Origin of the sequence: Pleurocapsa sp. PCC 7327 (assembly GCF_000317025.1) — a bacterium.
Classification (GTDB): domain Bacteria; phylum Cyanobacteriota; class Cyanobacteriia; order Cyanobacteriales; family Microcystaceae; genus Hydrococcus.
On record NC_019689.1, the window covers coordinates 2,832,074 to 2,889,079 of the forward strand.

Consider the following 57,006-nt stretch of genomic DNA (forward strand, 5'->3'; position numbering starts at 1 on the left):
CACCGACCAGATTCGCTCTTACCAAATCGACCCCCTTCATATTGACCCCTTGTAAGTCCGCACCCGCCAAATTGGCTCCTTGCAAGTTGGTGTTGTAACTTTTCTTCTCCTGACGGAGATTCGCCCCTCTCAGACAAGCGCCTATCAGGGTTGCGCCGCTCAAGTCAGCCCCGCGTAAGTCTGCGCCAACTAGGTTGGCATCCAGCAAAATTGCCAGAGTAATATCGGTTTCTTGCAAGTTGGCTCCTTGTAAGGTGGCTCCATGTAAGTTAGCGCTGCGAAGGTCTGCGCCGCTGAGATCTGCCTGATTGAGACTCGCTCCGCTCAAGTTAGAACCGACAAGATTGGCATTAGATAAATTAGCTCGATTTAGATAAGCGAATAGTAAGTTAGTTCCTTGAAGGTCGGCTTCATTGAGGATAATCCCAATTAGATCTGCCTCGGCTAAATTGGCTAGTGGCAGTTTAATGCCGCTAAAGTTAGTTTCTCCATCCGCATATTTTTTCAGTAGTTCTTCAACTTTCATAGCACTTCTGTTAATGGTTTTAATTATTGGTTAGATGAGGTTTAATAGCTTCAATAATTGTGTTGGCAGTTTGCATATTTGCCTCAAAGTCTGTCAAAATTCTAGCAGCCGCAAAAAGTTTCGATTCCATGTCGGTCAAACTTTTGGCAGATTGAATTAGTTCTTTGAGGAGATCGTCTAATGTATAACTCCTCAGCATTGCCCAATCTTGATTATTTTTATCCCAAGATTGATAGAGAACGGAAAAAAGCAAAACTTTTGCTCGCAATGGATTGGTATACTGCATAATTTCCAGTCGTAACTCAAAAAGATTTAAAGTTTTTTGCGGTTGTTGCGATCGCTCTGATTGGGGCTGAACTTCAGAAGCTTGCTCGACGCTTAGATCGATAACCGATGTACCAAAATTTTGAGGGATTGGTTGTTGAGGTTCGACAGGATTGGAAATACTATTAAAGTTATTAATTTGAACGAATTGAGTATTGACAATTTGCGTGCCAGTTTCTTCTTTTAGGGTGTTTAGATTTTGTTTATTGTTATATAATCCTCCCAATTGATTAACAATAATATTGGCGATCGCTAAATATAAATTTTGTTTGTTAATATTTTGGACGAGTTTGATTAAAGCTCTCTGTAGTTCGTCTTTAGTTGGATAATGTTGCATTAATTCTCTAATCAAACTAGAAAGACTATAACTGTCGATGATTTGTATATCGTTTTCCCATCGCTTCCGACAAACTGAATAAATTACTTTTTTGATTCTCGCTTGCTCCTGATGATTTCGCAGCTTTGAAGCAACTAAATTTAATATCTCGGACGAAGTAGAACTAGCTATAATAGCCGTTTGCGGCTCTTCTTCTAAAGATTTATAGAGCTTGCTGATGCGAGCGAAGATAACTTTAGCAACTTCGGTGTAAATGTTAGGACGATTTAAGGTTTTCACCAATTTTACTAGCGCTTCTTTAAAGCGATCGAGGGTTGGGTAAGCGCTAATCAATTCTTCAATTAAATCGCTCAAAGAAAAAGTATTGAGAATGTCGAGCGTATTTTCCCAATATTTTTTGCAAAGACAAAAAATAACTTTTTTAATTCTAAGAGACTCTTCGTGATTTTCTAATTGTCGAACGGTTTCATTGAGTAGATCGGATGGTAGGGGCATAAGCGATTGACAATTTCTTTTTTTTAATCGGCACAATGATGGTCAATTTTTTCTACCTCTAATTCCAGGGAAGATTTTCCCTGTGCGATCGCAGAACGAATTCCTTCTAGAGTAGAGATCAGACTGCGAGGATCCACGAACAGCACTTTAGAACTTTTGCTACTGCCAATAGTTTTCCCCATTTCTAAGTAATTCTGTGCCAAGAGAAACTGAAGGGCTTCGAGAGCATAGGAATCTCCTCCCAGCTTTTTAGTGACGATTGTCAAAGCTTGGGCAGTGGCTTCAGCTTGAAGGATTTGCTGCTGGCGTTCGGCTTCGGCTTTGAGGACGATTGCTTCTTTTTGGGCTTCAGCTTCGAGAATGGCAGCTTTCTTGAGGGCTTCGGCTTCGAGAAGTCTGGCTTGGGCTTTTCCTTGGGCAGAGTTAATAGCGGCATCTCTTTCCCCTTCTGAGGTTAAGATGGCTGCTCGCTTTCTCCTCTCTGCCGACATCTGCAATTCCATCGATTCTTGCACGGCTTTAGAGGGCATGATGTCCCGCAGTTCTACCCGCGTGACTTTGACTCCCCAAGGGTCGGTGGCAATATCGAGTTCCCGCAGGAGGATTTCATTGATTTCTGCCCTAGCAGTAAAGGTTTCGTCGAGTTCGAGCTTGCCAATTTCAGCGCGAATTTGAGTGAGGACGAGATTGACCATCGCATCGTGGAGATTCTCGACTTTGTAATAAGCTTTCTCCAGATCTACGATTTTCCAGTAAACGACCGCATCGACTGTAATGGCGACGTTATCTCTGGTGATGCACGACTGCGGCGGAATATCGAGCACTTTTTCGCGGATGGTTTCTCTGTAGACAATGCGCTCGACAAAAGGAACAACGAAATTGAGACCGGGGGTCAGTTTTTTGTTGTAGCTTCCCAGCCGTTCTACTAAGGCTTCGTTTTTTTCATTGATAATTTTGACGGAGCTAGCCAGTGCCGAGCCGCCGAAAATCAAGAAAAAGAAGATAAATGAGAAAAATTGACCCATAATTTTAGTTATTTCTAGAACGTAACGGGTAGGACATATAAAGTATTCCCTTTTCGCTCGACAATATAAACTTTTTGATGAGGCGCGATCGCTAGATTTTCATCAGCACAGACTGCCCGCCAGGAACTGCCTTCATAGAGAACTCTTCCCGCCTGTCCTGGCGCAATTTCTGTTAGGGTTTCTCCTTCAGTATCTCCCTCTAGCATGGAAACTTTTCGCTTGGGAGCTAGCAAGCGTTGCGAAAGGAAAATCGAGGTAGTAGAAAAAAATAGCCACAAAAACACCTGCAACGTCAGATGGGTAACGACTAGCGAGACTGCCGCTACTAAGATCGCGCTAATCCCCATCATGAGTTCTACAAACGCAGTAGGGAAAATTAACTCCATCAAACAAAGAATAGAACCAGCAATCAGCCACAAGAGAGGTGCACTTAACATAGAGCAGAGAAAGTAGCGAGTCGATCTAAAATTAGTGACAAATTTAATCAGCAAGCGTTTGCTGCTCAATCATAGCTTTCCCATAAAAAAGGGTTTTCGCTCAATAGATTTATCTTGAAACTCACAATTTAGAAGTAGAGGCGCAAAGTCTACGTCCGTCAATACTTCCATCCTTGATAGCGATCGATCCGTTTATGGTCGTCTCTGAAAGGTAAAATTATTGAGCGAGTACTGCCTGTAACGATGGGACAAATAGGGAATTTATGACCACCACAGATGAGAAGACGATAGTCAAAGACTATTTCAATGCCACTGGATTCGATCGCTGGCGCAAAATCTATGGCGATGGCGAGGTAAACAAAGTTCAAAAAGATATCCGCATCGGACATCAACAAACCATTGCTACAACGTTAGGATGGCTCAGAGAAGATGGAAATCTCAAAGGCTTATCCATTTGCGACGCGGGGTGTGGCGTGGGAAGTCTGAGCATTCCTCTCGCTCAAGCCGGTGCTAACGTTTTTGCCAGCGATATCTCCGAAAAAATGGTAGGAGAAGCGCAACAGGTAGCCAAACAAGTTTTGGGAGATACTAGCAATTTAACTTTCACCGTACAGGATTTGGAGCAATTAACGGGGAGATATCACACAGTTATTTGTCTGGATGTTTTAATTCACTATCCTACAGAAGAGGCGGCGAAAATGATTGCGCATCTTGCCTCTTTAGCAGAGTCTCGTCTGATTATTAGTTTTGCTCCTAAAACGGTTTTGCTTTCTCTTCTCAAAAAAATTGGCGAGTTTTTCCCAGGACCTAGTAAAACGACTCGTGCTTATCAGCACAAAGAAACCGATATTGTCAAAATTCTAGAAAACAATGGTTTTTCCATTCAACGTACTGGTATGACCAGTACTCGCTTTTATTTCTCCCGCATACTGGAAGCAACGAAAAAAAATTCTCAAGAGGGTAATTCGGCTCTGGTAGCCTAAAGTTCGTTTTGTATCATAGGAAGACAGCAAGACCCCTCGAAGCGCGATCGCGATCGGCTATCAGCCATGGCAGTTACTATCCAACAACTGATTCAGTGGAAACAACAAGGACATTCTCTCGTCGCCTTGACGGCATGGGACTATGGAATTGCTCGCTGGTTAGATGAAGCGGGGGTAGATGTCATTCTTGTCGGAGATTCACTGGCAATGGTAGCTCTCGGACATCCGACGACTTTGCCAGTAACGCTCGATGAGATGATCCATCATGCCGCTGCCGTGCGTCGAGGGGTGAAGCGATCGCTGGTAGTATGCGATTTGCCTTTTTTGAGCTATCAGGAAAGCATTAGCCAAGCGATCCACTCGTCAGGACGGATCTTGAAAGAAACGGGAGTCCAGGCCGTCAAGTTAGAAGGAGGGAATCCGGCGATCGCAGAAACCGTTGCCAAACTCACTGCCATCGGCATTCCTGTAATGGGGCACGTGGGATTAACACCTCAATCGGTGCATCAACTGGGTTACAAGCAGCAGGGCAAGACAGAAGGAGACGCAGAGAGAATTTTACGAGAAGCGATCGCGCTTGCAGAGGCGGGAGCATTTGCGATCGTCCTCGAACATATCCCCGGTGACTTAGCCGCACAAATTACCGCTAAACTCCCCATTCCTACCATTGGTATCGGTGCGGGACCGCATTGCGACGGACAAGTGTTGGTGACTGCCGATTTACTGGGACTTTCCGACAGGCAACCGCCCTTTGCTAAAGTCTATGCCAATTTGCGACAGGTTATTATACGAGCAGCCCAGGAGTTTGCCCAAGAGGTACGAGAGCATCGATTTCCACCATCAAGTTAAGGTTATCCTCTTTTGCGATCGCGCCTTCGATTGTTCGCCTTCCTTCTATGGCTACCTCTATCACCTAAATAAGGAACTATTTCTCTAGAAGAGGGGAATAGCGATTCGTCCCCGTTTATCGAGAAGAGATAATTTTTCAGCTTAATTTTACTAATAAAAAAATAAATTTATATTTTTAAATTCAGTGTAAGAAACATGCAGTTTATCTCTCTTTCTCAGCAAATTGCATGATTAGAATCACATCCAGTTCGGATTTTGGTTACAGGCAAGCTTTGGAATTAACCGTACTTTAGGAATAACAGTTACTTGCCTCTATAAGTTCCTTAGATGAAACGCTTGAAGAAATTAATCGTAGCTGCTGCTACGGCAGCGGTTGCCTTATCTCCTATTAGCGCCAAAGCTCAATTAGTTGAAGGTGCAATTGAAGGAATCATAAATTATATGGCTTCTTTATATGAAGTTAATTTCAACTATGTATTGGAACACCAACCAACATATTCGGACTGTGGAGTTGTAATTCTTGCCGCTTTTTGTCCTGCCGATAACACGGTTTACATTAATGTAGAAGCCGTAAAGGAAGCCAGCGATAATCAAGTTTTTTCGCTATTTGTAGCGGCTCATGAAACTGCCCATGCCGTTCAATGGAATTTAGGAATTGGAGGCATGGATAGTGGAGCAGTCACGATAGAGACTGAACTACAAGCCGATTGCCTTGCAGGAGATGCACTGTCTTGGATGTTTTCCAAGCTGGCTTCTGTGTCTGGAGAAGAATACGAGCAAATGGGATACCTGGTAGGTTTAGCTGCTGCCCAAGTTGGTGACTATGACTATCACGATTCGGCTCACCACGGAACTCCCGAACAGCGCCTATCTTTTGCGTTACGCGGCTTCACTGGAGAAAACTTTCAAGCTTGTCTTCGTTAATTATTCTGACTAATGATTTTCGGCAATCGTTTCAGCTTTTTTCAGTACAACTACTGAAAATTTGCTCTTATACAATTCTCGGCTACTAATTGGGAAAGCGCAACTTCTCCCCTACAAAAATCACAATCGCTACTCTCAAACAAGTTAGAGATGCTATAGGCTCAATTGACTGAACCTAATTTTTCAACTCCGTGGGATAGCTCTCTCATCAAGCAATCTGGGTGCAACAGAATGATTAACCATGACACAGATGGGAACAGCAAAGCACGGTTTAGTGGTGAAGTCTTTGAATGCTAGGCGTTTAATTTTTCAAGCGGGCAGCGAGAATCGAACTCGCATCATTAGCTTGGAAGGCTAAGGTTTTACCACTAAACTATGCCCGCATGAGAGTCTTAAAAATTTCACTTTATCTAGAATAACACAATTTAATCCAATGTAAATCCGTTGGCAACAGAATTTCCGATCATCGTTTTAGCATGCGAGCCATTTCTCGCTCGTCTTGACGGCGTTTGAGAGTTTCGCGCTTATCGTGAAGTTTCTTCCCTCGTCCGAGTCCCAAGCTGACTTTTACCCAGCTACCTTTGAAATACATTTTTAGAGGAACTAAGGTTAAGCCTTTCTGTTCGACTTGCCCGATTAGCTTACTAATTTCTTTACGGTGCAGCAGTAACTTGCGGGTACGGCGAGGATCGTGATTAAAATATTGTCCGCTTGCTTCGTAGGGGGAGATATGGACATTAATCAACCATGCTTCTCCATTGCGAATCAAGGCATATCCGTCCCGGAGGTTAACCTTCCCAGCACGAATCGATTTCACCTCGGTTCCTAAAAGCTCAATTCCCGCCTCGTAAGTTTCCAGGATTTCATAAAGAAAGCGAGCTTGGCGGTTGTCGCTAATAATTTTGATTCTGTCGTCTCGATCGCTCATAATTTTTCTAGGATAGCACTTGTTTTTTTCATAAAATTTGCATTTCTCTTGACAATTCAATTCTAAACTGTAACAATTAATACAGAAAATAAATCGTTCATCTCTCTAAGTCCTGACTAGGGAGACGGAAGTAGGGAAATATCCCGAAGGAACGCGCCTCGAAAACCCCTACAATTTCTGAGGAGCGAAAACGATGAAACTTACCTATCGCGGCGTTAGCTATGAATACAATCCCATCGTTGTAGAAACGACAACGGGTGAAGTAGGTGGAAAATATCGGAGTCGAGATTGGAGATTCCGCAACCTGAAGAAACCGCCTATTTTAGTACCAAGAGCCAATTTGACGTATCGCGGAGTAACCTATAACAAACCCGATACCGCCATTCCCGGAACAGCCGCACCGGAAGCAACGCCTGCTGTCTCGATGGCAGACAAAGCTCGTACTTTAATGGCGGATCGCACCCAAGCCGTCAAAAAGCGCCAACAATCTCTCTTGAGTCGTGCAGTAGAGGAAATTGGCGCGACGGATGAGGTGTCAAAACATTGGACTCACATTCAAGGGCAAATTCAGCCTACTTTCCGGGATAATTACAATCGCTTTGGCGGTGCTGTAAGTTAGTACGAAGTCAATTGCTAGATAAACAAAACACCCCTTTATGGGGTGTTTTGTTTTGATTATGCTTCTAAGAAAGATTTTCCATCGCGCCAACAAAAGAGCGAGAAATAAACGGGAGAATTTCCTTTTTCTTAGTATCGGCTTTACCTTCTGTAAAAACGACGAGAAGATAGGGTTGACGGTTGGGAATTTCGATATAAGCGGCATCGTGACGGACTTGACTCGTCCAACCAGCTTTTGACCATAACTGAGCATTGGTTGGCAACCCTTCACCTAAAAACCCGGTAACCTGATTTTCCTCATCAGAGGCAGAAGACGTTGCAAAATCAAGATTTCGTTTGAGCAAGTCCATCATCTGCTGCGATCGCGCTGACGATACCGCCACTCCCCCGACAATCGCGTGTAATAGCCTTGCTACCGCATTAGTGGTCAGCATATTGCGATTTTCCATCATCTCGCCCAAAAATGCCCTTTCTCGACCATAAGGTCCATCTCCCCACGGTTTCTGGTTAACATTGATGTTGGCTAATTCTTCCCAGCCTAGCGATTGAAAATAGCGATTGACGATATTACGCTGATACTTCCACGTTTCCAAAGGACCTGGAGGCAATTCTGGACCGCTAGTAGTCCCCGTCAACACGTCTACGACTAAACTGGTGGCATCGTTGCTCGAATCGACGATCATATCCCGAATGGCTCGATTTAGCTCCGCCGATTCGGGAATCATTCCTCCTTCTAGCCATTCGTGAATCGCAACCAAATAAAACAGTTTGACGATGCTAGCTGGATAAATGCGATCGTCTCCTCGATAGCTATAGCCTCGCACCGGATATTTCCAGAACTCCTCGGCAGAAATCGCTCCACCCGTATTGACCGCGACTGGAGGATCGTAAACGATCCAAGTTAAGGCGATGCGATCGCGTTCTAAGTCGGGAAATTTAGCCCAAGTTTTTTCTAAAATATCGGTTGCGAGTTTGTCGAGTTGTTTGTCTTGTCGAAAAAAGATCATGGGGAGACGGGGGAGTATGGGGAGTGTGGGAGGAAGTGGGAGGGTGGGGAGACGGGGAAATGGGGAAACAATTAACCACTAACCACCAACCACTAACTACTCCTCAATCCTTGCATCCAAAATCAAAGGACCAATGACAAAGGACAATTGACCAATCCCCAATCCAAAATCCAAAATCGAATTACTGGTCACTGTCATTACCAGCCGCTGATGGAATAAAACTGCGTTCCTTCGGAAGGAGGTGCTTGAGATCCGCTAGATTCATTTGCTTGTGACTCGGTGCGAATTTCGGCGCAGAAAGTAGCCGTATTAAATCCGCCATAACGCTGAACGGTGCTAGTACGCAGGCGCATATCGGGACTGACGAACCAGAAACGCTCGATGGTACTCATTGTTTCGTACTCAGTGATAAGAACCAATCCATTTTCGTCATCCATGTAGTATCGTCCCGCAATGGGTACGATTTCGGCATAACCCCTCTCCCGCAGGAGCATGCCTTGTCTGGAATTATCGGCATTGGGAATTAAGGCAAACACCGTCGTTCCTCGGTGATTTTCGTCGGCCTTGTCCCACGCCATCGAGCCGTCCCAACTGACAAAGGCTCCGCCGACAGCCAAAGACGGATCTACCTCGTGCATTTCGCAAATTTCGACGATTTTGGGATGGTCGGCTGCTAGCGCTTCTACGTAAATATTCGAATCGCCTGTCTCTGCTCGTCTAAACGGGAGATGATGCGTCGTGCGCTGCGATCGCCATTTTCCGGCACTGTGCTGGAAAAATTCCATTGCGTCCACTTCTAATATACCTCCTAGTTTTCCTATCTCAATTCACTATAACTGCGATCGCTCTATGTTTTCTTAGTCGTTGTTTTCTTCGTTTTCGAGGCAGTTGCAGTAGACTTGCGAGTCGATTTTTTTGTCCCTGCTTTGGCAGCGATCAGCTCTAAAGCTTTTTCGAGGGTCAAACTTTCTACGGTTTCTCCTTCAGGAATGCCAGCATTGGTCTTGCCGTGCTTGACGTAAGCTCCATAAGGACCGTCGTAGATATTGACGGGTTCGTTATCGTCAGGATGAACCCCCAGTTCGCGCAATGGTTCTTTTTTAGTGCTGCGACTGCCTCCTCGTCCTCGCTTCGGTTCGGATAATAATTCTAGCGCCCGTTCTAGAGTCACGGTCAAAACATCATCTCCTGCTTTGAGGGAACGGTAATCTAGTCCTTCCTTGCCTTGGTCATGCACGACATAAGGACCAAATCGCCCCAGCCCGGCTTTAATTTTTGCGCCCGTCGCTGGATGGGTTCCTAACGTTCGAGGCAGAGACAATAAACCGACTGCCATCTCCAGCGTCACTTCTTCCGGTTTAACGCCTTTGGGAAGGGAAACGCGTTTGGGTTTTTTATTGTTTTCCGACTCTTCTCCCAACTGAACGTAAGGACCATAAGTGCCGATTTTTAGATAAATTGGTTCTCCGGTTTCTGGATGCAATCCTAATTTATCGGGACCTTCAGTTTTTTGGCGCAGCAGCACCTGCACCTGTTCGGGATTGAGATCGGCAGGAGTCACGTCTGGCGGCAGAGAAACTGTCACGACTTCTTCGTCGTTGGGAACTTCTAGATAAGGTCCAAATTTCCCGATTTTGACGACTGCATTCAGATTTTCTAGACAAATTGTTTTCGCCTTGCTGGGGTCAATGTCGCTTTCTCTAACCTTAACTTGATTCTCTAGTCCTTCGTTCCCCAGATAAAACTTCTGAAGGTAGGGAAGCCATTCAGCTTTGCCGCTAGCAATTTCATCTAAGGTTTGTTCCATCTTGGCGGTAAAGCTTACATCTACCAAGTCGGAAAAATGTTTTTCTAGCAGGCTAGTGACGGCAAAAGCCGGAAAAGTCGGGACTAAGGCTTTATTCTCCATCTTGGCATAGCCGCGATCGATAATTGTCCCGATAATGGTGGCATAAGTACTGGGACGACCCACCCCTTCGCTTTCTAAGGTTTTGACTAAAGAGGCTTCGCTATAGCGAGCGGGCGGTTGGGTTTCGTGTCCCCAAACATCCAATTGCTTGCACTCCGGCGTATCTCCGACTTTCAGGGGAGGAAGAATCACATCTTGGCTATCGAGGGCAGCTTCTGGGTCATCGGAACCTTCGACATAGGCGCGAAAAAAGCCTGCAAAATCAATGCGTTTCCCAGAAGCTCTAAAATCGGCATCTTCGACTTTAATATTGACGGTCGTTATGGTCAAGCGTGCGTCTGCCATCTGACAGGCAACCGTTCGCTTCCAAATTAAATCGTAGAGGGAGAATTCCAGTCCCGATAGCCCTGTTTCGCTGGGGATGCGGAAGCTACTGCCTGCAGGACGGATAGCTTCGTGTGCTTCTTGCGCTCCTTTACTTTTTGTGGTATAATAATGCGGCTTAGAGCTGAGGTATTCTTTGCCGTACATTTCCTCAACGCAGGATCTCGCTGCTGCGATCGCCTGTGCAGACAAATGCACCGAATCCGTTCGCATGTAAGTGATGTAGCCCTGCTCGTAGAGACTTTGGGCGATCCGCATCGTATCTCGCGCCGAAATGCCCAGTTTTCGGTTGGCTTCCTGTTGCAGGGTAGAAGTTGTAAAAGGAGGAGCGGGTTTGCGAGTGGTGGGTTTTTCTTCGGTGTTGGTAACTTTCCAGACTTTATCTTCGAGGCGCTCTTTGAGAGCGGTTGCTTCTTCTTCGTTGAGAACCACTACATCGCGCCCTCGCGCAATTTTCCCCGTTGTGGGGTCGAAATCGCTCCCCGTAGCCAGCTTTTTCTCGCCTAAAGCAATTAATCTTGCTTCAAAGGGAGTTTTTTCTTGTTCTAATATGGCTTTGAGATCCCAATAACTTCCCGATTTAAAGGCAAGGCGTTCTCGCTCTCGTTGCACTAACAAGCGTACGGCAACAGATTGAACTCGTCCGGCAGACAATCCCCAAGCGATTTTTTTCCACAGCAAGGGAGAGAGAGTATAGCCGACTAGACGGTCTAAAATCCGTCGCGTTTCCTGAGCGCGAACCAAATTCTCGTCGATCTGGCGACAATTTTTGAGAGCTTCTTGAATCGCCTCGCGGGTGATTTCGTGGAAAACCATCCGCTCGACCGGAACTTTTGGCTTTAGGATCTGGGTGAGATGCCAGCTAATACTTTCCCCTTCGCGATCTTCGTCCGTTGCGAGGATGAGTTTGTCCGCCTTTTTTAGTGCCGCTTGGAGTTCTCTAACGACTTTTTTCTTGGTTTGAGGAACGACGTAGAGCGGCTCGAAATTATTTTCGACGTTAACTCCTAACGTTGTCCACTTTTTGTCTTTATATTCCGGCGGAATTTCCTCAGCGGATGCCGGCAAATCGCGCACGTGTCCCATTGATGCCTCTACGAGGTAATCTTTAGGCAAATAGTTCCCGATTGTGCGGGCTTTAGTGGGGGATTCGACGATGACGAGAGTTGACATAAGAAGTTACAAGTAGTTGCGCTGTTATAGCAATTAGTGCTGTTTGAGTACAACTAGATCGAGCAAAAATCAATTGAAGGGGAGAGTTCTGGATGGGAATTTAAGGCAGGCTCCTGGTAATTTAAATTTTTGCGCTCTTCTAACGCGGAATTCCCTAGGAATCCGATTAAACTTATCGCATAGTTTTAACATAGCTCAATCCTAGCTTATCAATCTAACAAAACTTCTCGCGTCGATTGCAACCGAGAGATTGGAGTAACTTGCAGGTTACAATTTCTTTAAAGGTTTTTTAATGATACAAAAGCAGTTTATTCGGGTGCTGCCCTTTCTTACTATAGATTAGTTCAACTTATAAACCCTATGGATTTTTCCACTCTTGTCGCTAGTCAGCTCAATGCTGGAACCATTTTGCCAGAAGGAATTGTAATTATCACCTTGATGGTCGTCGTCATCGGGGATCTAATTATGGGGCGCAGTTCCGCGCGTTGGCTTCCCTATGCCGCGATCGCGGGATTGCTGATTTCCATCGCGGCACTCTATCTCGGTTGGAACAATCCCACGCCTATGTCCTTTCTGGGGGCTTTTGAGGCAGATAACCTGAGCATTGTTTTCCGCGCTATCGTCGCCTTATCTACGGCAGTGACTATCTTAATGTCAGTGCGCTATGTAGAACAATCGGGCACGTCTTTGGCGGAGTTCATCGCTATCATGCTTACGGCAACTCTGGGCGGGATGTTTCTGTCGGGGGGGAACGAACTGGTGATGATTTATATCTCCCTGGAGACGTTGAGTATCGCCTCCTATCTAATGACGGGCTACATGAAGCGCGATCCCCGTTCTAATGAGGCGGCATTAAAATACCTGTTGATCGGTGCTTCGAGTTCGGCAATCTTTCTCTATGGAGTTTCCTTGCTGTATGGGTTGTCGGGGGGAGAAACGACCTTGGACGCGATCTCCACTAAGCTTGCCGATGCCAGCAGCGGTCAATCTTTGGCACTGGCGATCGCACTGGTTTTCGTTATCGCTGGAGTCGCTTTCAAAATTTCTGCCGTTCCTTTCCACCAGTGGACTCCAGACGTTTACGAAGGATCTCCCACCCCTGTCGTTGCTTTTCTCTCGGTCGGTTCTAAAGCGGCTGGGTTTGCCCTTGCCATTCGCATGTTAGTGACGGCTTTCGCCTTGGTAAGCGAACAGTGGCATTTTATCTTTACTGCCCTGGCAATTCTCAGCATGGTTTTGGGTAACGTCGTTGCCTTGGCACAAACCAGCATGAAACGGATGCTAGCTTACTCGTCCATCGGGCAAGCAGGTTTCGTGACGATTGGTTTGATTGCCGGAACCGATGCCGGATACTCTAGCGTCGTGTTTTATCTTTTGGTTTACTTGTTTATGAACCTGGGCGCATTTACCTGCGTGATCCTTTTCTCTCTGCGCACGGGAACCGATCGGATCGCCGAATATGCGGGATTGTATCAAAAAGATCCGCTGTTAACCCTTGGTCTGAGCGTTTGTTTGCTCTCCTTGGGCGGCATTCCTCCCCTAGCTGGATTCTTTGGTAAGATCTATCTATTCTGGGCAGGTTGGCAAGCTGGACTTTACGGATTGGTCTTGTTGGGGTTAATTACCAGCGTTGCCTCAATTTACTACTATATCCGCGTCGTCAAGATGATGGTTGTCAAAGAACCGCAAGAGATGTCGGATGCGGTTAAGAATTATCCCGAAATTCGTTGGAATCTACCAGGAATGCGTCCCTTGCAAGTGGGATTGGTACTGTCACTCGTGGCAACTTCTCTAGCGGGAATTTTGTCAAATCCTCTGTTTACTCTTGCCACCGATTCTGTCACTACCACGCCAATTCTGAAAGCGGCTATTATCAGTCCTCAAGTCTCTCAAGTTAATCGTTCGCTCCCGAATGTTAAGAATACTCACAAAACAGTCGCGAATCTTTCGGTTTCAGAACAGCTTGAGCGAGCAAAACGTCAATAACTCCGTCCGTACCTAAAACCTTAGCACGATAAAGAGTTTTCCTAGAGGTGCAACGCGGTTGTACCTCTACTTTTTTAGGCTATTTTAATCGCACGCAGTTGGATTGAAAAAGTTATCAAAGATTGGTAGAAATCGCCTGTACCGGACAGGTGGGAATGCACTGCTCGCAGACGACACAGCGCAATCGCAGGAATTTTAATTTAAACGTTTCCGGTTCTAGGGTTAAGGCTTCTGTGGGACAAACGCCCGTACACAACCCGCAGTCAACACAACTGTTTTCATCGATGACAATTTCGCGACTCGCCAGAGAAACGCCAATTCCCTGCGATCGCAACCATTCCATCGCCGCTTCTAACTCGTCGATATCCCCCGATAATTCTAGTACCAGTTTGCCTATCTGGTTGGGCGCGACTTGGGCGCGGATAATATTGGCAGCAACGTTAAAATCCTTTGCCAGTCGATAAGTCACTGGCATATGCACCGTTCTTGGGGGAAAAGTCAGCGTGACCCGTTTTTTCATCGTTCGGTTGTCACTCGATCGTAAATAGCTACAATGAAATCGTATAAAATGAGTCCAAAATCAATTAGGTATGGCTGAGAATTTATCGGGGTCTCAAGGAACAAATGCCACTCGAATTAGAAACTTGTTAATTGCCATAGCTGCGATCGCTCTGGGCGTTGCCATCTCTTTTGGCTTTCAAACTCAAGCTAGCTCGGTTTCTCTCGAAGCGCAAGCCGAACAATCCACTCCCCTCGAAGTTGCCCTGACAAACGGCAAGCCCACTCTAACAGAATTCTATGCTAACTGGTGTACGACTTGTCAGGCGATGGCAAAAGATTTAGCCCAACTCAAACAAAATTATGCTGACTCGATAAATTTTGTCATGCTCAACGTCGATAATAGCAAATGGCTGCCCGAAATCTTGCGTTATCGCGTGGACGGCATTCCCCATTTTGTTTTTTTAAATCGACAGGGAAAAGCAGTTGCCCAAACGATTGGCGAACAACCGCTTTCGGTCATGGAAGCCAATCTAAACGCTCTGGTCGCTAATTCAGAGTTGCCATACGCCTATTCTACGGGTCAAACCTCTACCTTTAACGCTCCAGTTAATGCTGCCAATTCCAGTCAGGACGATCCCCGCAGTCACGGCGCTCAAGTAAAACAGTAAATCAAGTTTTTATAGGCAGCACAAACTTGACCACAACAATTGACAATTGACAATTCGCAATGACAATCAATTGTGAATTGGGTTGACGCTGACAGCTTAAGAGGCTATATAGGAACAGAACCATTACTCGATTACTAAGGCGATCGTGAGAAATTAGTTATCAAAATCTTTAACACTCCATCTCCATCGCAAATCTGAGCTTAAAAAGCGATCGCGACAAGATTCGTGCCAACTTAAGCAAATTTTTGCGATGAAATTTTCCTATGTTGCTCGCTATGCGGTAGCAGCCTCGCTCCTGCCGTTTGCCCTCTTTGGCTGTGCGCTTACTACTGCGGAGGAAGCTTTCCCATCCGCTACTACTAAAACCATTAGCGGACTCCAACTCTCAGAAGTCGAACCAGAGTTTCAAAACTCTTGGACGCAAGAACTAGAAGCCGAATTTCAACAACGCGCTGCTACCGTTATTCGTCATTTTGCCAACCCAAACGGCTACGGTAACGGCCATGGAGAAAATGAAAAGAGCGCCTATTCCAGAGCCATGTTTGATTTTTTGGCAGGCAATCGGAAAACTGCACTGGTTTTTTTGCAACAAGAAGATCCGCAAGCCGACAAACATGCGCATACAGAAGGAATCGACTATTACTATAGCTTTACCCTTAAAGGACAAATTCGCAAGTATTTCCTGTTCGGACGATTTCTCGATCCAGCTTACAAGCAACGCATGTATTTGGGAGCCAAAAAATGGACTCAAGAAGATCCCCTCAACCGTATGCATCCCATCTACGGTTTTGGAGATAGTCGAGGCAAAGAATGGGATATGAGCAAGCGTGGCGGTTGGGTGGATAGTCGCAACACAGATAATCTCAGAGCTATGAGAGAAGTTGCAGTCTATCTAATGGCAGAAGAAACCGGAAATGAGAAAACCCGACAACTCTACAAGCAAAAAATTCAAGGCTACGTTAGAACACTTTATCACATTGGTATGGGGGAATGGGATTCAGAGGCTTATATGAGTCATACTTTTGTCCCCTATCTCAATCTCTATGACTTTGCCAAAGATCCACAAGTAAAACGATTGGCGAAAGCTGCATTAGATTGGATGTCGGCTGCAGCTGCCGTGAAGTACTATCGAGGCGGATGGGGAGGTCCGTCCAAGCGGGATTATGGCGGTGGCAATGGCGCTTTGATGTCTTCAGCAGCGAAAACGTTCTGGTTATACTTTGGCGATACGCCACTCCCCAATTCCCAGCCAGAGTTGGATATGTTGTATCTCATCACTAGCATCTATCGACCGCCGCAAGCCGTCGTTGCTCTGGCACGCAAGCAATTCGATAAACCCTTAGAAATTCTAGCCACTAAACCCTTTTATGAGAATTGGAAATTGGGAAATGACGAGTATCCTGCCTATTGGGAAACTCAATTTTTTGGCAATACTTATCAAATGGGAAGTGTAGCGGGAACTTTTGCGGACAAAGATGTCTCGCCGTTTAAATTGATGGCATATAACAGTAGACGCGGGGTCGATTATTTTATAGCGAATACAGGTGGTAATTGGGTGCATCCGGGAAAAAATTCCGGAGATCGAATCGGGCAATCTCGCAATCTTTTGATTTGGTTGCGTCCTGCTACCCAAACGCCTTTTTTCTTTCAATTACCGAAAACGGCTAAAGCAGAAATTGAAGGCGGAATTTGGTTTTTTCAATTAGAAAAAACTTGGTTAGCCATTCGCCCCATTAATCTAGATACTTATTTTCCCGTTCCAATTAGCGATCGCAAGTATGGTTCAATTTATGTCCGAGAACAAACCTTCAAGGCAACAACTAAGGACGACACTTATGCAGGTTTTGCGCTCGAAGTTGGCGAGCCAGAATCCCATGGTAGTTATGAAGAATTTAAGCAAGCCGTCAAACAAAAAAGTCAACTCGATCTCAGTCAGTTAAACCAAGGAATAGTTAAATTACAAGATGTCAAAGGTAATCATTTACAACTATTCTATAATCAGTTATTTCTACTTCCTTTGCTAATTTTCAATGGTAAAGAACGCAATTGGTCAGAGAATTTTGCCCTTTATAACAGTCAAACAAGAGATCGAGCACCAATTTCCCTCGGCTGGAAGCAGGGAGAACTCTTAATAAAAGCTGGAGAATTACAGTTTAAAACTCGCGCGATTCAGTAAGTTAGTAGTTAATAGTTATACTATCGGCTAACAACTAACTACTATCCGTCAACCACTATGATTAGGCAGATTTGGTTCTGTCTGGTAAAATCCACGTCAAGACGGGAATTAAAATGGCGCTGGCGATCGCGACGATCGCTATAATCCATAAAGTTTGAAAAAGTTCTACTGTCATATCTTTTTCCCTCCGCCAACCTTAAACTTCTCTAGGTTGGTTTTTTCTACTCCAATCGTAGCAAAGAAGCAAAAATTTATGAGAGTTGAGTTACATTGATTGCAAAATTAGTTTAACTTTCTTATCAAAAAGCTCAGAAACTACTCATACCAATTGGAAAAATCTTAGCTACAAATAGATTTTTCAAACCTTATGGGATCGATCTTTCTCAATCCAAAATCGGATTGGAGAGGAATCTCGCAAATCATAATAGTTTTCGCTAAAATTTTCTTAGGCATTTTTGTTTCGCGATCGCAATTTCTTATTAGTCATTGGGCATTGGTTATTGGGGAAAAGGGGAAAGGGAAAAGAACTTTTGACAAAGGACAAGTGACAAAGGATAAAGAAGAACGAGATTTCCGCCCCAATAAGACTGGCACGATTCGATAGAATATAGTCTACAAGGAGTAATCGAGTTAAACGCTCGAACGAAAACGACCCAAGAGCGAATCAAAAAGACAGGAGAGAAAAATAGGCATGGGAAGAGTAGTCGGCATTGACCTGGGGACAACTAACTCCGTGGTAGCCGTCATGGAGGGTGGAAAGCCTCTCGTAATACCAAATTCGGAAGGAATGCGAACGACCCCTTCCGTAGTTGGCTTCACAAAAGATGGCGAATTAGTTGTGGGACAAATGGCGCGACGGCAAGCCGTTTTAAATCCCCAAAATACCTTTTTTGCGATCAAGCGCTTCATGGGTCGTCAATACGCAGAATTACAACCCGAATCCAAGCAAGTTCCCTATACCATCCGTCGGGATGAAATTGGGAATATTAAAATTCGCTGTCCGCGCTTGAAAAAAGAATTTGCTCCTGAAGAGATTTCAGCGATGATTCTGCGCAAACTGGCTGAAGAAGCCAGTCGCTACTTGGGCGAAGAAGTGACAGGGGCAGTAATTACCGTTCCCGCCTATTTTAACGACTCTCAACGACAAGCCACCAGAGACGCGGGACGCATCGCGGGATTAGAAGTCTTACGCATTATCAACGAACCAACCGCAGCATCGTTGGCGTATGGGTTAGACCAGCAGCAAAACAAGAAAATTCTAGTTTTTGACCTCGGCGGCGGAACATTTGATGTCTCGATTTTAGAGGTTGGAGATGGCGTGATCGAGGTGAGAGCGACCAGCGGCGATACCCAGCTAGGCGGCAATGATTTTGATAAACGAATTGTAGACTGGCTGGCAGAACAATTCCTCGAACAACATGGGGTGGATCTGCGCCGCAGCGATCGCCAAGCTCTACAACGCCTGATAGAAGCAGCAGAAAAGGCAAAAATCGAACTCTCTGGCGTTAGCATCACCGACATTAATTTACCCTTTATTACTGTCACTGAAGACGGACCTCAACACATCGAAACCCGATTGACTCGCGCCAAATTTGAAGAACTCTGCGGAGATTTAGTAAGTCGCTTGCGCCGTCCCCTCAAACGCGCCATTGCTGACGCGGGTTTAAGCCCAGTGCAGATCGACGAAGTTGTCTTGGTGGGCGGGGCAAGCCGCATGCCCATGGTACAAGCGCTAGTACGCAGCTTCATTGACAAAGAACCCAATCAAAACGTCAATCCCGACGAAGTTGTCGCCGTCGGTGCGGCGATTCAAGCAGGAATTCTACAAGGGGAAGTCAAAGATATTCTGTTGTTAGACGTAACTCCCCTCTCTTTGGGATTGGAAACCATCGGCGGCGTGATGAAAAAACTAATTCCGCGCAATACTACTATTCCCGTTCGTCGTTCCGACGTTTTCTCAACCTCTGAAAACAACCAAACCCAGGTAGAAATCCACATCCTTCAAGGAGAACGCGAAATGGCGACAGGAAATAAGTCGCTAGGACGATTCAAGCTAACTGGAATTCCACCTGCCCCCAGAGGAGTTCCCCAAATCCAAGTCTCCTTTGATATCGATGCCAACGGTATTCTGCAAGTTACTGCCCGCGATAAAACCACCGGACGCGAACAAAGCGTTACCATCCAAGGCGCTTCTACGCTAACCGAAGCAGAAGTCAATCGCATGATTCGAGAGGCTGCCCAGTTTGCCCAGCAGGACAGAGAGAAAAAAGAACGGGTAGACAAACGCAATAGCGCTAAATCTTTAGTCGATCGCGCTCAACGCCGCCTCAAAGAAGCTACCTTAGATTTTGGCACTCAATTCACCAATTCCTATCGCCGTCAAATCGAAGCTCTGAGTACGGAAATTCTCGATAGCTTAGAAAAAGACGACGATCGCAGGCTCGATAGAGCGCAAGCAGACCTTCAAGACGTTCTCTACGAACTGCAACGAGAAGTGCGACTGCAATACGAAAGCGAAGAAGATGAAGGTTTCTTCGGTTCCATTCGCAATATCTTTACTGGCGACAAAGAAGAAGACCTTCCCTATCCAACGAGACGTTCTTCTAGCTATCGCGACGATTACCGCGATTCTCACCAAGGCAATTATCGAAATAATTATCGAGATGACTACCAAGATGACTACCGAGATAACTATCGCTCTCACAATCCCAATTACGATGATTATGACAACAAGTACTACGATCGAGGAAGCTCCTCTCGCTCTCGCTCTCGCAACTCTTCTTCCGAGTCCGGTCGCTCTTACAATCGGGGTCGTTCTCGCAATCTTCCTTACGAAAATGATTGGGATGAAGATGATGACGATTGGTTTTAAGTCAGCGACCGCCGTCATAGAGCTGTGAGACGGCTGCGATCGAAGCGGCGAGAGCCAGTTACCAGTGACCAGTTACCAGGAAACAGTAACAGATAAACCAACAGTGGGTAACCAAATAACTAATAATTGAGATTAATAACTGGTAACTGATAATTAATCAATAGATGAGATGCGATACGTCGCGTCTCTCCCAATAACTGATAACTGATAACTGAATTAGTGATAACTGTCATATGCAACAACAATTGCGTAATTATTATGAAATTTTAGGGCTTTCTAGAGATGCTTCCGGAGAGGAAATTAAAAAAACATTTCGCAGATTGGCTCGACAGTATCATCCCGACGTTAATCCGGGAGATAAAATCGCAGAGGAAAAATTTAAGGATATTAATGAAGCATATGACATCCTCTCCGATGAAAATAAACGGGCAGATTACGATAAACTTCTTTTTGGAAAACCGAAGCGCAGGTTTGAGCGACCTAGAGTAGGGTTCAATCGTAATAGCAACGGAAGCAGCAGCAATTCTCGTCAGGCATTCGAGACCTGGAAAATCAGAGATTTCAGCCCAGGAACGACTAAAACGGCTAAAGTGGTCAGTCCCCCGCTTCGTCGGGATGTTGAGGCAAGATTGACTCTGCCCCTCGAAAAAGCTTATCGCGGCGGCAGAGAGCGCATTCGACTTGAAGACGGGCGATCGCTAGAAGTCGATATGCCCCCCGGCATAATGAATGGGCAAAAAATTCGACTCAAGGGTCAGGGAATTAACGGCGGCGATCTCTATCTTAAAATTACGGTCGCTCGCCATCCTTTCTTTGAGGTACAAGGGTCGGATATTTATTGTCAGATCCCGGTGACACCTAGCGAAGCAATTGTCGGAGGGGCTGTAGAAGTTCCAACCATCGACGGTCTCGTCAAAATGATCGTTCCCAAGGGAGTTAGAGCGGGTCAGCGCCTGCGCCTTGCCAATAAAGGCTATCCTGACGGTCAAGGCAGCAGGGGCGATCAGTTAGTAGAAATTCAGATCGTTATTCCTCCCGAACCAAGCGAGCAAGAGTTGGAACTATACAAACAATTGAGGCAGGTGGAAAAGTTTAATCCTCGTCGCAATTCGATCGCTTGAGCTAATAACTATCGGTCTTTGTCTTAAACAGATTCGAACTAGATAAGGCTTTCAGTCCATTTTAATGGACTTATGTTCTTAGCCAAGAAATTGATTTCTTGGCGAGATTTTAATGTTGACTGGATATGGTGCAAGGTATAAGTCTTCGATAGATGGAGCGAATCCTGATGCATAAGCTCTTGTCACATAAAATAATTTTGTCAAGTTATTGAAATAATTGTTTATATAAAGCTATAATTCTTTACATAGAGAAAAACAAAGGAATAACAAAAATATGACATCTCGCGGATATACCACAGAAGAAGGAAATCGATTAAATAACTTTGCCATCGAACCTACAATGTACGTAGATGAAACCCCCAAAACTGGCTTTACTCAGCATGCAGAGCAACTCAACGGTCGCTTGGCAATGATTGGGTTCATCTCCCTGTTAGCTCTCGAAGTCCTTACGGGACAGGGATTAATTGGTTGGTTGACTAGCCTGTAAACATCGCATCAAACTTTTAGTTCGTTTCAATCGAGTCCTAGTTCGAGCGACTGGGACTTTTTGTTCGTTGGTGCGATTGACAAAACGGCAGTCAGGCGAGTAAATCTTCTTCTGCCTGAAATTCCGAGTACGTTAGAATCAAATTTAGAAGACTATTAATTCCTGCACGTTATTAAATTGTATTTTTTCCCCATTGACACGTACTAACTAACCACAAACGCCAAACGAGATGACTTCACAAATTAAAGCAGTTCAAACTGCATACTATAGCGATGTATCCTATCGAACTCCCCCGCCAGATTTAGAATCTCTGTTGCTCAAAGAGCGCATCGTCTATTTGGGAATGCCGCTGTTTTCTTCAGACGATGTCAAACAGCAAGTTGGCATTGATGTCACTCAGTTAATTATTGCTCAACTACTTTTCCTACAATTCGACGATGCAGAAAAGCCGATCTACTTCTACATTAACTCTACCGGAACCTCGTGGTACACCGGAGACGCGATCGGCTATGAAACGGAAGCTTTTGCAATCTGCGACACGATCGCTTACATCAAACCTCCCGTTCATACTATTTGTATCGGTCAGGCAATGGGAACGGCAGCCATGATCCTCTCGGCAGGAACCAAAGGTTGTCGCGCTAGCCTTCCCCACGCTACTATCGTTCTCAACCAAAGCCGAACAGGAGCGCAAGGTCAAGCGACAGACATTCAAATCCGAGCCAAAGAGGTAATCTCCAATAAGAGAACCATGCTGGAGATTCTCTCCAAGAATACGGGTCAACCAATCGAGAAAATCGCCAAGGATATGGATCGTACTTTCTACATGACCCCTCAACAAGCCAAAGAATATGGACTGATCGATCGCGTCTTAGAAAGTCGCAAAGAACTGCCCAAACCTTTAACGAGTGTCAGTTAATTGTTGTTAACCTTTAAATACAAAATACGAGTAAATTGCTATGCCCATTGGTGTTCCTAGTGTGCCTTATCGCCTTCCTGGCAGTCAGTTCGAGCGTTGGATCGATATTTACACTCGCCTGAGTCAGGAACGCATTATTTTCCTCGGTCAAGAGGTGACAGACGGACTCGCTAATCGCATCGTGGCTTTTCTGTTGTATTTGGACTCCGACGATTCGAGCAAGCCGATCTACATGTACATTAACTCTCCAGGCGGTTCCGTCACAGCTGGCATGGCGATTTATGATACCATGCAATACATTAAAGCAGATGTTATTACTATCTGCGTTGGTTTAGCTGCTTCGATGGGAGCTTTCTTGCTAGCAGCAGGCACGCCCGGAAAACGTCTAGCTCTTCCTCACTCCCGGATCATGATTCACCAACCTCTAGGAGGAACCGGACGCAGACAAGCAACAGATATCGAGATCGAGGCAAAAGAAATTATCCGAATTCGTCGTCAGTTAAATGAAATCCTGGCGCAACGGACGGGTCAACCAATCGAAAGAATTGAGAAAGATACCGATCGCGATTATTTCATGTCTGCTGAAGAAGCCAAAGAGTACGGTCTCATCGATAGGGTAATCGAAGAAACCAAAAAGTGATCGTCTTGCACGCGAGCTAGCGAGCGAGTGGATCCCACGCCTCAATCCGTGGGATTTTTTCTGAGAATTAGTAACTTTTGCCACGATTTTCTCCTGCGGATCGAGTCTCGCTCATCCGTACCGCTCTCTAAACGCTATCAATACTAGGTATATCTTGCGAACGATAGACTTGCCCGCGTTGCAAAACCTGATATTGACGCAAAAGCTCATGTTTTTTCTGAAGATTGTACCGCTGACCGACTAGGGTTGCCCTTAACATTTTTTGTTTTTCGAGTTCGTAGGCAAGTTCTTGTTCTAGCGTCAGCCGCTCGCGCTGACTAGCTCTATTAAGTCTCTCTTGTAATTCTCTAATCGTCTGCTCCTGCATGACCAATTCTTCTTCTTGGTCATTAACCAAAGACTGTAACTGTTCCCAGTTGTATTGAAAATCGAGCGCAATTTGCTCCAACTCATGGATAGAGGTATTTCCTAACTCTATAGAGGGAGTATAGCCATCGTCGAGCGAAAACTCGTTCGATGCTATCGACCAAGAGGGGGGCAGCCTATCCTCCCGAACTTCTGGATAGTTATTATTTGAGGCTGACTCCTGCTTGCTCTCTGGAGCAAAATAGTAGTAGCTATAGGGTTCGCGATCGGGAATAACGCCATTGACGACGATTCCTAGAACGTTCTGACCCGATTGTTCTAAAATTTCTTTAGCAAAAATGGCACTGTCTCGCTCGACGACACCAGGCTTAACGACTAATAACATTCCATCAGCCATGCGGCTCAGAATCGGAGCGTCGGCAGCCAGGTTTAGAGAAGGAGTGTCAATGATAACGAAATCGTATTTTCTAGTAAATTCTCGCAGTAATAAAGTCATCCGTTGAGAATCTAAAATTGTTGCCGGACTGGGAGGAATTACGCCAGAACTGAGAATATCTAGATTGGGAATGACTGCTTGTTTGAGCGCCTTACTAAGAGTGATTTGCTCGACTAAAAGATTGCTCAACCCCACATTGGGATAAAGTTCCCAGATCCGATGTTGAATTGGATGGTGCAAGTTTGCATCTACCAACAAGACTTTGTGCCTCACCTGCGCCATAGCAGCCGCTAAATTAGCAGCTACAGTGGATTTTCCCTCTTTAGAAACCGAACTGGTTACGACAATAATTTTTTGTTGGCGATCGGAACTGAGAAACTTGAGATTGGACTGAAGCATCCGATAGGATTCGCTAATCGGCGAATCGGGAGTATTTTGAACCACGAGCGTCGGAATGGGCAGTTCTGAGTTTTCATCCAAACGAGCAAATTTCTTTTGGCGATCGAGCGATGGAACGATCCCTAGCAGCGGATAGCCAAACAATTGCTTGATTTCTTTGACTGTCTTGAGGGTTCGGTCTTTTCTTTCTAGCACTAAGACGGTAGTGGTAGATAGGAAAGCACCTAAGATCGTCCCTAAAGCCAAAACCTTAAGCGGCTGGCTCAATTGCGGCTTTTCAGGAACGATTGCCCCTTCAACAATTGAGACGTTAGTCGAATCTTTCTGAGCAGCTAGCTGAGCTTCTTGGATTTTTTGAAATAAGCTTGTATAAGTCGTTCGGGCAGTTTCCAGTTGTCTCTCTAGGACTCGCTGCTTTTGTTCCAATTTCGGGAGCAAATTCGCTCTTTGTTGGTACGCAGCCCTAGAATTGTATTGAGAAAGCAATTGTTGCGCTAGGTCGAGGCGTTCCTTCTCGATTTGGATGTAATCTTCCATCAAGTTTTGAGTTTGGCGATCGCGGTTATTTTCGAGCAGTCCGTCGGGAATACGCGCCTCAGAACCTAGTGTTTTTCGGATTTGTCGTTGCAAGTTGTCTCTGATTTCTGTTTGCTTTTCCTTCAAGGTCACGACTATAGGATGGGACTCTTGGTAACGACTTCTTTCATTGGCTAGGTCTTGTTCTACCTGTTCGAGGTCTTTGAAGATGGCTTGTATGGCAGGAGACTTGCTGAGAATTTGCGCGGCAATGGCTTGCTCGAAGCTTAGCCCCAGTTGCTTGCGCCATGCCTTGACTTGTGCTTCAACTCCCTCAAATCGCGCCTTAGTGGTAGCAATGTCGTTGTCTAAAATTTTTATTTTTTCGACGGCTGACTTAGATTCTTCCGCTAAATCTACGATTTTGTTTTGCAGTTTAAATTGACGCAGCGCGATTTCGGCTTGGCGCAGCGCGGCTTCTGCTTTGGGCAACTGGTTGGCAATAGATTTGCGCGCTGCTTGGGCTTCATCCCGTTTGTTGAGAATATCGATTTCTCTATAAAACTGGATCAGTTGGTTGACTACGGCAGCAGCTAGCTTGGGATCGGAACTCGTATAAACAACCTTCAAGACATCCGTTCCGCCGATGATTTTAACCTCTAACTTCTTCTTGAAGTCTTTTGGCTTGAGAGGCTTACCCTCTTCATCTTTGAGATTGAGAGCATCGATTGTCTTTTGCAGAAGCGGCGTGGAAGTTAGGATCTCTATTTGAGTATTTAAAGGATTTTGGGTGGAAACGAGCGGTTTGAGTTGTCCGATCTCGTTTCCCAATCCCATTAGCATCGTACTGCGATCTTCTTTGAATAACAGCTTTCCTTCAGCTTGATAAGAGGGTTTGAGCAGAGTTATCGAAAGGGCAGATAGACCAATGGCTGCCAGAAAAACGCCGACCATTGGCACCCATCGTCGTTTCAGGGCGATTAGGTACTTACCAAAGTCTAAATCCAACAATTCTCTATCTTCCATAAACTCTCGTGTAGTATTTTATTAATCTGATATATTTATTTTCTAGCAGCGGCATGTTTATTTACTGACATAGGCTTGTTGCAAGCGAGGTGTCGCGATTAGACGATAAAGCTGCTCCAAACTGTGCCAGTAATTTTTGATATCAAACCTAGCCGCCATAGTTCTGGCGGTTTTTCCTAAAGCCAGTCGCAGCGGTTCGTCTTCGATCGCCAATTTCATGGCATTAGAAAGCTGCTGGATATTTCCCGGCGTTACTAGCAGACCATTCTCGCCACAGACAACTAGCTCGGCAATTCCTCCTACAGGCGTGGCTATAATCGGTAAACCCCAACCCATCGCTTCTAGGATTGCCATCGGTAAGGCTTCATGATATGAAGGTAAAACAAAAATATCCGCTTCGCTCATAAGCGCATTGCGTTGCTCTGGAGAAATCCAGCCCAACAAAACAACTCTCTCGGCAAGGCTGAACTTCTCGACTAACCTATATCCTCTCTCTAAGTCTCCATCGCCTGCCAAAATCAATTTGGCTTTTTGCTGCTGGAGATCCGGTAAATTGGCAAAGGCTTCGATTAAATCGAAAGCTCCTTTGCGCTGACCTACTCGTCCCAAAAAGACAAGATTGACGGATGAGCGATTGACTCGTTCTGGAACTTGAGAGGGTAACTCGACGGGATTGGGAAGGACAAAAACGCGATCGCGCGGTAACTGAAGACTGCGAATATATAGTTCGCGATCGGTTTTAGATAAAGCAATTAATCCTTTACATTGACGAAATGCCAATCTGATTAATTGCTGAATCCATTTAGGAAGAGTCGAGAAAAATGAATGGAATTCAGCTCCGTGGGCATGCATTAAGATCGGGTTCTTAAACCACGAGGCAACAAAAATAACAATCGTTTTTCGGAGGACGCTACCGCGTTCTGAAAAATGGACATGCAGTAAATCTATGTCTTTTTTTGATAGGAGCAATATTAAAGCGAGCAAAGCTTTGATAAAGACTCGAACGCGATAAAAGGTTGACCCTTCATCATGAGTTGTAATATGCCGAATCTCAAATTCGGGAAGACTATAGTTTAAGATTAGTTTTTCGACAGAAGCAATGCCACCTTTTTGGTTGAGGTTAGACCCCATCATGACTACTTGATATTTTAATGAGTCCATCTCGTCAAACGGCAGTTTTCATGTTTTGCAAATAATATATCAGAACCTTAGAGTGGCAATAAATTTGTTGCGATTCCAGTCCTCGAAAAATGTTGTCGTATTCTGACAGTTTTGTTTTAGTTATGTTAGACAAAGTGTAAATTTTAAGAATATCATCGCTTTATAAATCTAACTCTAAAATCAGATCTCCTGAATTCACAGCATTTAAAATATAAACTAAAAATAATCGCAAATTAATTAATGTTTTTATAAAATTGAAAATCAACAATATTCCTTTTATTGCTGAATTTTTAGGCAACAATTAAAAATATAAAACTCATAAAAATAGCTGCCATAGTCTTAATGGAATCAAGCTATGACAGAGCCTTAAAGCGATCGCGAGTGGCAAAGTAAATTCAGAATAAACCACCGACCGAGCCTGGCTGAGCCAGGAGCGCACCGCACGCAGGGAAAAATACAGAGCTATTGAAGCGATAAGCGTAAAGATCTTCTTGCTGCGAGCCAATAAAATCTTTCAACGGTTTGACGCTAGCGCTTGGCGATAAATCTCAACCGTTTGAGCGGCGATGGTTGACCAATTCAAATCTTCCTGACAGCGAGCCAAGGCTGCTGCTTGCATTTGCGCTTGCAGTTGGCGATCGCTCAATAGGCGAACGATCGCGTCGGCTAGAGCGGGAACGTCGCGAGGCGGTACGAGCAGTCCGTCTCGTTCGTGTCGAACTACCTCGCCGATTCCTCCCACATCAGAGGCAATAATTGGCGTTCCCATACCGTAAGCTAGAGCAGCAACCCCGCTTTGAGAGGCTTCAACGTAGGGTAAAACAACAACGGTGCTGCTTTGAAACAAAGCTATGACCTCTTCAATGGGAATGAAATCATTGATAATTTGATAGTGTCGCTCGTCCCAGCCGTTGGGAAAATATTGTCTGAGATTTTCGCCCCGTCCCGCGATAATCAACTTAACTTCGGGAATTTTATCGACGATTAGAGGCATTGCCTTGAGTAGATAAGATAAACCTTTGTAAGGCCAAATCCTTCCGAAAAACAGTAGCGTATATGGCTCGCGGGGGAAGTGTATCTTACCGACACGTCGCTGATAAAGGCTACCTAGTTCTCCATGGGGCAACACGTTAATTCGCCGCTTGGACTTGGGAAATCGTTCGCTTAAGGCTTTCTTAAGAGAATCGGCATGAACGATAAACTGTTGGGAGCGATTAATAACGATTTGGCGAGTATAATCCGAACCCGGTACGCGATCGCGATCGCCAGGGTGTCGCACGACATCATGAATAGTCGTCACCAATGGCGGCACTCGATGGTACAAAAGCGTTAGATCGAACCAGGGATCGTTCGTTTCCTGTAGATGCAAAACATCGGGCTGTACTTGGCGAACGATCCGCATCATCTCCCTCATTGCCAAAACATTACGCGGATCGCGGATGCGAGGTTTTTTAAAGCTACGAAAGGCGATCCTCGAATCGAGAACGTTTTTACAGCTTGCTGAGATTTTCTCCGGGTGAATTAGGGTTAGATCGACATACTGGCACAACCCATTGGCTAATTCAACCGTGTAATCCTCAAAACAAAAATGCAGCAGAGCAACTTTCAGCATTGGTATCGCCGGACGGGTTTTGTTTTTAGTTTTTCAAATCTTACGTCAATTCGTCAGTTATTATTACCTATCGAGGTTTCGCGGTTGTCAAAAAGTTCTGTCTTTCGCTAGAAGCCAATGATACGAGCGCCAGTCTATGTTGGTTAATAGTTATTCTTATTTTTAGTTAATTTTTTATCATAACCGAATCCAGATTGCGATTTCTATAAGGAGCAAGTCAACATAGCTCGATAGTTTTTCAAGTGATTTTGGAACCCGACATCGAGTAAGCTTGTCATTCATTTACGGCGAGCGCAGATTGCTTGCCTTGTTATTCAAAAACTTTCAATAAATTGATACAGGAGAAACCATGAAATTGACGCTTCCAATTCGTTTAGCAACTTTAGCAACCCTCGCATTAACAAGTATCTTTCCTTTGGATTCCGCTAAATCGGCAGTCTCCTTCGACGAACGAGTTATGGACCAAAGTCAAGTGATTGCCGTTGCCAGACCCTATGGCAACAATAAATACGACTTGCTCGTGATCGAGCAAATTCCAGGCAAAAAACAGTGCTGGAGCGAAAGCGGTGCCAATCCAGTCGTAGTAGAACCCCTATTGTTAAAATTTGACTTTACCGGGCATTGTCGGCGCGCTACCGATAGTAACGGCTATTCCATTCGGATTGACGGTCGAGACTACGGCTTGAATTATCTCTTGAGCGTCGTTCCTCGCAATAGCGAACTTTTCTTAGTCGGAACGCCTAGAACGGGCGGATCAGAAATTGTCGTCGCTAGAACGAGGGGTCTGAGTCAGGGATTTCTTAAGTTCGTTCTCGAACCGGGCTGGCAATTTTCAAAAAGAGCCTTTGATGGCAAAGAACTCGGTCACTTCTATTTCAGCGGCAATGGAGAAGCAATTGTAGCGGCTGGCGGTTCTTTACCTCCCAATCATACTCCCGCCCCAGCGATCGCTTTCACAGACATCGGCAACGACATCTACAAAGCTGAGATCGAACAAGCAGTAGCCAAAGGATTTATCGCTGGTTTTAAGGAAGATAGTACTTTCCGTCCCGAAGTTGCCCTTACCAGAGAGCAATTGGTTTCGATGATTGTCGATGCTCTCAAAACCGTACCCGAAACCAAGGTGAGCGTTGCCGACCGAATTTCTGAGAACCCTTATACTGATGTAGATGGTTCGCGCTGGAGTGCTGCCAAGATTCAATGGGCAAAGAAAAATCAGATCGTTAGCGGCTATCCCGACGGGACGTTTAAACCGACTAAAGAAGTGACTAGAGCCGAGTTAGTAGCCGTGTTGCAGAAGGCAGCAAAATATGCCCAAACTCAGCGCGGTTCGTCAGCACAATTGCCAGCTAAGGAGACGCCAAAAACTTTCTCCGATACAGCCGGACACTGGGCTGAAACCTTGGTCAGCCAAATGTCAGCTTATTGCCAAGTTGCTTCTCCAGTTAACGAAAAGGGCACTGCCTTTGCTCCTAACGCTCCCGCCTTTCGTAACTACGCAGCAGCAGCCACTTTGCGAATGCTTAACTGTGTCAATTCAAATCCCCAGCAACCGACCAACTGAATGAAAACGGTGTAGGCAAACGGAATTAATAGGCTACTAGACCGCGCCTTTAATGTGAAGAATTGATAAAGATCGCGCGAATTGTTTGTTACCCAGATGACAACTTTCCTGTGCCTATTGTTATCTTATGCTAAGGTGATTTATCACTCTGTTAGTTCTGATTGTCTCGCGATCGACGTTGTTTATGGAGCAAACTATGGTTCAGTCCAAAGAAGTTTCTCTGCTCACCTCCGTAACGCAAACGGGAGTAGCAGCGACCGAAATCCGTCCCTGGGGATCTTTTACGACCCTCGAAGAAGGAATTGGCTATAAGATTAAACGTATTGAAGTCAATCCGGGACATCGCTTAAGCTTACAGATGCATCATCACCGTAGCGAACACTGGATCGTTGTCTCCGGTACGGCTAGGGTAATTTGTGGAGATAAAGAAGAAATTTTAGGCGCCAATCAATCTACCTACGTCCCTCAATGTACTCCACACCGTCTGGAGAATCCAGGCGTAATTAAGCTAATTCTCATCGAAGTTCAAAACGGAGAATACTTGGGAGAAGACGACATCATTCGCTTCCAAGATGACTATGCTCGCAAGTAGAGAGATAGAGAAGCAAGGGAAGATAGGAGGAAACTAACCACTGTACGGGCGGGTTTTTGACAGTAACTGTAGGTAAGTCTCTAGCGTTTTTCGATAAACTCGTCCCTACTAACAGGTTGTCTAAAAAGTATAGAATGTCGAAGATACTCCGCCAATTGAGCGGCGGAGGTGGCTTCGACTCTGTCATGTTGAGCGTAGCGATAGTCATCCAAAATTAAATAGAATAACTGGTAACTGGTAACTGATAACTAATCACCGATAAATGATCCATCTCACTCAAGCTGCTGCCAATGAAATCAGGCGCTTGCAAGCAAGTCGTCAAAAAATTGGCAGCTACTTTCGTCTAGGCGTGCAAACGGGCGGATGTTCCGGCTTATACTATATACTAGACTTCTGCGACACGCCCCATAGCGGCGATCGCACCTACGAAAGTCAAAGCATCTCTATCCTAGTCGATGAGAAAAGCGATTCCTACCTCAAAGATCTCAAGCTAGACTTCGCCGAAGACTTGATGGGAGGTAGCTTTCGCTTTCAAAATCCCAATGCAGCTTCGACTTGCGGTTGTGCTTTGTCCTTCTCTTGCGCTGTCTAGGAAGCCGCGTAATGCATATTTTAATAAAAATGGTTGACACAACTGCTCTAATGTCGGTAGGATGGAAATTTGTCAACCATTTTCATTTTGACTGGGAGTTTGTTCTAACTTTTATCGAGTAACTCATGCCCACTATTCAGCAGCTTATTCGCAGCGAACGAGCTAAATTTAACAAAAAAACCAAATCTCCGGCGCTCAAGCAATGCCCGCAGCGTCGAGGCGTTTGTACCAGAGTATTCACGACCACGCCGAAAAAACCCAACTCCGCTTTGAGAAAAGTAGCAAGGGTTCGCTTGACTTCAGGGTTTGAAGTAACAGCATATATTCCCGGCATCGGTCATAATTTACAAGAACATTCCGTAGTTCTCATTCGCGGCGGTCGCGTTAAAGACTTGCCCGGTGTCAGATATCATATCATTCGCGGAACTTTGGATGCGACAGGGGTTAAAGATCGCAAGCAAGGTCGTTCAAAATACGGAACTAAGCGTCCAAAATCTGCTTAGTTAATTTCTTCTAATCCTAGTCGAGTCGTCTAATTTTTAATTAGACAATATAATTAGCTCAGCCTTAAGCAATCTTGTTTTAAGACAAGATTAATGCTTGGAGGCAAAATTAGTTTGTTTACCTCAAAAACTAGCTTCCTAATATTTCTAAACAATACGAGGATAAAGAGTAGCAATGTCTCGTCGATCTAGTCACAAAAGACGCACCATCCCCCCCGATCCCGTATACAATAGCCGTCTTGTTAATATGACAATTCGGCGCGTCATGAAAAGCGGTAAAAAATCGCTGGCTTCTAGCATCGTATACGATGCCCTAAAAACAATAGGAGAACGAACGAGTAGCGATCCCATAGAATTATTTGAGAAAGCGATTAAAAATCTAACTCCGCTAGTGGAAGTCAAGGCGCGTCGCGTTGGAGGTGCAACCTATCAAGTCCCAATGGAAGTGCGTCCGGAACGGGGAACAACCCTAGCCTTGCGCTGGCTGATTAATTATTCTCGCAACAGAGGCGGTAAGACGATGGCAAGCAAACTTGCCAATGAAATTATGGATGCCGCCAACGAAACCGGGGGAGCTATTAAAAAACGAGAAGAAACTCATCGGATGGCTGAGGCAAATAAAGCATTTGCTCATTACAGATACTAAAATCTGCCTAATCTAGTTCTAAAAATAGGAGGTACGGTCACCTCCTCTACGACGTTGAATAATTTCAACAAAGAAAAGTATAGAATTGTAAAGGGTGTAAACAAATCCTAACGATACGATTAATATTTGCTGGGCAAGACAAAGGAGGTAGCTGTGGCACGTAGCATCCCGCTGGAGAGAGTGCGCAATATAGGTATCGCAGCGCATATAGATGCGGGCAAGACAACAACAACTGAACGAATTCTCTTTTATACGGGAGTCGCTCATAAATTGGGCGAAGTCCACGAAGGGACTGCTATTACTGACTGGATGGAGCAGGAACGGGAGCGCGGCATCACCATCACTGCTGCCGCCATCAGTACGAGCTGGAAAGACCACCGGGTTAATATTATCGATACGCCCGGTCACGTGGACTTTACTATCGAAGTCGAACGCTCCATGCGAGTGTTAGACGGTGTAATTGCCGTATTCTGTTCGGTGGGAGGTGTCCAGCCCCAATCTGAAACTGTATGGCGGCAAGCAGACCGCTATCAAGTGCCTCGGATTGCATTCGTCAACAAAATGGATCGCACCGGAGCGAACTTCTTTAAAGTATACGAGCAGATGCGCGATCGCCTGAGAGCGAACGCCGTCCCCATTCAAATTCCCATCGGCGCAGAAAGCGATTTCCAGGGAATTGTCGATCTCGTGCAGATGAATGCCAGAATCTACAAAGACGACCTCGGTAAGAACTATGAAGATACCGAGATCCCTGAAAATATGAAAGAGCTGGCAGAAGAATATCGCACTAAGCTGATCGAAGCGGTAGCAGAAACCGACGAAGCGCTGATTGAAAAGTATTTAGAAGGCGAAGAACTAACCGTCGAAGAAATCAAGAGAGGGTTGCGCCAAGGGACGATTGCCGGCTCGATCGTACCGATGTTATGCGGTTCCGCCTTTAAGAACAAAGGCGTTCAGTTGCTACTCGACGCAGTAGTCGATTATCTGCCATCTCCCACAGAAGTTGCTGCTATTAAGGGCGTTCTGCCAGATGGAACCGAAGCAGTCAGAAAGGCTGACGATAACGAACCTTTCTCGGCACTGGCTTTCAAGATAGCTGCTGACCCCTTCGGACGTTTAACCTTCTTGCGAGTATATTCTGGAGTCTTGCAAAAAGGCAGTTACGTCTACAACTCCACCAAACAACAAAAAGAGCGAATTTCTCGCCTAGTCGTCCTCAAATCCAACGAGCGGATTGAAGTTGAAGAACTGCGCGCGGGCGATCTCGGTGCGGCTATTGGTTTGAAGAACACAACCACGGGAGATACCCTCTGCGACGAGGCAAATCCCATCATTTTAGAATCGCTCTTTATTCCCGAACCCGTTATCTCGGTAGCAGTAGAGCCAAAAACCAAGCAAGACATGGATAAGCTCTCTAAGGCTCTTCAGGCGCTAGCTGACGAAGATCCGACTTTCCGCGTCAGCGTCGATCGAGAGACAAACCAAACCATCATTGCTGGAATGGGCGAGTTGCACTTAGAGATTCTCGTTGACAGAATGCTGCGGGAGTATAAAGTAGAAGCGAATGTGGGTCAACCTCAAGTGGCTTACCGCGAGACTATCCGCAAGCCTGCCAAAGCCGAAGGTAAATACATCAAGCAGAGCGGCGGTAAAGGTCAATACGGTCACGCTGTAATCGAAGTCGAACCAGGCGAACCGGCGAGCGGATTCGAGTTTGTCTCCAAGATCGTTGGGGGGGCAATCCCCAAAGAATACATACCAGCCGTTGAGAACGGAGTCAGAGAAGCTTGTGAATCGGGAATTGTTGCTGGCTATCCTCTAATTGACATTAAAGTTACTTTAGTAGATGGCTCCTATCACGAAGTTGACTCTAATGAAATGGCATTTAAGATTGCAGGTTCGATGGCAATTCGAGATGCAGTCATGAAATCATCTCCAGTAATTTTAGAGCCGATGATGAAGGTCGAGGTAGAAGTACCAGAAGACTTTTTAGGAGATGTTATGGGCGATCTCAACTCTCGTCGCGGCAACATTGAAGGTATGAACTCCGAAGCTGGCTTAGCCAAGGTTACTGCTAAAGTTCCTCTGGCAGAAATGTTTGGCTACGCGACCGATATCCGGTCAAAAACTCAAGGTCGAGGTATCTTCTCAATGGAGTTCAGTCATTACGAAGAAGTACCTCGCAACGTCGCTGAGACGATTATTGCGAAAAACAAAGGGAACGCCTAACAGTGACCAGTAACCAGTGACCAGTTGCTTTTTTGTAGGTCACTGGTAAAACCTGATAACTGATAATGTGAAGCGGAATCAAAAAAGGAACGATAATTCATGGCACGCGCAAAATTTGAACGAACTAAACCCCACGTAAACATTGGTACTATCGGTCACGTAGACCACGGTAAGACGACCTTAACGGCAGCAATTACAATGACTTTAGCTGCACAGGGTAAGGCAAAAGCCAGAAAATACGACGAAATTGATGCGGCTCCCGAAGAAAAAGCTCGGGGCATCACGATCAATACCGCTCACGTGGAGTACGAAACCGAAAATCGTCACTACGCTCACGTAGATTGCCCCGGACATGCTGACTATGTGAAGAACATGATCACGGGAGCCGCTCAGATGGATGGTGCTATTCTAGTCGTGTCTGCGGCTGATGGTCCTATGCCCCAAACTCGCGAGCACATCCTCCTGGCAAGACAGGTAGGCGTACCTAACCTCGTTGTTTTCCTAAACAAGAAAGATATGGTCGATGACGAGGAACTGTTGGAACTCGTCGAGCTTGAGGTAAGAGAGCTTCTGAGCCAATATGGTTTTAATGGGGATGAAATTCCAATCGTAGCTGGCTCTGCCCTCCAGGCACTCGAAGCCATGGTTGCTAATCCCAAAATTCAGAAAGGGGAAAATGAGTGGGTTGACCAAATCTATAAACTCATGGAAGCGGTAGACAATTATATTCCCACGCCAGAACGCGAAGTCGATAAACCCTTCTTGATGGCAGTAGAAGATGTGTTCTCAATCTCTGGTCGCGGTACCGTAGCAACCGGAAGAATCGAGCGCGGCAGAATTAAGGTCGGTGAAACCGTTGAATTAGTGGGAATTAAGGATACTCGCAGCACTACGGTGACTGGGGTAGAAATGTTCCAGAAAACTCTCGATGAAGGTATAGCTGGAGACAACGTTGGTCTGCTACTTCGCGGTCTTAAGAAAGAAGAAGTCGAACGGGGAATGGTACTCGCCAAACCAGGTTCGATCACCCCTCACACGCAATTTGAGGGAGAGGTTTACGTTCTGACTAAGGAAGAAGGCGGTCGTCACACCCCGTTCTTCAAGAACTATCGCCCTCAGTTCTATGTGCGTACGACCGACGTAACCGGAACGATTAAAGACTACACCGCAGACGATGGCAGCGCAGTAGAAATGGTCATGCCTGGCGATCGCATCAAAATGACGGTCGAACTGATTAACCCGATCGCGATCGAACAAGGAATGCGTTTCGCCATTCGCGAAGGCGGACGCACCATCGGCGCTGGAGTCGTATCGAAAATCCTTAAGTAGAACAACTTACTTAAAGCAGTCGGAGCAGATAAGTGTCGAAAAGTCAAATACTTTGTCTGCTCCATTACTATCTTGAAACGGTTATTTGTCGCAAATAAACAAATGACAAATGACAAACCATTAACAGAACCTTGACAATTTAAAGAAAGAAAATGGCAACCCTTCAACAACAAAAAATTCGCATTCGTTTGAAAGCTTTTGACCGTCGCCTGCTCGATACCTCCTGTGAAAAGATAGTAGACACGGCAAATAGAACCAACGCTACAGCAATCGGTCCAATTCCTTTGCCAACCAAGCGCAGAATCTATTGCGTCCTGCGATCGCCTCATGTTGATAAAGACTCGCGCGAACACTTTGAAACTCGTACTCATCGTCGAATCATTGATATTTATCAGCCTTCTTCAAAAACGATCGATGCTTTGATGAAGCTAGATTTGCCCGCGGGAGTTGATATTGAAGTGAAATTGTAAGGAGTTAGTAGCGAGTAGTTAGTAGAAGATGTTAGTTGGTTCTTACCAACCATAACTAATAGCTACTAACTGTTTGCTAGCTCGGCATGACTACATCAGATCCTGTTTGAATACGCGAATGGTATCCGGTTGCTAGAGCTGGGGATCTAGTTGGTATTATTTGTCAGTACGATAAGTTAAAAGTCAAGAAATCCAGATAACTTAAATCAGATTCGCTTGATTTTTCTGTCAAACTCGCTACAATTTACATAAAATATTAGCAGTACAAGATGGTTCAATAGCCATCCTAAAACTAGCTAAACTAAAACAATAATTAAGTCAAAAGATGCCGCCACAATCGTCTGCCAGTAATTCCCGAATAGGTTAGCTTAATTAGATTCCAACAGAATCATTAATCGGACACAGGTCGTAGGGATTATCAACAATGGATTGCCGCCACATTCGATTTTGCGCTCAAAGATCGGCGATCGATCTTTATCAGTTACAAGAATTATTTAACCTAGCCGCATTTTGGGCGCGCGAGCGAAAAATAGAAGATCTAGAAATTGCAATTAACAATAGCAATCCAGTTGTCACCGTTTGGGATGCAAATCGCACCATCGGTTTTGCCAGAGCTACATCCGATGGCATCTATCGCGCTACGATTTGGGATGTCGTCATTCACCCAGATTATCGGGGACTAGGATTGGGACGCAAGCTGGTAGAGACCGTATTAAGTCATCCTTTGCTTAATCGCGTTGAGAAAGTTTATTTGATGACCACTCATCAACAAAGCTTCTACGAACGGATAGGCTTTCAGGAAAATAGGACAACCACTATGGTGTTACACAACTTTCCAAGCGCTAGTCCCCTACCTATTCCAGAACTATGGGAAGCCGACACCGTAACCGTGTAATCTTTTGAGCAGTTGCTTGTGAAGAAGATATCTCTAAAACCTCTAACTTTCCTCCCATTGCCTCTAATAAGGTTTGAGCAACCCACAATTTCATTCCTGAGGACATTTGAAGATTTTGAGCCAAGAAGCTAGTTTCTTCCAAATTAGGTTGTGGCATCGATGGGGTTTCTGATGTAGATTGGAATAAATCGATTGGTTCGCACCAAATATTGACGGGACAATCGAGATCGACACAACCTGCAAGTTTTTCTGTGGACGCGCGTTCGGCAATCGCTACAACTCGAATCCTACCTTCTTTGAGGTAGCTAATGCTGGTATCTACGAGATTAACAAGTATTTGTACAAGGCGCTGGTAGTCTGCCATTACGCGAAGATTTGGCGGCGGCGAGACAATTTCTAGATCGAGTCTGCGATTCTTAGCTTGTAAGTAGGTGAACTGATGTAACTCTAAAAAGACTTGAGTTAAGTAAACGGGTTGAATTTCTAGCTCGATCGCGCCACAGTCTATCTTAGAAACTTCGATCAGTTCGTCGAGAAGTTTGAGAAATTGTTGGGCAGATTGATAGGACTGCGCGAGAAAATCTCTCTCTTCTTGAGGATTATCGCACAAATTAGACAAAATTATCTGATGCAAACCAATCAAACTGCTTAGAGGCGATCGCAACTCGTGCGCCGTTCTCGCCAAAAAACCACTTTTAAATTGACCGAGCTGGGTTGCCATGAGATAAGCTAACTTAGTTTGCTTTAATTCTTCTTTGAGCGCCTCTATCTCATTCATAAATTGCTGCTATTCACAATTCTATATTTAGAATTTGTACGCTTCCCCGACGTAAAATTTTCCACTCTTTTCTTGTCCATTTTGCCACTGTAGACGGAAGACCGCTTCCCTGTTTTTTGTCGTTTAACTCGGCACAATCGAGGGTTAAAACGTCAGGAAAAGCATTTTCTATGGCACTCATCGTTTCTAAAGGCGGCTCTCCTGAAAAATTAGCGCTGGTCGTTGCTAGCGGTCCGGTTTGGGCTAGAATGGCGCGAGCGATCCTGCTATCGGGAACGCGGATGCCAATCGTTGTTGGATCGGTGGGATTCATTGCCGTGGGGACGCGCTCGGAAGCAGGCAAGACTAATGTTAATGCTCCCGGCCAATAGCGATCGACGACTTGTTGCCAAATCGCGAATTCTTCAGGCGTCCCCATTACATAAGGCCATAAATCCTCCTCAGAAGCCCCCATCAGGATTAACGGCTTATCTTGAGAGCGCCTTTTTGCAGCAAAAATCAGCGCCGCATTTTCTGGCAGCGCAGCGAGAGCGGGTACGGTATCGGTAGGAAAACTGACGACTCGACCCGCAAGCGCTTCTCGAACCAGTTCGACTTGAGAAACTTTGGGCATTGGTTGTTAGTTGTTGAATTAATAACTACTAACAACGATACGCTAAAGCAAAACGTTCTATATTTGCTAAGTCACAGAAAATCTGAATCTTGTCGTAGCAGCCTCGCTTTTGGAGCAGTTGCACGACTTGCTCGGCCTGACCTGCCATCATTTCGATTAACCAGATGCCGCCAGGGCGCAAGTAATCGGGAGCTGTTTCGACTAAATGACGGATACAATCGAGACCGTCACTACCTCCATCGAGCGCTAGGCGAGGTTCGTGTCGAGCGACTTCCGGTTGCAGACGAGCTATCTCAGCAGTCGGAATATAGGGTGGATTGGATACCATGCCGCTAACTCGACCTTTAAGCGCTTCTAGCGGCGACCACCAAGAACCCTGGCAGAATTTAATTTGCTCGCCAAAGCCCAGCGCGATCGCGTTTTGTCGGGCAATTGCTAAAGCCTCTGCACTCGTGTCTGTGGCATAAATCCTGGCATCGGGCAAAGCTTCGGCAAGTCCGAGGGCAATTGCCCCGCTTCCCGTGCCTAAATCGACCCAATATCCCGAAACCAGATCTGGCGTTGGGCTAGCTTGGATGGCACGAACGGCAATATCGACGAGCAATTCCGTCTCTGGACGAGGAATCAGTACTCCGGTCGCCACTTTTAGAGAGAAATGTCGCCAAGGAGCAACACCTACTAAATACTGAACGGGCATGCGATCTTGTAGGCGTTGCTGCCATAGTTCGGTTAAGACTGATAAAGGTTGCTTCAGATGAATTTGCGATCGCTCCTTAAAAGACTCCAAACGAAGTGATAGTTTGTCTAGACCTGCTACTTCCTCTAGCAACCAATCGACTTCATCGGGAGAAACCCCAGCAGCGATCGCATCTTGCTTGGCTCGGTCGCGCCAGAGAGCGAGTTCTTGACCCGATACCGTTAGCGACTCCAATTTATTTCTTTTGTTGATTTTGAGGGGCTGGCTGACCTTGGGGATTACCTTGACCTCGGTTTTGGATAGTAGATTGAATAAATTGTAGCGACTCTTGAGAAGGAACTAACTCAATTTTAGTTAGCATTTCGTCATTCTTTTCTTTCATCGTCGCAATCATAATTTCCAGAGGAATGACTTCAATCTTCACAGTTGAAGCCAAATCGGGTTTTTCCTTTTTGAAGCGCTCTAGCAACTGTTGCAGTTGTGCTTTTTCAAAAAAGAAGGGAATTCTTGACTCGTTATTCCGTTCGATCATTAGATACCCTTGTTCTTTGCCAACTCTAGCGACAAATAACGGCACTACCCCTTCTGGATACTGTTGTCCATTTTGATTCATGACTTGCTTTGCCAACTCGACTTCATCATTCATTGGCACATAGTCAATATTTAATCCGTCGGGTTTGCCTTCCATTGACTGAGAGAACTTATAAACTTCTCCCAGAGATACGGGTTGAACCTTAACTTGCTTCGCCAGTTCTGGATTTTGCTGTTGCAGTTGTTGAAAAAAATTCTGGGCGTCTTGTTGGCTGATAAATACTCCCGTTACCTGTTTATTTTCGTGCTGTTTCACTATAGGAGCGCCTTGTGCGTCCACAATTGTAAATACTGGAACTGGCTGTAGAGTTTTGATAATTTGGTCTTGGGGAAGAGCCAATACCTTAGCGGCTTGACCAAAGCCAACCCCTAAAATCGCACTTCCGACCAATCCCAGGGTAGCACTCCAACGGATTAATGACTTCATGATGGCTTTACCTCAAATTTTTTGCTTAAATATAGATGATTTATCGGAAAAATTTTGACTAACTAAGCTCTAAATCCTCTATAGCTTATTAGGTCTTCTAGAATTTCATCGCTATGACGTTTTCTAGGAGCTTATTGCGAATTAATCGGGCATTTTTTCAATACCAACTTTTCTTTCTGACTTCGAGAGACTAGCTAAAGTTCCCCTCCGATCTTAGGGTATCCTAGGACAAAATTGTAAAAAAATAGTAAACAACTGGAAGTTTAGATTTCCATGTTTTACGGATGTTCGATTGATGCCAGCTCAGAAAGTTTCTTTTACCAATTTTTCCGAGCCGTAATCGGGATGACAGGATTTGAACCTGCGACATCCTGCTCCCAAAGCAGGCGCGCTACCAAGCTGCGCTACATCCCGGTCGCTTCATCCAGTATAGACTAAATCGCCCCAAATTCAAAAGGATTTAAAAATCAGAAATTAGTTGGGATACCAAAACATTCCTTTAATCCCTTCCGGATCGAGAACAAACCCTAGTCGGCGATAAAAGTCAACCACGTGGGGATCGGCAAACAAAGTGATATTGCTGATATCATCACTTCTGAGCTTTTTGATGGTATATTTCATCAAAGCTTTGCCCAATCCCTGTTTTTGAACGGTCGGATGGACGACGACATCCCAAATCGTGGCATTAAAAGCGTGATCTGACGTAGCGCGAGCAAACCCAATCAAACGCCGCCTATTGTTCCTAACTTCCCACATAGAGACGACTAGATAACTGCATTCAAGGGCTTTTTTGACTTTTCGTAGAGGTCGTCTAGCCCAACCGACGGCATCGCAAAGTTCTTCGAGTTCGTAAAGATCGAGATCTCGTTCGGTGCTAAATACAATACGAGACTGACTTAGAGGATCGTCTGTCAACTCTAACAATTCTCCATCGAACTGAGTTGTTCCAGAGGTCGTAACCGTTTCCGAATTGCTAAATAATCGTTTCCAAAAAACCATGCCAATGCGGCTGTTGCTTTTGCTTGAGAATTTTCTTTAATTTATACTGAATTTAGCCGGAAAAATTTTTCTGAGACTCGTAAGGAGAATAAAATTTTCTAGCTTAGTCTATTCTACCTCTAGCGAGCAAATGGCTCTCTGTTGGGATAGGATGAAAATATGCCAATTATAGACATATTGGGAGTACCACACGCTTACGAGCTTACGCCTCTCTTTTCCAATTCAGATAATCCTGTCCTAGTCTTCATTCATGGCTGGTTATTAAGTCGCAACTATTGGAAACCGCTCGTCGAGGGTCTATCGCCGGACTATCAATGTTTGACTTACGATCTTAGGGGATTTGGAGATTCGCAGCCAGTAGCAGTTGAAGCTCATCAAAAAAGTTGCTCGAATCCTCAGTGGAGTAAGTTGGGGGAGGGAGATAGCAAGGGCTATTCCTGTTATTCATTAGCCGCTTATGCTCAAGATTTGAGCATTTTGTTAGAAAAATTAGCGATAAAGAAAGCTTGGCTGATAGGGCATTCTCTTGGGGGTAGCATTGCGCTGTGGGCAGCAGACCTGTGTCCGGAAATCGTCAAAGGCGCGATTTGCCTGAATTCCGGCGGAGGGATTTACATTAAAGAAGAATTTGAACGATTTCGCACGGCTGGGCAACAATTGATTCAACTGAGACCGCGTTGGTTATCTTCTCTGCCTTTGATTGACCTTTTATTTGCTCGCATGATGGTAGCGCGTCCGCTTGCTCGCCATTGGGGGAGACAGCGGGTTATCGATTTCGTCCGGGCAGATGGAGAAGCGGCAATCGGATCGTTGCTAGATACGACAACAGAAGCCGAAGTACACTTACTTCCCCAATTGGTTTCTCGCCTTCAACAGCCCGTCTATTTTTTGGCTGGGAACAAAGATAATGTGATGGAACCAAAATACGTTCGGCATTTAGCCAGCTTTCACCAACTCTTTACCGCCAATGGAGGCAATGTGATTGAGATTCCCAATTGCGGACATTTGTCGATGATAGAGCAACCTGAAATTGTCGGGGCAAAAATTGTTAAGATCCTAATAGAACATAGTTCAAAGTAGGGGGTTTGGGTGATGGCAATCCAAAGCCAGCTAGGAGAGGGTTATTATTAACACTGAAGCAGCAAGCAGTTAGATGCTTAGAAATTCTGCAAAATTACTGACTTAAGTATTGCTAGCACGCGATACACTTGCATCAAAGTAATTTAGCTCGTATGATTGGCGCGATCGCATCTCATGTCAAGATAAAGCCAAAAATTCCCATAGCCAGAAGCGATCCGATCGCCGTTCCAGATGTTAAGTTGGAACAACCTAGACTAATTTAGTAATTTTAGTGACGAGTTACCTGCTAAGGAGAAGCCTATGCTACACCGCAAGATTTATCAACTCTGTACCGAAGGACGCGAAGTTTGTATTTTCTTGCGGGATCAACAACGCTGGATTGAAAGCGCTCGCATTGTCGGTTTAGAAGGCGATTTGGTAACGATTCGCTATGAAACAGAAGAAGACGATGAAATTTGTTCGTGGGAAGAAATGATTCGTCTAGAAAGTATTGGTGCTATCAGTCAAAAGCTAGCTTCTGTCTCGCGAGTGAGTTCTGAAATCGCAGTTTCAGACGAATGCCCTGAAGCCGAGCAAATTTATCCTCGCTATCCCGACTCAGAACAGTGAACGGTGAGTGTAGGGGCGATTCTCAAATCGCCCCTACAACTCTACAACTAATAGATTCGATCGCTAAAGTGGTTCAAAAACCGGACAATAGCCCTCTGGCGTGACTTTAAATCCATACAAGGGAGAAGCTTGATTCCAACAGCGCTGGCTTCTCCAGTAGCGGCACGTGCCGCAGCAATCAACATCTTCTAGTCGTCTGACTTCGCTACTTTGACTCAAAAGCTCGCGCTGGGATAACCCTCTCAACACTAACTCTTCGCCCTGCCAGCGAGCTTCTACCAACCCCGTATCGGAAAAATTACTCCAGCGCGGATCTTCAGTAATTGCGTCGGGGAGGGTAATCGTAACGCTAGTTCCCGTTTCGTTTAGCTCGCCTTCATAAACAGTTGGCGAGGGAGCCGCAGGTTGCATAAACTTATCGCCGATAGGAAGTTCGACGAAAGTTCCAGCAGCAGGAGAATGGAGTTGATAGCGATTTTGTAGCTCCTCTAAAGATGTCAAGTCAGCTAGATAAAGAGGGGAACCGTGAATAAAAATAACGTGCTGGGGCCGCAGATTGTGAACGAGTTGCGTGGTGTTGCGACCATCGCTGTGTTCGGCTAAAAAATAACTTTCAACAGCGATCTGGCGGGACTTTTTGAGAGTCGCAATCTGTGGGGCATCAGTTGCCGAGGAACCGCCAGGACGTTCGGGTACCAAAATTAACCAAGAACCAGAGCCAGAATAACAATAGTCTTCTAAATTAGCCGCGTTATCCGTTAACACGATACAAGGAGCTTGACCAAAAATCGGAAGTTTTTGGCTGGGAAATCGGCGCATTCGGGGACAAATTCTGTCGTCCCAAAACAAAGGTTGGTGTTTGGCAAAATTTTGGACGGCGATGGGAAACTGAGGCAGTAGTTCCAGATAGATATCGCACGCTTGCGCGACGCTGCCATCGACCCAAATGTCGAGATCGCGACCCGTAAACTGGTGATGGGAGCGCAACAGTTTAAGGATTTCCTGCCCTAACCCCAGAGTTGGCACTGGTAAGAGAACGTTCTGTCCGCTGACGAGAGCTTGATAAATGCGCTCCATTAGGTGCTTTTCCTGCTGGCGGCGATGAGGGTGTCGGGTTGTTCCGTAACTGCCTTCGATAATTAGCACGTCTGGCGCTAATCCTCGCAACGCTTCGATAGATAAGCCCTCAACCAGTTGAAAGTTTGAGAGCGAAAAATCTCCCGTGTAGAAAAGCTTGTAGGCGCGCTTGGGAGTTTTATAAGTCAGGAAAATAGCAGCGGCACCCGGTAAATGTCCCGCCGGAAACAACTCCACCGTCAAGTCGTCGAATAATTCAACTGGCGATCGCCATTTAAGAGCTTGACAAAATTGACGAATCTCTTGAGGAGGACGATCTTGCCAGTTGAGCGGCAAAAGCCGAATGGTTACTTCGCTAGCGTAGATAGGCAGTTCGGGGAAAGCCTCGTGAAGCGCTAGCAATCCCCGCGCGTGGTCGGCGTGGGCGTGACTGCATAAAACAAGGTCGGCGGGCGATTTTACTTCGGTTTGAAGCGGTTGGATATCGGCTAAACCGCAGTCGAGGAGGATGCGATGTGCTCCCATCGTCACTAACAAACACACTCCCTCGTTACCGTGCCCTACTCCATAGGGAAAGCAGGACAAACCATCTTGGAGATCGGCGGGAGCTGAGCGACGTTTACTCATGTTGTCGTTGACGGAGGAGAACTGGAGCAAGCGTTCAATTCGCCAGTCACTCGCTAGTGAGCCGAGCCATTGCCGTCATAATTATCGGAATCGTAAAACCCATTCTTAGTGCCGAAAAACAGAGAACTAACAATAAAAAGCCCTGTCAGAATCGCCATGACCATTTTTACTTCCATAATTATTTTCTTCCTGTTGCGAGACTCCCACTATCTATGATAGCTTTCGCTATTTTTTCTTAGGTTATCGCTCTTGAGTCCCGATTGACAGAAAAATTTAAGACTTGGCGGGTTCGGCAATGTTTTCTAGAGCCGTTTCGGAGACAGTAACGACGACTGGTACTTCCTCAACTTTCGGCAGCTTTTCTAGCGCCAAACGGGAAGACGGCGTTCCTCCAGAAAGGCGTTTTAACAATTGAGGTCTGGGATCGTGTAGGAGATAAATAATCTCATCGCCACAGAGCCATTCTTCGGTCGCTTTGACTACCTGGAGGCTTCTGTCCCTTTTAACGAGTAGCGGCAGCAGTTCTCCAGCACGAATTAGGGTTTGTAAGTGAGCTTGTTGTAGCTCCAATCCCGGCTCTTTGAGAATCGTCGTGCCTAGCTTCACTTGACCGTCGTTAAGATACTGATTCCAGGTTTTGATTGACAGTTGCTCGATGAAAGCTTGATTCACTTTGGCTTTATTAGTCACGCTGCTCTGGCTATTGCTGGGAAAGACTGCCAAGACGCGAGGTGGCTGGAATTCTTCTACGGCTCGCTGCGCTAGGACTAAGTTGACTTCTCCATTGCTGGTGAGCGCCATAAAGGTTCCCATGGAGTGAACCCCGGCTTCTTCTAATACTTCGGGGTCGAGAGCGCTACTCTGAAAAACGGGCAAGTTTTCTGCCGCAGCTTTTTGACAAGCTTCGGGATCGGTGTCGATGAGCACGACGGATTCGCCCGACTCCTGAAACAGGCGTGCAATCAGGCGGCTTAGGGGGTTACAGCCAACAATGACCGCTCCCGTTGCCTCGGAGGAGGTAATTTTTAACCAACCGGCGACCCAACGAGCCGTCAATCCGCCTACGAAAACGGTTATCACGATGGTGAGAAAAACTAGGGCTTTGATGGCATCGCCACCATTAATTCCTTGCTGGGTCAAGAGAATGGCAAACAGGGATGCGACTGAGGCAGCGACGATGCCTCTAGGAGCCACCCATGCCAAAAATAGCTTATGTCGCCAGTTCAGACCACTGTTGATGGTACAAACAGCGATCGCGATCGGGCGAACGACGAACATCAGGGCAAGTACGGTCAGAACGCTGCCCCATCCCAAGGCAAAGATACTCGCGATCGACAGGTCGGCTGCTAGGAGAATAAATAAGACGGAAACGCACAGGACGGTTAACTGTCCTTTAAACCGTCTGAGCAATCGCTCTTCAGGAAGGGAAGATGCTCTCACAACCATGCCCGCGATTACCGTTGCCATCAGTCCCGATTCGCTGCGACTCATTTGCGCCAGACAGAATAGACTCCAAACACCTGCCAGTACGACTAAGTTTTTCAGGTCTTCTGAGAGAAAGCTGGCTCGCTTGAGGCATAGACCGAGCAGCCACCCGCTAGCGGCTCCAATTGCCGCTCCTATGCCCAAGCGCAGCAGCAGACTGCTGAAGATTTCTACCGGAGTAGCGTTGCTGTTGAGGATCGTGTTGAGGACGACGACGGCTAAAATGGCTCCTACCGGATCGATGAGTACTCCTTCTCCCTCAAGTAAGGTGGCAACTCGCCGATCTACTTCCACGTGTTTGAGCAGGGGGCTAATGACTGTCGGACCCGTCACGACGACGAGCGAGGCATAGAGAAACGCGATCGACCAAGGAAATTCTGCCAGCCAATGAGCTGCCATTCCGCCGCCAATCAGGGTGATGAGCGTGCCGATAGTGACGAGATTGCGCAGGCTGCCGGAGACGCGCCCCAAATCGCGCCAGGAGAGATTTAATCCTCCCTCAAACAAAATAATGGCAACTGAGAGAGCAACGATAACTTCTAAGCCCACCCCTAAATGGTGGGGATGCAGCAGGCTCAATCCGTCTGGTCCGAGCAAGATGCCAAATAAGAGCAAGAAAATAATGCTAGGAACTTTCAGATATTCGGCAACGACTTGAGCGCTGATGCCTGCAAGAACCGCAATCGCGATTTGCAGGGTTAATTCAAACGATCCTTCCATAGGCGTATCGATCGCAGGCGCATCTCTGACAGTTTAGAATCTGGGCGTTGGCAAGAGGCTTAGTTTCAATATTCCCAAAAATGATTTTCATAACATCAAGCTCTAGTAAGATTGCCCCTAGCGAATCTTCCGAACCATCAAAGATCGCCTTTAGCTAAATTTAGGATATAGATTTAGTTCTCAAGCAATAATATGTCTGCAATCAACTCGGTTATTAGTTTGAATTTAAAAAAAGATCGACTGTTGGAAATGGAAATTTTTTATTCATTTTGGGTATTTTAACATTGATGTTCTTATATCCTCAAAAGAGTTGACGATAATCGGGCTTTCTTTTGCCAACAATCGATTTAGAGAGTTTTGTGGTCGATAGCCTCAAACTGTCGCGCCTAAAAATATATTTTTTCTATTTTACCCAATGCCCTAAGGCAGGTTGCTGTAACAATGAATTTAGGACACGCTAGAAGAAAGAAAAGTCCAATGAGGGGAGTCGCTCTGATTTTCCTATAGTCTGAGCGATGTTGTTCTATGTGACTCTAAATCGTAACTGCCACTGCCGCTCGTGCGAGTTAGGGCAAAATGCAAGTAATCTGGAAAGATTGGCTACTCTATGAATCGTCAAACCTTTGCTTGGAATCGTTCGAGAAATAAACTCCGCCAAGAAATTCGTTGGATTGAGTTCCTGTCGAAAGCAGGGTTATTTTTGGCGGCTTTAGTGTTGTTTAGCATCAATTTGGGAAATTTGCCGTTACAGGCAGACGAACAAACCGTCTCGCAGGTGGCGAAGGAAATTGCCTCTGCTCCATTCGATTCCTTGCGTTGGCTGTTTCCGACTCTCCAAGAACAACCTTATCTGGAACGACCTCCGTTAGTTCACGGACTGATTGCCCTAGTTTATTCGCTTGCCGGAAGCAATGAATGGACGACTCGTCTGCCAGGAGCATTTTTAGCAGCTTGTTCGGTTCCGCTTCTCTATAGTTTGGGTCGCGAGATTTTTGCCGCTCGCATGCCATCTCTTTTTTCGGCAGCGATCTACTTGACGCTATTGCCAGTGGTGCGTTACGGACGGTTAGCCATGCTCGATGGAGCCGTGCTTTGTTTTGAAATTTTGACAATAGTCTGTATCGTGCGATCGCGGCGCGATTTGCGCTGGGCGTTGGGGATTGGAGTCGGTTTGAGCTTGCTGGGTTTATCTCGAGGAATAATAGGGGTTATTGTCGCGGCGATCGCTCTTTTGTTTCTGGCTTGGGATACGCCAAGGCTTTTGAGTTCGGGCTTTTTTGCCATTGGCGCTCTGCTGGGAGGTGCTCCAGCCCTTGCTTGGCATGCGGCTCAATTTCTACGTCACGGCAAACCATTTGCTGAGGAGATGTTCGGTCAATATTTTAAGGTTATTGACGGGTATGCGATCGGGCTGTCTTGGCACCCGTTGCTGGAGATTTTAAAATCTTCTTTGCCCTGGCTAATTTTTGCGCTTTACGGACTGAGATTGGCTTGGCAAGAACGAAACTGGGGATGGGCTAAGCTGCTCTTGGTTTGGATCGGCGTTTTGTTAGCAATCGTTTCGCTGTTTTCTACACGACACGTTGGCGCGATCGTTCCGATTTATCCAGCATTGGCACTAGCCGGGGGTGCGGCGTTAGCTGAGGCGATCGACAAACCTGTCGATCGCGTTTACCCTCGGCTTTGGACGATAGTTCTGAGTTTGTTAACTCTGGTTCCGATTGTTGTTTGTATTGGTTTTTATTTTGACGTTAACTTTGGAGCGTTTGTCGCGATCGATTACTTAGCGTTCTTATTTTTGGGTGCCCTTTCATTGACTTGGGCAGTGAGCGCAGCACTATTAGCTCAACGATCCGAGCAGTTTATTTTAGTCTTGTTTTGGGGAATGTATGTCTCTTGGCTGCTTCTTGTCTGCTCTTCTCATTGGATAGTGTTCCTTAACTAGAAAGCAACCCATAAATCAAATATTAAACCTCCCCAAGAGCAGAATTTTTCCCAAGTTGAGCTTTCCTCAATAAGGAACATAACTCTGCTCTTATTTTTGAAGTTTATTAGACTTTTTGGCTAGCAAGTCTCTAGCCTTCTTTTTGGTCGCCAGCTTATTACTCAGATGGCTCGATCTGTTTGAGATGAATGTGCTTTCGACCCAGGGTAATTTCAAACTCATCTCCCTCTCGCAATCCCATCTTCTTCGTATAAGCCGAGCCAATGAGAAGGTTGCCATTAGACTGTACTCTAATGCGATGGCTTGCCGTCCGACCGCCACGTCCTTGACCGTTAGAAGTACTGTCTAACTCGATCCCTTCTGCATCAATTAGAGCATTAAGGAACTTCATCATATTAACTCGTACTATACCGTTTTTAGTAACGGTATAATAGCCACACTGTTTCGCTTTTTCCTCTTTAGAGAGGTTGCCTAAGGATTTAACTTTCTGGAGTAAGTCTTCGCCAGTTAAAGGTTCTGGTTGTGTAGTTTTAGTCATCAACTTCTAGGCCAACTATTTACTTATAGGGTTTACAGGTTTACTGCCTACTGTAATTTTAACAAAGGCAATAAATAGATTTGATTGTTATCTCTCTATAAGACTATATTACACGCAAAAAGTAAAATTAATTCGAGTTTCATTGAGTTAATATTAATCGATTGCACTCAATCTTTAGACAAAAATCCGCTCGGAATTTACAAATGTTTGACTTTGCCTGGTTCTGGAGGTTAAGTAAATGTTAGAAAGTAGAGAGGCGAGCTGCTGCCTCTGTATAAAAGGCAGGTTACATTTTGACAAAAGCTCAACCAAAAAATTTATTAATGAAGCTCACAACTCGCGGTCATTATAGCGTTAAAGCCTTACTAGATCTAAGTTTACAGCCCGGTTACGGTCCGACCTCGGTAAAAGCGATCGCACACAGACAAGATTTACCCGCTCCTTATTTGGAAAAATTGTTAATCGAAATGCGTCGCGCTGGCTTAGTTATGTCAGTAAGAGGTTCCCAAGGTGGGTATCAATTAGCTCGTCAACCAAGTCAAATTTCTCTCGGTCAAATTTTAGAAGCCGTAGGAGAAACAATTGAGCCTTTACCTCGCTATCGCCCAGACGCAGAACAAGCTGAAGATTGGGTAACATTTAGTTTGTGGAAGCGACTCCACCAGAAAATGAAAGAGGCACTTTATAGTATCACTCTTGCCGATCTCTATTACGATGCTCGTAGCTGGCAAGCCGCTATTGGAGAGGAAACTAGCTTTGTTGTTTAGATTATTTAATTCTCATGACAATAGTTAACGAATCCGCCACTTTTGAAGGGGGTTGTCACTGCGGTGCAGTTCGCTTTCAAGTGATTGTCGATCGCCGGGAAGCTATCGAGTGTAATTGCTCGATCTGCTGCAAAAAAGGCTTTCTTCATCTAATCGTGCCGCCGGAAAAATTTACCTTACTCAAAGGTTCTGAAGTTTTAGAGACTTACACCTTTGGTACTCATACAGCTAAACATACTTTTTGCCGGATTTGTGGCATTCATCCTTTCTATTGCCCCCGCTCTCATCCTAACTGGATAGATGTCAACGTTCGCTGTCTCGATGGAGATGTCCTAGCGAAATTTAAACTCCAGCCTTTTGACGGGGCTGATTGGGAAGAAAATATTGATAAGCTCCAGAATTCTGAGGTCTGAATTTAGCTAGAAGATTGTGAGGGTCAATATCGCTGTCGTTGTCTTACTGTTGGCTGCCATTGTAGATTTTTTAGTCGCAGATCCTTGGAGGTGGCTTCATCCCGTACAAGTCATGGGATGGATTATTTCCCATTTCACTCGGTTAACAATTAACTACTTCCAAGACCGATGGCAGCGTTGCGTAGCCGGAATTATTTTAAGCATAGGATTAATTATTGGCAGCGGACTGGTGGGGTGGTTAATTGTCTGGGGAGTAACTTGGATTCATCCCATCTTAGGAATTGTAATCGAAATAATCTTATTAGCAAGTTGTTTTGCCGGTCGTAGTTTGAGAAAAGCAGCGATCGATGTTTTACAACCATTAAGTTCTGGCGATATTAAACTAGCTCGTTCTAAATTGAGTCGATATGTCGGTCGAGATACGGCACATCTTTGCCAATCAGAAATTTTACGGGCGACATTAGAAACCGTCGCAGAAAATACTCCGGATGGCGTGACAGCTCCGCTATTTTATGCCATTATCGGTGCGTTTGTCCCTGGTTTGGGTAGCGTTCCCCTTGCCTTAGCCTATAAAGCTGCTAGTACTCTCGATTCGATGCTGGGCTATCGCCAAGAACCCTATGCAGATATCGGCTGGTTTAGTGCCCAATTAGAGGATCGGCTGACATGGCTTCCCTGTCGCTTAACCGTGTTGACGCTAGCACTGCTCTCTGGCAAACCGGGCCGGGTTTTGCGAATGTGTCGTCGCGATGCGGTTAAAGATCCCAGTCCTAACTCTGGTTGGAGTGAATGCGTTTATGCGGCGATTTTGGGAGTGCAATTGGGGGGGAATAATGTCTATGGCGGGGTCGTTAAATATAAACCGTTATTGGGCGACCCCACCTATCCTATTACTTCTGAAAAAATTTACCAAGCCTTGCGATTAACTCGCTATTGCTTTCTCATTTGGTTAGCGATCGCGCTGTTGTTTCTACTCGCGATCGATTTACTAGATTGACCTCGCTACTTTCTGTTTCGATCGGCCGGGAAATTAATGACAACAGCAGTTGTTGAAAATGGTGCAAGATCTCAGATAAGACGGACTTTAGCCTCCTAGACAAAGAATTCCTTCTCTGGCTACTTAAGCAGATATTTTGCTGCGCCTATTTTATAAAATTTGCCATTTTTTATAGACAATTTATGATAGGATTTCCCGTGCGACAGCGACATAGCTAGACCAACCCACTTGCGATCGCGGATCGGGATAGTCTTTAATAATAACTCCTCTCTCAGGCGCTCTTTCAAAGGCAACGAGATGAGGAATATCGGTCTTAAACGCGGGTAGGTGATGTTCTTTAATAAATTCTCTGGCTTCGCGTCCGCTTTTGGTGCGAGAGTCTACCTGGGTTAGAAGCACCTTAAAATTGGCCTGTAGAGATTCTAATACCTCGACGGTTTTGACCGTGGTATCTAAATCTAAATGATTGGGAGTCGTGGGAATAATTAGCAAATCGCTTGCCGATGCCAAGTCTTTTAGGTCTTCAATTTCCGGTCTGGCTTGCGTATCGATGACGATGTGAGTATATTTTTTGACTAAGCTGGTAGAACCTGCTTGAGAAGCGACGTAGAAGGGCAATTTATCTTCTTTTGACCAAACTAACGCCGAACGGTTGCGATCGGCATCGATTAATAGAGTCGGAGCTTTTTGCTGAAAGTAGGCAGCTAAATGTATAGCAGTTGTTGTTTTGCCCACCCCACCTTTGAGGGCAGTAATTGCGATAATCATGGCAAGAAAGTGAGAAGTTAGAAGATAGAAGTCGAAATTAGTAATGCTCTAAAATTTACTCAGGTAACTTATACTGTCCGACAATGCGCTTGGCAAATTCTGGTAGGTGAGACTCTAATTTTTCTGGATAGTTCCGCTTTACATACAGATAATTCCGAGTGAAATGGGAATCGATGGAAAAGCGGGCATATTCTAATCCTTTGGGACCTATTTTTTCGATAACAACTCCCATTAATTTTGCCGCCCACATCGGCAGCGTTACTCCTTTATCATAAGCGGGAATGCTCTGTTGTACTGCCTGTTTTCTATCTCCTTTTGACATGACGGGTTGGGTATCGAGTTGCTCTCTCGCTAACTCCAACATTTCCCGTCCTTTTTCATTGCGCACGACAATCCATTGCCAGCCAAAAGGTGCGCCCATATAGCCTACAACTAAGTCGGCTAACGAGTTGACATAATCAAAGCAACTCATGCAAGAAGGGGCAAAAACGTCTTTCAATTGATTGGTTTTGAGTCCAAAAAAAGGCACTTTTTCGATCGAGCCATCTTCGTGTTTAAAATGCACTTTAAAGTCTTGCATAAATTCGTAATGCACGACGGTATCGGGAGATTTACTCGTCGTATCGAGAAATTTTTGCAAGCCAGCACGGGTTACGTTATCGACGCAGGGCGTTCCCAACACGTAGAGTTTTTCTAGCCCCAATTCTTTTTCAACCGTCCGCAATGCTTGAATTTGGCAACCGACCCCGATGACTAGCAACCGCTTCATGCCCGATTTTTCTATTTCTTCGAGGACGGAAAGATTGGGGGAAAGGGTTGGTTTATTAACTTTGGCAGCAAGAACTTCTTCTGGAGTTTTGGCGAGGACTGGCTTGGGTTGAAAGCGGTCTTCTGTGGTATTTTGAATGCAGACTACCCCTTCTACGATGCCGCGATTTAGCATTTCGCAGGCGATGGTACTGACAATCCCCGTCCATTGCGCTCCTTCGATGGGTTGCTTTTTCCTGGCTGCCATCATGTCTTGATGCACGCCGAAGTACCAGTCGTCTTGGTTATCTAAATTGCGGCTGCGTCCGTGGGCTTCCGCTTCGAGTTCGGCGATTTGTTGGTTGAGAAAAGCGCAGGCTTCTTTAACGTAATGAATGTAGTAGGTATCGCACAGTCCGCATTCGCTACAGAGTTCCTTAGCGGGGCGGCGACTGTTGGGTTTGAGCGCTCTGGCTTTTTTGTGAGGTGCAACCGAGGTCATCTATATAGGGTTTGTTAACGAATTTTATCTAACAATTTTTCAGATTAAAGCAGAATCGAGACACAAAGCTAAGGAGTTTAAAGGAATGTAACGAGGTTGTATTAGTTATGAAGAAAGCCAATATCTCCAACAGCGCAAAGCTTCAGCTTGTAGGATATATTCTAGAGGGAATTAAATAGCGATCGCATTTTCAAAGATTATGGCAGAAGAAACCACCCCCACTCCAGAAACCAAAAAGCCTGCTGCCGCAGCAAAACCCGCAGCAGCGAAAAAGCCGAAAGAACCCGCCATTGAGGATAAGCCTTTTACCGAATTTATGGAGCGGCACTTCGTTCCTGCTCTCAAAGAAACTTTGGCTAAGCTAGGACTTGAGGATGTGGAGCTAAAGTTTGCCAGGGAACCGCTGCCTATAGCGGGAGTAAACGAGCAGTGCTGGCAAGTCATCGGCAAATGGCAAAACGGAAAGCGTCAGTTTAATCTTTACTTTCTAGACGAAGATATCAACGGCAAAAAAGCCTTTTCTTGTAGCACCAATGGCGTTCGCCCCAGCATCATTGAGTCGTTTATGATAGACGAGCGCAAAGTGACTTTAGATTTATTGCTCATGTACACATTGCAGCGCCTTAACGGTCAAAAGTGGCTTACTAGAAATTAAGACAGAAGATAGACACGGCAATTTTAACCGACTACGAAGTCTGCAATTGGTAGGGGTATGGCAAAGCCATGGCCTCGCCCCAACCCCTCTCCCAGAGCGGGAGAGGGGCTTTCAACTCAAAACTTTGGACTGAAGTCCCTTCGCCCCTTGTGGGAGAAGGGATTTAGGGATGAGGGGACAAAGATTTGTCAGTCAACCAGGAAAATATCTCTATCCTTTTTTCTATTTTGAACCAAGCTCGAACTTAAATTAACTTAAATTAAATTTTTAAACCTTTTTATTTTCTTCGCGATCGCTCGTTCAAAAAATTTACTAAAAAACATATTTATTGCTGAAGCAGGTTCGGGGAAAATGTACTCATCGGACATTAAAACTAAGACGCGATAGCAATCCTGCTTGGTTTATAGCTATCTCCCAATCCTTTCCTTTTCCTTAAAATTTTTACTTGGATAAAAGATTCAATCTAGACTTGAATTGATAGAAAAAGCAAAAAAGTATTTCAAGACTGTAATCGAACCTTGCCAATTTTTAAGAAGACCTAAAAGTCAAGCTTTTTTAACAAATTAATTAATGAAGAAGTCCATCTTTTCCATGCTTAACTACCTCATGACCAAGCGGAATATATTGCCAATGCACCGCGCGGCTAATAGCGACCAGCAAGGTCGCTCCGCTCTATTTTTTGGTCTGTCTGGGACGGGAAAAACCACTCTGTCTGCCGACCCTAATTGTAGCTTGATTGGCGATGACGAACATGGTTGGTCGGAAGACGGGATCTTTAACTTTGAAGGGGGTTGTTATGCCAAAACCATTCGCCTGAGCGCCGAAAACGAACCCCAAATTTGGTCGGCGCTTCGTTTTGGAGCGCTGCTAGAAAATGTTATTCTAGACCCAGAGACTTGCATTCCCGAATACGACGACGATCGCCTGACAGAAAATACTCGCGCTGCCTATCCATTATTCCCAACTGTTCGCGATCGAGGAGCAGCGACCATCCCAAAACCGTTATCTTCCTGACCGCCGATGCTTTTGGCGTTCTGCCTCTCATTGCCAAACTCGCCAAAGCGCAGGCGATGTATCATTTCCTCTCTGGTTACACGAGCAAGCTAGCGGGAACAGAGCGAGGCATTAGCGAACCCCAAGTCACTTTCTCCGCGTGTTTTGGTCAGTGTTTTTTCCCTCCCAGAAACCGTACCGGAAGTACCCAGTAAAATTCTCAATCCTAAAAATACTTGGAACGATCCAGAAGCTTACGAGCAACAAGCGCGAGAATTAGCTAAAAGGTTTGTCGAGAATTTCCAAAAGTTTACTACCGCAAGTCCAGAAATTGTCCAAGCAAGTCCGAAGGTTCAATAAATGCAGTGAGGCGGTTCGCGAACCGTCCTTCCTGGGAGCGCAAAGCTTGGCACCCATAAAAAAGGCAAAAGGGATTAACAACGATGCAAACCGTTACGACCGAACAAAAAGTTAAGGAATCGCCAAGTGAAAAAAAAGCCAATCCTAAGAGCGATAAACAGGCAGACAAACGTTTAAAAGCGCTAGACATCACCATGAAGCGCCACCATTATCGCCAGGATTCCTTAATTGAAGTGTTGCATAAGGCGCAGGAATCCTTTGGCTACCTAGAACCAGAGGTGCTGGAGTACGTGGCGCGACAGTTGAAATTGCCGTTGAGTCGCGTTTATGGCGTGGCAACCTTTTACCATCTCTTTTCGCTCAAACCCAGCGGCGCTCATAGCTGCGTCGTCTGCCTGGGAACGGCTTGCTACGTCAAAGGGAGCGGCAAGATCGTGGCAGCACTGGAGAAAGAACTCGGCATTAGCATTGGCGAGACCACGCCAGACGGGGAAGTCTCTCTGATGGCAGCGCGCTGTATTGGGGCATGCGGCATCGCCCCAGCAGTCGTGTTTGATGGCGCTGTTGCCGGGAAACAAGAGCCAGAGATGGTACTCGACAAAATCAAAGCTTGGCAGTCTAAAGCTTCTTAAATTCTTGCGATCGCAACTGTCTGGCGCTATCACAGGAGAACATTAATTATGGATTTGAGCGAACTATTAGAAGTGGCCAAAGCAGAACGGGAAAGACAAAAAAGCATTCGAGTACATTGCTGTACTTCGACGGGTTGTCAAGCCGCCAATTCCCTGGCAGTGAAGCGGAATCTAGAAAATGCGGTAGAAGAAACGGGGTTGAGCGCTCGCGTTGAAGTCGTCGGTGTAGGCTGTATGGGATTTTGCGGGCGTGGACCTTTGGTGCAAATCGATCCAGAAGACACCCTCTACGAAGAAGTCATCCCAGAAGATGCACCTAGCATCGTTGCCGCTCTCAACGGAGGAGAGGCACAAGCAGTTAAAG

The 57,006-nt window shown here is 45.5% G+C and carries 54 protein-coding genes, 2 tRNA genes, 1 pseudogene and 1 riboswitch (2 of these 58 only partly in view); of the genes and pseudogenes, 32 read left to right on the top strand and 25 right to left on the bottom strand.

Features of this window, described 5'->3' with window-relative positions; translation table 11 throughout:
• The 4 genes in view from PLE7327_RS12585 to PLE7327_RS12600 are tightly spaced (at most 23 nt apart) and all read right to left on the bottom strand, a layout consistent with a single transcriptional unit that may run on beyond the window.
• On the bottom strand, positions 1-526 hold the 5' portion of the coding sequence (locus PLE7327_RS12585) for a pentapeptide repeat-containing protein (RefSeq protein WP_015144206.1). Its footprint begins 467 nt before the window's first position; the window shows 526 of its 993 coding nt (coding positions 1-526); it begins with the start codon at positions 524-526; its stop codon lies off the left edge, out of view.
• A gap of 19 nt (positions 527-545) precedes the next feature.
• Entirely contained in the window at positions 546-1,682 is a 1,137-nt protein-coding gene (locus PLE7327_RS12590) for a hypothetical protein (protein ID WP_015144207.1), read from the bottom strand.
• 23 nt (positions 1,683-1,705) lie between these two features.
• Complete coding sequence (locus tag PLE7327_RS12595) at positions 1,706-2,707, bottom strand: SPFH domain-containing protein (RefSeq protein ID WP_015144208.1); 1,002 nt, start codon at positions 2,705-2,707, stop codon at positions 1,706-1,708.
• Positions 2,708-2,721: 14 nt separating this feature from the next.
• Positions 2,722-3,144, bottom strand: coding sequence for an NfeD family protein (locus tag PLE7327_RS12600; protein WP_015144209.1), 423 nt, complete (start codon positions 3,142-3,144; stop codon positions 2,722-2,724).
• Between the two features lie 263 nt (positions 3,145-3,407).
• Between PLE7327_RS12600 and bchM the strand changes: the two genes are divergently transcribed.
• From bchM to PLE7327_RS12615, 3 genes are all read left to right on the top strand, one after another.
• Positions 3,408-4,127 (top strand): magnesium protoporphyrin IX methyltransferase, encoded by a 720-nt coding sequence (gene bchM / locus PLE7327_RS12605; protein WP_015144210.1) that lies wholly within the window; start codon positions 3,408-3,410, stop codon positions 4,125-4,127.
• A 66-nt stretch (positions 4,128-4,193) separates the two neighbouring features.
• Positions 4,194-4,976: a 3-methyl-2-oxobutanoate hydroxymethyltransferase gene (gene panB / locus PLE7327_RS12610; protein WP_015144211.1), complete on the top strand. Its 783-nt coding sequence runs from the start codon at positions 4,194-4,196 to the stop codon at positions 4,974-4,976.
• Between the two features lie 327 nt (positions 4,977-5,303).
• Complete coding sequence (locus PLE7327_RS12615) at positions 5,304-5,900, top strand: neutral zinc metallopeptidase (protein ID WP_015144212.1); 597 nt, start codon at positions 5,304-5,306, stop codon at positions 5,898-5,900.
• 312 nt (positions 5,901-6,212) lie between these two features.
• Here the strand turns inward: PLE7327_RS12615 and PLE7327_RS12620 are convergent.
• A tRNA-Gly gene (locus PLE7327_RS12620) sits at positions 6,213-6,283 on the bottom strand.
• Positions 6,284-6,363: 80 nt separating this feature from the next.
• Positions 6,364-6,828 carry an SsrA-binding protein SmpB gene (gene smpB / locus PLE7327_RS12625; protein WP_015144213.1) on the bottom strand — a complete coding sequence of 155 codons (465 nt, stop codon included), beginning with the start codon at positions 6,826-6,828 and terminating at the stop codon, positions 6,364-6,366.
• 92 nt (positions 6,829-6,920) lie between these two features.
• Positions 6,921-6,986, top strand: a riboswitch (Glutamine riboswitch).
• Positions 6,987-7,021: 35 nt separating this feature from the next.
• Here smpB and PLE7327_RS12630 point away from each other — a divergent pair.
• Positions 7,022-7,447 carry a DUF4278 domain-containing protein gene (locus PLE7327_RS12630; protein ID WP_015144214.1) on the top strand — a complete coding sequence of 142 codons (426 nt, stop codon included), beginning with the start codon at positions 7,022-7,024 and terminating at the stop codon, positions 7,445-7,447.
• Between the two features lie 64 nt (positions 7,448-7,511).
• Here the strand turns inward: PLE7327_RS12630 and PLE7327_RS12635 are convergent, their stop codons facing one another.
• The 3 genes from PLE7327_RS12635 to topA form a co-directional block, all read right to left on the bottom strand.
• Complete coding sequence (locus tag PLE7327_RS12635; RefSeq protein ID WP_015144215.1) at positions 7,512-8,453, bottom strand: serine hydrolase; 942 nt, start codon at positions 8,451-8,453, stop codon at positions 7,512-7,514.
• Positions 8,454-8,650: 197 nt separating this feature from the next.
• Entirely contained in the window at positions 8,651-9,247 is a 597-nt protein-coding gene (locus PLE7327_RS12640) for a phycobiliprotein lyase (protein WP_015144217.1), read from the bottom strand.
• A 53-nt stretch (positions 9,248-9,300) separates the two neighbouring features.
• Positions 9,301-11,919, bottom strand: coding sequence for a type I DNA topoisomerase (topA, locus tag PLE7327_RS12645; RefSeq protein ID WP_015144218.1), 2,619 nt, complete (start codon positions 11,917-11,919; stop codon positions 9,301-9,303).
• A gap of 360 nt (positions 11,920-12,279) precedes the next feature.
• Here topA and PLE7327_RS12650 point away from each other — a divergent pair, with 360 nt between their 5' ends.
• Positions 12,280-13,905 carry an NAD(P)H-quinone oxidoreductase subunit N gene (locus tag PLE7327_RS12650; RefSeq protein WP_015144219.1) on the top strand — a complete coding sequence of 542 codons (1,626 nt, stop codon included), beginning with the start codon at positions 12,280-12,282 and terminating at the stop codon, positions 13,903-13,905.
• Between the two features lie 115 nt (positions 13,906-14,020).
• Here the strand turns inward: PLE7327_RS12650 and PLE7327_RS12655 are convergent, their stop codons facing one another.
• On the bottom strand, positions 14,021-14,425 hold the full coding sequence (locus PLE7327_RS12655) for an NIL domain-containing protein (protein ID WP_015144220.1): 405 nt from the start codon (positions 14,423-14,425) through the stop codon (positions 14,021-14,023).
• Positions 14,426-14,495: 70 nt separating this feature from the next.
• On the opposite strand from PLE7327_RS12655, the gene PLE7327_RS12660 reads away from it, so the two are divergent.
• The 7 genes from PLE7327_RS12660 (at position 14,496) to PLE7327_RS12695 (ending at position 23,286) form a co-directional block, all read left to right on the top strand.
• Complete coding sequence (locus tag PLE7327_RS12660) at positions 14,496-15,074, top strand: thioredoxin family protein (RefSeq protein ID WP_015144221.1); 579 nt, start codon at positions 14,496-14,498, stop codon at positions 15,072-15,074.
• Positions 15,075-15,324: 250 nt separating this feature from the next.
• On the top strand, positions 15,325-17,250 hold the full coding sequence (locus PLE7327_RS12665) for a hypothetical protein (RefSeq protein ID WP_015144222.1): 1,926 nt from the start codon (positions 15,325-15,327) through the stop codon (positions 17,248-17,250).
• Between the two features lie 691 nt (positions 17,251-17,941).
• Positions 17,942-20,122: a molecular chaperone DnaK gene (gene dnaK, locus PLE7327_RS12675; RefSeq protein WP_015144225.1), complete on the top strand. Its 2,181-nt coding sequence runs from the start codon at positions 17,942-17,944 to the stop codon at positions 20,120-20,122.
• A gap of 233 nt (positions 20,123-20,355) precedes the next feature.
• Positions 20,356-21,243 carry a J domain-containing protein gene (locus PLE7327_RS12680; protein WP_015144226.1) on the top strand — a complete coding sequence of 296 codons (888 nt, stop codon included), beginning with the start codon at positions 20,356-20,358 and terminating at the stop codon, positions 21,241-21,243.
• Between the two features lie 274 nt (positions 21,244-21,517).
• Positions 21,518-21,730 carry a chlorophyll a/b-binding protein gene (locus PLE7327_RS12685; protein WP_015144227.1) on the top strand — a complete coding sequence of 71 codons (213 nt, stop codon included), beginning with the start codon at positions 21,518-21,520 and terminating at the stop codon, positions 21,728-21,730.
• Between the two features lie 229 nt (positions 21,731-21,959).
• The gene (locus tag PLE7327_RS12690; protein ID WP_015144228.1) at positions 21,960-22,646 is read left to right on the top strand and encodes an ATP-dependent Clp protease proteolytic subunit; all 687 of its coding nucleotides are present in this window, start codon (positions 21,960-21,962) and stop codon (positions 22,644-22,646) included.
• 40 nt (positions 22,647-22,686) lie between these two features.
• Positions 22,687-23,286, top strand: coding sequence for an ATP-dependent Clp protease proteolytic subunit (locus PLE7327_RS12695; RefSeq protein ID WP_015144229.1), 600 nt, complete (start codon positions 22,687-22,689; stop codon positions 23,284-23,286).
• 127 nt (positions 23,287-23,413) lie between these two features.
• On the opposite strand, the gene PLE7327_RS12700 is transcribed toward PLE7327_RS12695, so the two are convergent.
• The 3 genes from PLE7327_RS12700 to PLE7327_RS12710 form a co-directional block, all read right to left on the bottom strand.
• Entirely contained in the window at positions 23,414-26,029 is a 2,616-nt protein-coding gene (locus PLE7327_RS12700; protein ID WP_015144230.1) for a polysaccharide biosynthesis tyrosine autokinase, read from the bottom strand.
• A gap of 57 nt (positions 26,030-26,086) precedes the next feature.
• Positions 26,087-27,190, bottom strand: coding sequence for a glycosyltransferase family 4 protein (locus PLE7327_RS12705; RefSeq protein WP_015144231.1), 1,104 nt, complete (start codon positions 27,188-27,190; stop codon positions 26,087-26,089).
• Positions 27,191-27,704: 514 nt separating this feature from the next.
• Positions 27,705-28,802 (bottom strand): glycosyltransferase family 4 protein, encoded by a 1,098-nt coding sequence (locus tag PLE7327_RS12710; RefSeq protein ID WP_015144232.1) that lies wholly within the window; start codon positions 28,800-28,802, stop codon positions 27,705-27,707.
• A gap of 349 nt (positions 28,803-29,151) precedes the next feature.
• Here PLE7327_RS12710 and PLE7327_RS12715 point away from each other — a divergent pair, with 349 nt between their 5' ends.
• From PLE7327_RS12715 to PLE7327_RS12755, 9 genes are all read left to right on the top strand, one after another.
• Positions 29,152-30,366, top strand: coding sequence for a DUF3747 domain-containing protein (locus PLE7327_RS12715; protein WP_015144233.1), 1,215 nt, complete (start codon positions 29,152-29,154; stop codon positions 30,364-30,366).
• A 196-nt stretch (positions 30,367-30,562) separates the two neighbouring features.
• Positions 30,563-30,958 (top strand): cupin domain-containing protein, encoded by a 396-nt coding sequence (locus PLE7327_RS12720; RefSeq protein WP_015144234.1) that lies wholly within the window; start codon positions 30,563-30,565, stop codon positions 30,956-30,958.
• Between the two features lie 262 nt (positions 30,959-31,220).
• Positions 31,221-31,550: an iron-sulfur cluster assembly accessory protein gene (locus tag PLE7327_RS12725; RefSeq protein ID WP_015144236.1), complete on the top strand. Its 330-nt coding sequence runs from the start codon at positions 31,221-31,223 to the stop codon at positions 31,548-31,550.
• A 125-nt stretch (positions 31,551-31,675) separates the two neighbouring features.
• A complete protein-coding gene (gene rpsL, locus PLE7327_RS12730) occupies positions 31,676-32,053 on the top strand; it encodes a 30S ribosomal protein S12 (protein WP_015144237.1) in 378 nt (125 codons plus the stop codon).
• A gap of 175 nt (positions 32,054-32,228) precedes the next feature.
• The gene (rpsG, locus tag PLE7327_RS12735; RefSeq protein WP_015144238.1) at positions 32,229-32,699 is read left to right on the top strand and encodes a 30S ribosomal protein S7; all 471 of its coding nucleotides are present in this window, start codon (positions 32,229-32,231) and stop codon (positions 32,697-32,699) included.
• Between the two features lie 153 nt (positions 32,700-32,852).
• Positions 32,853-34,928, top strand: a complete 2,076-nt coding sequence (gene fusA / locus PLE7327_RS12740; RefSeq protein WP_015144239.1) for an elongation factor G — start codon at positions 32,853-32,855, stop codon at positions 34,926-34,928.
• A 99-nt stretch (positions 34,929-35,027) separates the two neighbouring features.
• A complete protein-coding gene (tuf, locus tag PLE7327_RS12745) occupies positions 35,028-36,257 on the top strand; it encodes an elongation factor Tu (RefSeq protein WP_015144240.1) in 1,230 nt (409 codons plus the stop codon).
• Between the two features lie 152 nt (positions 36,258-36,409).
• Positions 36,410-36,727 carry a 30S ribosomal protein S10 gene (rpsJ, locus tag PLE7327_RS12750; protein WP_015144241.1) on the top strand — a complete coding sequence of 106 codons (318 nt, stop codon included), beginning with the start codon at positions 36,410-36,412 and terminating at the stop codon, positions 36,725-36,727.
• 424 nt (positions 36,728-37,151) lie between these two features.
• Complete coding sequence (locus PLE7327_RS12755) at positions 37,152-37,622, top strand: GNAT family N-acetyltransferase (RefSeq protein WP_015144242.1); 471 nt, start codon at positions 37,152-37,154, stop codon at positions 37,620-37,622.
• Here PLE7327_RS12755 and PLE7327_RS12760 read toward each other — a convergent pair.
• The 6 genes from PLE7327_RS12760 to PLE7327_RS12785 all read right to left on the bottom strand — a co-directional run bounded on the left by PLE7327_RS12760 (position 37,582) and on the right by PLE7327_RS12785 (position 41,727).
• Positions 37,582-38,400, bottom strand: a complete 819-nt coding sequence (locus tag PLE7327_RS12760) for a sensor histidine kinase KdpD (protein WP_015144243.1) — start codon at positions 38,398-38,400, stop codon at positions 37,582-37,584. The genes PLE7327_RS12755 and PLE7327_RS12760 overlap by 41 nt on opposite strands.
• 13 nt (positions 38,401-38,413) lie before the next feature.
• Complete coding sequence (locus PLE7327_RS12765) at positions 38,414-39,013, bottom strand: L-threonylcarbamoyladenylate synthase (RefSeq protein WP_015144244.1); 600 nt, start codon at positions 39,011-39,013, stop codon at positions 38,414-38,416.
• Positions 39,014-39,041: 28 nt separating this feature from the next.
• Positions 39,042-39,944, bottom strand: coding sequence for a peptide chain release factor N(5)-glutamine methyltransferase (prmC, locus tag PLE7327_RS12770; protein ID WP_015144245.1), 903 nt, complete (start codon positions 39,942-39,944; stop codon positions 39,042-39,044).
• Between the two features lies 1 nt (position 39,945).
• On the bottom strand, positions 39,946-40,728 hold the full coding sequence (locus PLE7327_RS12775; protein WP_015144246.1) for a Tic22 family protein: 783 nt from the start codon (positions 40,726-40,728) through the stop codon (positions 39,946-39,948).
• Positions 40,729-41,068: 340 nt separating this feature from the next.
• Positions 41,069-41,142 (bottom strand) — tRNA-Pro (locus PLE7327_RS12780).
• A 60-nt stretch (positions 41,143-41,202) separates the two neighbouring features.
• Positions 41,203-41,727, bottom strand: a complete 525-nt coding sequence (locus tag PLE7327_RS12785) for a GNAT family N-acetyltransferase (protein ID WP_015144247.1) — start codon at positions 41,725-41,727, stop codon at positions 41,203-41,205.
• A gap of 159 nt (positions 41,728-41,886) precedes the next feature.
• On the opposite strand from PLE7327_RS12785, the gene PLE7327_RS12790 reads away from it, so the two are divergent.
• The 3 genes from PLE7327_RS12790 (at position 41,887) to PLE7327_RS12795 (ending at position 43,416) form a co-directional block, all read left to right on the top strand.
• Positions 41,887-42,807, top strand: coding sequence for an alpha/beta fold hydrolase (locus PLE7327_RS12790; RefSeq protein ID WP_015144248.1), 921 nt, complete (start codon positions 41,887-41,889; stop codon positions 42,805-42,807).
• A gap of 128 nt (positions 42,808-42,935) precedes the next feature.
• A complete protein-coding gene (locus PLE7327_RS26155) occupies positions 42,936-43,070 on the top strand; it encodes a hypothetical protein (protein WP_256377690.1) in 135 nt (44 codons plus the stop codon).
• 37 nt (positions 43,071-43,107) lie between these two features.
• Positions 43,108-43,416, top strand: coding sequence for a DUF6679 family protein (locus tag PLE7327_RS12795; RefSeq protein ID WP_015144249.1), 309 nt, complete (start codon positions 43,108-43,110; stop codon positions 43,414-43,416).
• A gap of 63 nt (positions 43,417-43,479) precedes the next feature.
• On the opposite strand, the gene PLE7327_RS12800 is transcribed toward PLE7327_RS12795, so the two are convergent.
• The 3 genes from PLE7327_RS12800 to PLE7327_RS12810 all read right to left on the bottom strand — a co-directional run bounded on the left by PLE7327_RS12800 (position 43,480) and on the right by PLE7327_RS12810 (position 47,325).
• Positions 43,480-45,120: an MBL fold metallo-hydrolase gene (locus PLE7327_RS12800; protein ID WP_015144250.1), complete on the bottom strand. Its 1,641-nt coding sequence runs from the start codon at positions 45,118-45,120 to the stop codon at positions 43,480-43,482.
• Between the two features lie 53 nt (positions 45,121-45,173).
• Positions 45,174-45,296, bottom strand: a complete 123-nt coding sequence (locus PLE7327_RS26160) for a hypothetical protein (protein ID WP_015144251.1) — start codon at positions 45,294-45,296, stop codon at positions 45,174-45,176.
• Positions 45,297-45,393: 97 nt separating this feature from the next.
• Positions 45,394-47,325 (bottom strand): sodium:proton antiporter, encoded by a 1,932-nt coding sequence (locus PLE7327_RS12810; protein ID WP_015144252.1) that lies wholly within the window; start codon positions 47,323-47,325, stop codon positions 45,394-45,396.
• Positions 47,326-47,932: 607 nt separating this feature from the next.
• On the opposite strand from PLE7327_RS12810, the gene PLE7327_RS12815 reads away from it, so the two are divergent.
• Positions 47,933-49,270, top strand: coding sequence for a glycosyltransferase family 39 protein (locus tag PLE7327_RS12815; protein ID WP_015144253.1), 1,338 nt, complete (start codon positions 47,933-47,935; stop codon positions 49,268-49,270).
• A 157-nt stretch (positions 49,271-49,427) separates the two neighbouring features.
• Here the strand turns inward: PLE7327_RS12815 and PLE7327_RS12820 are convergent, their stop codons facing one another.
• Complete coding sequence (locus PLE7327_RS12820) at positions 49,428-49,808, bottom strand: AbrB family transcriptional regulator (protein ID WP_015144254.1); 381 nt, start codon at positions 49,806-49,808, stop codon at positions 49,428-49,430.
• 323 nt (positions 49,809-50,131) lie between these two features.
• On the opposite strand from PLE7327_RS12820, the gene PLE7327_RS12825 reads away from it, so the two are divergent.
• The 3 genes from PLE7327_RS12825 to cbiB are packed head-to-tail and all read left to right on the top strand — an operon-like array spanning position 50,132 to position 51,985.
• Positions 50,132-50,575, top strand: coding sequence for an Rrf2 family transcriptional regulator (locus PLE7327_RS12825; protein WP_015144255.1), 444 nt, complete (start codon positions 50,132-50,134; stop codon positions 50,573-50,575).
• Positions 50,576-50,589: 14 nt separating this feature from the next.
• Positions 50,590-50,988: a GFA family protein gene (locus tag PLE7327_RS12830; protein WP_015144256.1), complete on the top strand. Its 399-nt coding sequence runs from the start codon at positions 50,590-50,592 to the stop codon at positions 50,986-50,988.
• Between the two features lie 16 nt (positions 50,989-51,004).
• Positions 51,005-51,985 carry an adenosylcobinamide-phosphate synthase CbiB gene (gene cbiB, locus PLE7327_RS12835; RefSeq protein WP_015144257.1) on the top strand — a complete coding sequence of 327 codons (981 nt, stop codon included), beginning with the start codon at positions 51,005-51,007 and terminating at the stop codon, positions 51,983-51,985.
• Positions 51,986-52,165: 180 nt separating this feature from the next.
• On the opposite strand, the gene PLE7327_RS12840 is transcribed toward cbiB, so the two are convergent.
• Positions 52,166-52,753: a ParA family protein gene (locus tag PLE7327_RS12840; RefSeq protein ID WP_015144258.1), complete on the bottom strand. Its 588-nt coding sequence runs from the start codon at positions 52,751-52,753 to the stop codon at positions 52,166-52,168.
• Between the two features lie 55 nt (positions 52,754-52,808).
• Positions 52,809-54,002: a Coenzyme F420 hydrogenase/dehydrogenase, beta subunit C-terminal domain gene (locus PLE7327_RS12845; protein ID WP_015144259.1), complete on the bottom strand. Its 1,194-nt coding sequence runs from the start codon at positions 54,000-54,002 to the stop codon at positions 52,809-52,811.
• A gap of 199 nt (positions 54,003-54,201) precedes the next feature.
• Between PLE7327_RS12845 and PLE7327_RS12850 the strand changes: the two genes are divergently transcribed.
• The 4 genes and pseudogenes from PLE7327_RS12850 to PLE7327_RS12865 form a co-directional block, all read left to right on the top strand.
• Positions 54,202-54,657, top strand: coding sequence for a DUF2996 domain-containing protein (locus PLE7327_RS12850; RefSeq protein WP_015144260.1), 456 nt, complete (start codon positions 54,202-54,204; stop codon positions 54,655-54,657).
• A gap of 570 nt (positions 54,658-55,227) precedes the next feature.
• A pseudogene (locus tag PLE7327_RS26590) lies at positions 55,228-56,010 on the top strand (phosphoenolpyruvate carboxykinase (ATP)); the annotation flags it as partial.
• A gap of 83 nt (positions 56,011-56,093) precedes the next feature.
• Positions 56,094-56,642 (top strand): bidirectional hydrogenase complex protein HoxE, encoded by a 549-nt coding sequence (gene hoxE / locus PLE7327_RS12860; protein ID WP_015144261.1) that lies wholly within the window; start codon positions 56,094-56,096, stop codon positions 56,640-56,642.
• Positions 56,643-56,690: 48 nt separating this feature from the next.
• On the top strand, positions 56,691-57,006 hold the beginning of the coding sequence (locus PLE7327_RS12865; RefSeq protein WP_015144262.1) for a NuoF family protein. Its footprint extends 1,304 nt past the window's final position; 316 of the gene's 1,620 nt are visible here — the first part of the coding sequence; its start codon is at positions 56,691-56,693; its stop codon lies beyond the right edge, outside the window.

What these genes read in the sequence shown, in the direction of transcription:
- PLE7327_RS12820 (WP_015144254.1), bottom strand. Translation starts at nt 49,808, where the DNA reads ATGACTAAAACTACACAACCAGAACCTTTAACTGGCGAAGACTTACTC.
- PLE7327_RS12685 (WP_015144227.1), top strand. Translation starts at nt 21,518, where the DNA reads ATGACATCTCGCGGATATACCACAGAAGAAGGAAATCGATTAAATAAC.
- PLE7327_RS12760 (WP_015144243.1), bottom strand. Translation starts at nt 38,400, where the DNA reads ATGAATGAGATAGAGGCGCTCAAAGAAGAATTAAAGCAAACTAAGTTA.
- PLE7327_RS12845 (WP_015144259.1), bottom strand. Translation starts at nt 54,002, where the DNA reads ATGACCTCGGTTGCACCTCACAAAAAAGCCAGAGCGCTCAAACCCAAC.
- tuf (WP_015144240.1), top strand. Translation starts at nt 35,028, where the DNA reads ATGGCACGCGCAAAATTTGAACGAACTAAACCCCACGTAAACATTGGT.
- bchM (WP_015144210.1), top strand. Translation starts at nt 3,408, where the DNA reads ATGACCACCACAGATGAGAAGACGATAGTCAAAGACTATTTCAATGCC.
- PLE7327_RS12705 (WP_015144231.1), bottom strand. Translation starts at nt 27,190, where the DNA reads ATGGACTCATTAAAATATCAAGTAGTCATGATGGGGTCTAACCTCAAC.
- PLE7327_RS12590 (WP_015144207.1), bottom strand. Translation starts at nt 1,682, where the DNA reads ATGCCCCTACCATCCGATCTACTCAATGAAACCGTTCGACAATTAGAA.
- PLE7327_RS12655 (WP_015144220.1), bottom strand. Translation starts at nt 14,425, where the DNA reads ATGAAAAAACGGGTCACGCTGACTTTTCCCCCAAGAACGGTGCATATG.
- PLE7327_RS12650 (WP_015144219.1), top strand. Translation starts at nt 12,280, where the DNA reads ATGGATTTTTCCACTCTTGTCGCTAGTCAGCTCAATGCTGGAACCATT.
- PLE7327_RS12755 (WP_015144242.1), top strand. Translation starts at nt 37,152, where the DNA reads ATGGATTGCCGCCACATTCGATTTTGCGCTCAAAGATCGGCGATCGAT.
- PLE7327_RS12700 (WP_015144230.1), bottom strand. Translation starts at nt 26,029, where the DNA reads ATGGAAGATAGAGAATTGTTGGATTTAGACTTTGGTAAGTACCTAATC.
- PLE7327_RS12615 (WP_015144212.1), top strand. Translation starts at nt 5,304, where the DNA reads ATGAAACGCTTGAAGAAATTAATCGTAGCTGCTGCTACGGCAGCGGTT.
- hoxE (WP_015144261.1), top strand. Translation starts at nt 56,094, where the DNA reads ATGCAAACCGTTACGACCGAACAAAAAGTTAAGGAATCGCCAAGTGAA.
- PLE7327_RS12825 (WP_015144255.1), top strand. Translation starts at nt 50,132, where the DNA reads ATGAAGCTCACAACTCGCGGTCATTATAGCGTTAAAGCCTTACTAGAT.
- topA (WP_015144218.1), bottom strand. Translation starts at nt 11,919, where the DNA reads ATGTCAACTCTCGTCATCGTCGAATCCCCCACTAAAGCCCGCACAATC.
- smpB (WP_015144213.1), bottom strand. Translation starts at nt 6,828, where the DNA reads ATGAGCGATCGAGACGACAGAATCAAAATTATTAGCGACAACCGCCAA.
- PLE7327_RS12635 (WP_015144215.1), bottom strand. Translation starts at nt 8,453, where the DNA reads ATGATCTTTTTTCGACAAGACAAACAACTCGACAAACTCGCAACCGAT.
- PLE7327_RS12775 (WP_015144246.1), bottom strand. Translation starts at nt 40,728, where the DNA reads ATGAAGTCATTAATCCGTTGGAGTGCTACCCTGGGATTGGTCGGAAGT.
- PLE7327_RS12630 (WP_015144214.1), top strand. Translation starts at nt 7,022, where the DNA reads ATGAAACTTACCTATCGCGGCGTTAGCTATGAATACAATCCCATCGTT.
- PLE7327_RS12595 (WP_015144208.1), bottom strand. Translation starts at nt 2,707, where the DNA reads ATGGGTCAATTTTTCTCATTTATCTTCTTTTTCTTGATTTTCGGCGGC.
- PLE7327_RS12665 (WP_015144222.1), top strand. Translation starts at nt 15,325, where the DNA reads ATGAAATTTTCCTATGTTGCTCGCTATGCGGTAGCAGCCTCGCTCCTG.
- PLE7327_RS12790 (WP_015144248.1), top strand. Translation starts at nt 41,887, where the DNA reads ATGCCAATTATAGACATATTGGGAGTACCACACGCTTACGAGCTTACG.
- PLE7327_RS12830 (WP_015144256.1), top strand. Translation starts at nt 50,590, where the DNA reads ATGACAATAGTTAACGAATCCGCCACTTTTGAAGGGGGTTGTCACTGC.
- PLE7327_RS12815 (WP_015144253.1), top strand. Translation starts at nt 47,933, where the DNA reads ATGAATCGTCAAACCTTTGCTTGGAATCGTTCGAGAAATAAACTCCGC.
- PLE7327_RS12795 (WP_015144249.1), top strand. Translation starts at nt 43,108, where the DNA reads ATGCTACACCGCAAGATTTATCAACTCTGTACCGAAGGACGCGAAGTT.
- PLE7327_RS12710 (WP_015144232.1), bottom strand. Translation starts at nt 28,802, where the DNA reads ATGCTGAAAGTTGCTCTGCTGCATTTTTGTTTTGAGGATTACACGGTT.
- PLE7327_RS12690 (WP_015144228.1), top strand. Translation starts at nt 21,960, where the DNA reads ATGACTTCACAAATTAAAGCAGTTCAAACTGCATACTATAGCGATGTA.
- PLE7327_RS12785 (WP_015144247.1), bottom strand. Translation starts at nt 41,727, where the DNA reads ATGGTTTTTTGGAAACGATTATTTAGCAATTCGGAAACGGTTACGACC.
- PLE7327_RS12725 (WP_015144236.1), top strand. Translation starts at nt 31,221, where the DNA reads ATGATCCATCTCACTCAAGCTGCTGCCAATGAAATCAGGCGCTTGCAA.
- PLE7327_RS12765 (WP_015144244.1), bottom strand. Translation starts at nt 39,013, where the DNA reads ATGCCCAAAGTTTCTCAAGTCGAACTGGTTCGAGAAGCGCTTGCGGGT.
- PLE7327_RS12715 (WP_015144233.1), top strand. Translation starts at nt 29,152, where the DNA reads ATGAAATTGACGCTTCCAATTCGTTTAGCAACTTTAGCAACCCTCGCA.
- PLE7327_RS26160 (WP_015144251.1), bottom strand. Translation starts at nt 45,296, where the DNA reads ATGGAAGTAAAAATGGTCATGGCGATTCTGACAGGGCTTTTTATTGTT.
- PLE7327_RS12680 (WP_015144226.1), top strand. Translation starts at nt 20,356, where the DNA reads ATGCAACAACAATTGCGTAATTATTATGAAATTTTAGGGCTTTCTAGA.
- PLE7327_RS12810 (WP_015144252.1), bottom strand. Translation starts at nt 47,325, where the DNA reads ATGGAAGGATCGTTTGAATTAACCCTGCAAATCGCGATTGCGGTTCTT.
- PLE7327_RS12840 (WP_015144258.1), bottom strand. Translation starts at nt 52,753, where the DNA reads ATGATTATCGCAATTACTGCCCTCAAAGGTGGGGTGGGCAAAACAACA.
- PLE7327_RS12720 (WP_015144234.1), top strand. Translation starts at nt 30,563, where the DNA reads ATGGTTCAGTCCAAAGAAGTTTCTCTGCTCACCTCCGTAACGCAAACG.
- panB (WP_015144211.1), top strand. Translation starts at nt 4,194, where the DNA reads ATGGCAGTTACTATCCAACAACTGATTCAGTGGAAACAACAAGGACAT.
- dnaK (WP_015144225.1), top strand. Translation starts at nt 17,942, where the DNA reads ATGGGAAGAGTAGTCGGCATTGACCTGGGGACAACTAACTCCGTGGTA.
- rpsJ (WP_015144241.1), top strand. Translation starts at nt 36,410, where the DNA reads ATGGCAACCCTTCAACAACAAAAAATTCGCATTCGTTTGAAAGCTTTT.
- PLE7327_RS12695 (WP_015144229.1), top strand. Translation starts at nt 22,687, where the DNA reads ATGCCCATTGGTGTTCCTAGTGTGCCTTATCGCCTTCCTGGCAGTCAG.
- PLE7327_RS12800 (WP_015144250.1), bottom strand. Translation starts at nt 45,120, where the DNA reads ATGAGTAAACGTCGCTCAGCTCCCGCCGATCTCCAAGATGGTTTGTCC.
- PLE7327_RS12660 (WP_015144221.1), top strand. Translation starts at nt 14,496, where the DNA reads ATGGCTGAGAATTTATCGGGGTCTCAAGGAACAAATGCCACTCGAATT.
- PLE7327_RS12850 (WP_015144260.1), top strand. Translation starts at nt 54,202, where the DNA reads ATGGCAGAAGAAACCACCCCCACTCCAGAAACCAAAAAGCCTGCTGCC.
- rpsL (WP_015144237.1), top strand. Translation starts at nt 31,676, where the DNA reads ATGCCCACTATTCAGCAGCTTATTCGCAGCGAACGAGCTAAATTTAAC.
- PLE7327_RS12600 (WP_015144209.1), bottom strand. Translation starts at nt 3,144, where the DNA reads ATGTTAAGTGCACCTCTCTTGTGGCTGATTGCTGGTTCTATTCTTTGT.
- rpsG (WP_015144238.1), top strand. Translation starts at nt 32,229, where the DNA reads ATGTCTCGTCGATCTAGTCACAAAAGACGCACCATCCCCCCCGATCCC.